Source organism: Streptomyces humidus, from assembly GCF_014649655.1.
GTDB classification, from domain to species: Bacteria; Actinomycetota; Actinomycetes; order Streptomycetales; family Streptomycetaceae; genus Streptomyces; species Streptomyces humidus.
On the sequence record NZ_BMTL01000002.1, the window covers coordinates 345171 to 392535 of the forward strand.

A 47365-nucleotide genomic window follows, 5' to 3' on the forward strand; every position below is an offset into this window, starting at 1 on the left:
TTGCTCAACCGGGGGCGCACGGTCCTGCGCCGGGTCGCCCGCATCGAGGAGGTCTACCGCCTGCTCGAGGTCCTGAGCTCCATCGGTGTGCGGACGCGGTGGATCAACGACGGCGTCGATCTGGAGATCGTGCCGCCGGCCGAGCTGGACATGGCGGCGATCGACGCCGAGGCAGCCGTGCGCACCCGTTCCATCATCATGTTCCTCGGCCCGCTGCTGCACCGTGTGGACCACTTCAAGCTGCCGTACGCCGGCGGCTGCGACCTCGGTACACGGACCATCGAGCCGCACATGATCGCGCTGCGTCGGTTCGGGCTGGAGGTCGCGGCGACGGAGGGGCAGTATCACGCCGTCGTCGACCGTGCCGTCCGCCCGGACCGGCCGATCGTGCTGACCGAGCGCGGGGACACGGTCACGGAGAACGCGCTGCTGGCGGCCGCCCGGTATGACGGCGTAACCGTCATCCGCAACGCCTCTTCGAACTACATGGTCCAGGATCTCTGTTTCTTCCTGGAGGCGCTCGGCGTGACGGTGGAGGGCATCGGCTCGACGACGCTCACCGTGCACGGTGTGGCGAACATCGACGTCGACGTGGACTACTCCCCCTCCGAGGACCCGGTAGAGGCGATGAGCCTGCTGGCCGCCGCGGTCGTCACGGAGTCGGAGCTGACGGTGCGCCGGGTGCCGATCGAGTTCCTGGAGATCGAGCTCGCGGTCCTGGAGGAGATGGGCCTCGACCACGACAGGACGCCGGAGTACCCGGCCGACAACGGCCGCACCCGGCTGGTGGACCTCACGGTCCGGCCCTCCAAGCTGGAGGCTCCGATCGACAAGATCCACCCGATGCCGTTCCCCGGCCTGAACATCGACAACGTCCCCTTCTTCGCCGCCATCGCGGCCGTCGCCCAGGGCAAGACCCTCATCCACGACTGGGTCTACGACAACCGCGCCATCTATCTCACGGATCTGAACAGGCTCGGCGGGCGGCTCCAACTCCTGGACCCGCACCGGGTGTTGGTCGAGGGGCCGACGCGCTGGCGGGCCGCCGAGATGATGTGCCCGCCGGCCCTGCGCCCTGCGGTGGTCGTACTCCTGGCGATGATGGCAGCGGAGGGCACGTCGGTGTTGCGCAACGTCTACGTGATCAACCGCGGTTACGAGGATCTGGCGGAGCGACTGAACTCGATCGGGGCACAGATCGAGATCTTCCGGGACATCTGAAAGCTCCAGGAATAACGTGAAACCCCTCTTGAACCGCATGTATGCGAGCCAGGAGGGGATTCAGCTTCGTCTGTGGGACTTCTCAGGGACTCTTGGCCGCCGGGAGACTGCCGGTTTCGAGGGCTGAGGAGCGGACTGCCCGGCACGGCGCGTGATGGGGCATGGCCTGAGCGACTCATGGGCGAGGACAGGTCGGGCCGCGTTCTCGACTCATTGCTTTGCTGTCACGCTCAGACACCCTCCACGGGCCCGTCCCGCTCACTCCGGACGCAAGCTCGCGCATCGTACGACCTGGGCAAGCCGCGCCAGCGTATAGGCCTGTACCGCACAGTCCTGCACGAGGGCCTGCGCGACGACCTGCCCCGCTACCTCGACCGGGACCTGCTCCTCCAGCTGTGGCCGGTGCTGCGCACCCTCGTCGGCCGCAGCGTGCGCACCGTATGGGAAGAGACCTTCCCCCAGCTCGCCTCCATGGGACGAGGACGGGCTCAAGGCGTCCCGGCTCGCGACGGCTCAGGCCCTGACCGGCCTGTCGGCGGAACTGTCCCGCGCCCTGTCCACCGAGGCCCTCGGCCGGGCGACCGGACTCATGAACCAGCGGCTCCAGGCACTGCGCCGCCGCTCCGGCTACCAGCGGAGCCAGAAGAACCTGATGACGCACATCAAGGGATGGGCCGTCAGCACCCACTCGGTGCGGCAGCTGGAGCTCACCCCGAAGCTCTTCGACCTCGTCGTCATCGACGAGGCCAGCCAGTGCTCCATCGCCTCGGTGCTGCCGCTGCTCTTCCGGGCCCGCCGGGCACTGATCATCGGCGACCCCATGCAGCTCAGGCACATCTCCGGCGTGTCACCGCAGCAGGAACGGCAGGCACGGACGCGGGCCGGACTGAGCGCCGCCCAACTGGAGCACCACCGCCTCACCTACCACGTGCACTCCTCGTACCACGCGGCCGAGCAGCACGGCGAGGGCGCGCTGCTCCTCGACGAGCACTACCGCTGCCACCCGCGGATCGCGGACGTCGTCAACGGCCGCTGCTACGGCGGCCGGCTGCGGGTGCTGACCGACGTGCGACGGCAGACGCCCGGACACGACCCGGTGGGAGCGGCCGACCCTGCACCGGTGCTCGGCTGGGTCGACATACCCTCCGGGGGATCGGCGCGCGGCGGCGACGGGCGGTCCTGGCGCAACGCGGCGGAGGCGGAGGCCGTGCGGTGCGTGGTCGACGGACTGCTGGCGGGACTCGAACCGGACGCGACGGTGGGAGTGGTCACGCCGTTCCGCGCGCAGAAGGAGGCACTGGCCCGGATGTGGCGAGACGACGACCGGGTCCGGGTCGGCACCGTCCACACCTTCCAGGGCGGACAGCGCGACGTGATGGTGCTCAGCCCGGTGGCGGCGCCCAACACCCCGCCCCGGACGACGCACTGGGTCGCGAGCCAGGTCAACCTGTGGAACGTGGCGGTCACTCGGGCCAAGTCGCAGCTGATCACCGTCGGCAACCTCGCCTTCTGGCAGGGGCAGAGCGGCCTGCCGGCCCTCCTCGCCGCGCGCTCGGCACCCCTGAGAGCGGGCGACGACGGTCCTCCGGCCGAAGCGGACACGCCCGGCCCGGTGGCCGAGGCCCGCGAGGACCTCGTCGACCGCCTGCAGAGGTACCTGACCGGCCGGGGGATCACCGATCTGGAGCGGGCCGTGCTGGTGGGCGGACACCCGGTGGACCTGCTGTTCACCGACGCCGGCGAGAACACGGCGGTGCTCATCGACCCCGGACCGGAGCCCGGCACGGACCCCGCGCGGCACCTCCGGCTTCTCCACGCGCGAGGCGACCTGCTCACCGGCCTGCCTTCGGGGGGCCACGGCGCCAAACCCTGCCCGGTGAGCCGGACGGTGCGGGTGCCCGCCTGGCGCATCCTGCCGGGCGAGCCCGCGCTGACAACGCTGTTCGGCTGAGCCGCGCGCAGGACGGCCGGATTCCTCGGAGCCTGGCCGCGGCCCGCTCAACCGTCGGACAGGCTCCGTACGACGTACGTCATGGGCTGGTGGGCGGCCATGGGCAAGGGGATTGCTCTGGGACTTTCCTGGGACTTCCGGCCGCATCAGCCAGTACGAGCCTGAAACAACCGGACGGTCATTCCTACAGGACAACGACTTGCGATATTTCTGGGACTTTGGGCCTGCGGCGGGCCGCAAGCCACGCTCCACGGACCCAGGCCGACCCGCCACGGCTACGCGAAGATCGCGTCGATGGCGGCGTCGCCTCGTGCGCCGGCGCGGGGCAGCGAGTCGGCAGCTCGCGGTCGTACGGTCCTGCGAGAGGCAAGAGGCCCTGTTCTCGAAGTGTCTGTTGTCGAAGTGTCGTGCGGGCGTGGTTGCCGGTCCAGTCCGTCCGCTCCTGGTGCGACTGTCTCGCCCAGCGACTCCGACAATTCGGGAACGCGGCCGACCGGTCCGAGCGCCGGCCCCGGTACGGCTCGGACATGAGCCCTACGGCGGCATCGGCGGCATCCGCCACCCACGAAATCCCGGCCGGCAACGAGCCAGGACTCCCGCGACGGCGGCCATCTCATGTCTGACGGGCGAGAACCACACTGGAGTTTCGGAGTGAGAACGACCTCTCGGTCGGCTGCCCTGCCGGATGCCCACCGGGAGGATGCCCGGTGGGCCCGGGAATGCGCGTCACGCCGTGATCAGTACGTCACCTCGCCGTGGCCGCCGTCGAAGACGATGTCGGAGCAGGAGTAGAAGTTCTCCTGGCTGTCCGAGCGGATCCAGTGGATGAACAGCTCATGTTGGCCGGTCCTGCCGCTCGGCAGCGCGAGGTCCCAGTAGTAGTGGCCTCCGTTCGCGCCGGCCCGGCCGGACTGCGGCGGGTTGGTGACCGACTTGATGAGCGTGAGGTCGTCCCAGGCCAGGGGCTTGGTCGGGGACCAGCCGTCCTTGGTGATGTAGACGTTGAACGCGCCAGGGTGGGCTGCCCAGTTGCTGTACTGCACCTGGATGGTCGAGCCCGCGGTCAGGTGCGTTTTGGGCCAGTCGGTGCGGGCCGCGTTGTACGAGGAGAAGTTGAACGGGCCGGTGTGACCGCCGCTGCAGATCTCCCCGTCCGGGATGAAGCCCTTGGTCCGCCCGCCTCCGTTGGACTCCAGGACGGCGAACCAGTTGTACAGCGGCGTGGTGCCGGTCGCCCTGACCGCGTCGGCGCAGGCCGGGTTGGCCGGCATCTGGGTGCTGCTGTGGGCGACCAGGTCCTGGTAGCACAGGTAGGTGCGTGAGCCCGGCACCATGGCGACGCCGTGGGCCGACGCGGGCGAGGGCAGCGAGCTCAGGACGAGAGCGAGCAGCACCGCTCCCAGCAGGCTGGACAAGCGCGGGCCAGGCATCGGTGACCTGCGCCGCCTGGTGCGTGCGATCTTCATGTGGGGGGTCTCCTTGTGGTCGTCCGACCGCCGCGGGGACGACAGGCGCCGGACGAGCGCCCGCCGGGCACCCGTCAGCCGTCGGACCGATGACGTCCGGCAGGGCCGAAGCGGCCCTCAGCGGGTGGCGCGACCGTGCGTGGGCAGGCTCCCGCCGTCGGCGCGCCACGGTCCGTGGGGCTGACCGTGGAACCCGCTGGGAGCGCTCCCACCTATCGTGTATAGCGCTTACTGCCGACACCGTAAATGCCTTGCGCCGACATTCCCGTACGGGCGTGACCAGGCGCGGTTCCGGTCGCATCATTGGCATGAACCCGACCGGTGGTGCGCGGGGACCGCGCGGTCGGGCCAGTCGACGTGCCGGTCATCGGGCCCGGCACCAGGGAGGTCATCGTGCTCACCGTCCCTCTCGCACGACGCACCGGCCGGCGATTACTCGTCACGGCGGTGTTCGGCGTACTGCTGCTCGCCTCGTCGTTCCTGTACGGCCTTTCGTCCCCGGCCGCCGCATCGGCCGGCCGAGCCGCCTCCGCGGACTCGTCGGGCTCCATCGGCAACGCCACGCACTTCGACAGCCTCGGATCGCCGTACGGCGGGTGCGGAGTCCCGCAGGCGGCTCTGGAGTCACAGCATTTCGTGGCACTCAACGTGTGGAACACGCCGGGCAACTACGCCGGGCAGCCCACCCCTCGTCCCATCCCCTCCGGCGACGCCGGCAGCATGGGGCTCTTCGACAACGGCCACAACTGCGGCCGCTGGGTCCGGGTGTCGATCGGCGACTACTGCACCGGCACCAACGACGGCGCGGCGGGCCAGGCGTTCTGCCGCAACGGGAACTGGACGTCGGACAAGTACAACGGCGCGACCCTCGACATGCTGGTCGCCGACAGCTGCGGCGACACCAACGCCTGGTGCCGGGACGATCCGTACCACCTGGACCTGGCCACGCACTCGCTGAACGCCTTCCAGCTCGGCGGGCAGCCGGTGGCGGACATGTACCCCAACCGCTGGAACAACCGGCACATCTCCTGGTCGTTCATCCCGGCGCCCGGCTACTCCGGCGACATCGCGATCGGCTTCGTCCAGAACGCGGCGACCTGGTGGCCCACCATCGACGTCACACACCTGCCCAACGGCATCCACGGTGTGGAGTACTACGACGGCAGCGCGTGGACGCCGGCCGCCATGGTCACCGACCTGGGACAGCAGTACACGATCGGCCCCGACGCCTCGGGCGGATCGAGCTACACCATCCGGGTCCGCGACGTGGACGGCAAGCTCGTCCAGGGCGGCCGGACGTACACCTTCGCCCTGCCGCGCTCCTGCTCCTCCGGATGCCCCCAGCCGTACACCGGCGCCAGCTACACCACCGGCGACAACGGAAGCGGATCACTGGACGCGCCGACGAACCTCACGGTGACCGCCACCACGGCAAGCAGCGTGTCACTGTCCTGGACCGCCTCGTCCGGCGCCAGCGGTTACGACGTCTACCGCGACGGGCAACCGGTGGGCGCCACCACCGGCACGTCCTTCACCGACAGCGGCCTGTCCGCCTCTACCTCGTACACCTACGCGGTCAAGGCCCACGACAGCTCGGGAGGCACATCGGCGGCCTCGGTCGGCGTCACGGCCACCACGGGTCCGGGGGGCGGAACGGGAGCCGGCTGCACCGCCACCACCAAGCTGGTCAACTCCTGGGCCGGCGGCTTCACCGCCGAGGTGACGCTCACCAACACCACCGCCTCCGCCAGCACAGGATGGCGGGTCGGCTGGAGCTGGCCCGGCGGCCAGAAGGTGACGACCGCCTGGAGCGCCAGGCTGACGCAGTCGGGTTCCTCGGTCACCGGCTCGAACGTCGAATACAACGGCGCCATCCCGCCCTCCGGCCGGACGACGTTCGGCTTCAACGCGACCGGAAACGCCTCCGGCCTGCCCGGCAACCCGGTCTGCACGCTCGGCTGACCCGCGGGGTCCCGGGAAGGCGGCGGGCGGGCCGCCACAGGCGCGCCCGCCCGTAGCCTGCCGAGGCGCCCCGCGTGATCGTCGTGCTGCGGGCGTGGGCCCTCCCTCGGGCACTGGTGGGCCCTTGCGGACGGAGCGCTCCCCCGGTGCAGCCGCCTCCCGCTCTCCGGGACTTCGCCTGGTGACTGTTCGACACCGAGCCGAAAGCGACGGTGTCGACTGGACGAGTGGGGCAAGTTCCGGCAGCTTGGGACCTGGCCTGTGGGCAGGGAGAGGGGAACCATCGTGCGGGACCTGGCGTCGACGCTGGACCACGTCCGGACGGCGGACGGGAGGCGGCTGCGCGTCGAGTGCTCGGGGGACCCGCGTGGGCGTCCGGTTTTCCTGCTCCACGGCATGCCGGGCAGCCGGGTCGGTCCCCGGCCGCGCCCCATGTACCTGTATCAGCGCGGTGTGCTGCTGATCAGTTACGACCGCCCCGGCTACGGGGGATCCGACCGCCGGCCCGGTCGCCGCGTCGTGGACGTCGTGCAGGACGTGGCGGCTGTGGCCGACGCTCTGGGCATGGAGCGCTTCGCGGTGGTCGGCCGCTCCGGCGGCGCCCCGCACGCCCTGGCGTGTGCGGCCGGGCTGCCGGACCGGGTGACCCGCGCCGCCGCGCTCGTCGCCCTCGCGCCGCGGGACGCGGAGGGCCTCGACTGGTTCGCCGGGATGGCGCCCTCCAACATCGACGAGTTCAGCACGGCGGCCGCCGCTCCCGAACAGTTCGAGGCCCGGCTCATCCCCCGCTCCGACTCCATCCGCGCCGACCCCGCCCGGCTGCTGGAGGAACTGCGCAAGGAGATGACCGAGGACGACTGGAAGATCGTCTCGGACAGCGGCGTCCGCTCCATGCTGCTGCGCAACTACTGGGAGGCGCTGCGCACTTCGCCGTACGGCTGGATCGACGACGCGTTCGCCCTGACCGAGCCCTGGGGCTTCGATCCGGCCTGTATCCAGGCGCCGGTGCTGCTGTGGCACGGTGCCCGTGACGCCTTCTCGCCGCCCTCCCACTCCTCCTGGCTCGCCGAGCGCATCCCCCGGGCCACCTCCGTGATCGAGCCGTCCGCGGCCCACTTCGCAGCCCTGCGCGTGCTGCCCGAGGTGCTGCGATGGGCGCTGGACACCTCTGCCGACGAGGAGCCCCCGTTCCGGCGGGAGTGGTCCGGCGGTGTGCCTCAGACCGCCAGCGGTTCCAGGTCGCGGTAGATCCGTCGTTCGTTCCGCGCGGACCGCGTGATCGTGTTGTCGTCGCCGAGCAGCCGCACCAGCTCGCCCAGTGTCTCCTCGCGCAGGCGGTCGGCGTCCTGGCTGCCCAGTGAGCGCAGGGTCAGCGCCGAGTTGGCGGTCGCGGTCAAGGTGTCCGGGTGGTGTGGTCCCAGCACCGTGCTCAGGCCGGTGGCGGCCCTGCTCTCCAGGTCGTACGCCTCGTCGAAGCGGCCTTGGCCGGCCAGCACGTTGGCGAGGTTGAGGCCTGAGATCAGCGTGTGCGGGTGGTCCGTGCCGAGCATGTCCCGCATGCGCGGCAGGACTTTGCGGAACACTCCCTCGGCCTCCTCGGCGTCTCCGCAGCCCCAGTGGAAGATGCCGAGGTTGTTGAGTGCGCCCTGCGTGTACGGGTGGGCTTCGCCGGGCACCTTCATGTACCCGGCGAGGGCCTGGCGGGCGACCTCGCGGGCCTGTTCCTTCTCGCCGGCGGCGTACAGGTCCGACGCGAGGTTCAGGTCGCAGGCCAGCCAGTCCGGGTTCGGCGCGTTGTACTGCTCGCGGTACCTGGCCAGGGTCGCGGTCGTCAGCCGTAGCGCGTCCTCCACCTGCCCCACTCTCCGCAGTGACACGGCGAGGGACTTGGCGCAGCTGAGGGTGGGCGGGAAGTGCTCGCCCATGATGCGTTTGTGGTCCTCGTACACGCGGGAGAGGATCGTCACGGAATCCTTGTATCGGCCGATCTCGCGCAGGTCGCGGCCGAGGCTGGAGGCCGAGCCGAGGGTGTAGGGGTGTTCGGGTCCGAGGACGACCATGCGGCGGTCGTAGACGCTCTGGTCCATGGCCCGGGCCTCGTCGTAGCGGCCGACCATGCGCAGCGCGAGTGCGAGGTTGTTGGCCGCGCTGAGGGTCCGCTCGTGCGACTCGTGGAAGATGTCGCGGAACCCCTTGTGCGCGGCGGCGGCCAGTTTCACCGCCGACCGGTACTCGCCGAGCGCGGCCAGGTCGCTCGAGAGGCTGGACGCGGTGATGTAGGTGTGCGGGTGGCTGGAGCCCAGGACCTGGCGCTGACGTTCCAGCAGCTCTTGGTCGATCTCCTTGGCTTCCTGGTAACGCCCTTGCGAGCGGAGGACGTTGGCGAGCTGGCAGCGCATGTACAGGTACTGCATGTCGTTCTCGCCGAGGCTTGTGCTCCAGCGCTCCAGCACCTCCTCGGCGAGTTGCCGGGCGCTGGAGAGGTCCCCCCGTTTCCACAGGTACCGCACCCGGTCGATGAGCAGGCGGCGGGGTTTGGGCTCCGAGCAGTCCTGGATGCGCGAAGCGAGCAGGTGGGACCAGATGGAGTCGAAGAGCGGCCAGTTCGCCGGGTTGTCGGTGGGCTCGTCCCCGTCGGGCCGTGCGCTCGCGAGGACGGTGTGCACGACGTGACGGGCCTCTTCCTGTTGCGTCTCCGAGAGCTGTGAGCGGATCACCGCCTGGACGAGCCGGTGGATCTGGATGCTGCCGCTGATCTGGTCGACCTTGGCGAGGGCGAAGCGGCCGATCTCGCGGATCACGCGTCCCAGGAGCAGGCTCTCCTGGAGCGTCGGGTCCCACTCCCGCAGGGCGTCCAGCATCTCCTTGTTGTAGAGCACGCGGACCGAGATCGGTTCCGGCGCCATGAAGGCACAGAGTTGGAGGAGCCGTACCGAGGCCGGCGACCGTTCGTTGAGGCGGGCGATGGAGATGTTCCAGGTGGCGGCCACCGGCTGCGGGTAGTCCTTGGGGTGGTTGAGCCCCAGCACTGCGGTGGTCTGCTCGGTCAGTTCCCGCAGGTACGCGTCGGTGGGGGTGGCCGTCTGGGCGAGCCAGGCCGCGGCCTGTTCGACGGCCAGCGGCAGGTCGCCCACGGCGTCCGCCACGCGGTCCGCCTCGTCGGCGCTCAGGCCGGGGGCCTGCCGGGTGAGGTGCTCGACGCTCTCCTGCCGGGGGAACACGTCGACGGAGAGGGAGGCGCCCTGCTGGGCCCAGGCCTGGTTGCGGGACGTGATCAGGATGTGCCCGCCGCCGGCGGGGAAGTACCGCTTGAGCATGTCGGGGTCGTCCGCGTTGTCGAAGACGAGCAGCCAGCGCGTGGTCGGCACGCCCGACGCCAGCATCTGGACGACCTCGGCGCTGGCCAGTGCCATGTCGTCGCCTCCGGACGCGCCGATCTTGGAACCGAGTTCGGCGAGGGAGGCGATGATGGCGTCCTTGTGCTCCGCGGAGATCCACCACACCAGGTCGTAGTCGGCGATGAAGCGGTGCACGTACTCCAGGACGATCTGTGTCTTGCCCACGCCACCGAGTCCGTAGAGCGTCTGGGGCTGGGGCAGCACGATGGAGATGCCTTCGCCGAGCTGCGAGCGCAGCTGTTCCAGGACGGCGGCGCGGCCCGTGAAGACGGTGTTGCGACTGGGCGCGTTGAAGATCTTCGGCCTGCTTCCGGGGAAGCGTGCGCCGGCCGTGGCGGCGGGAACCGTCCCGGCCGTCAGCTTCAGCGCCTCGAAGACCCTTTCGACGCACTCGGTCTCGTCCACGCGGTTGAGGTCCACCGAGACGTGCCGCTGATCGGTGCCGGGCATGGCCACACGGTCCACTCTCAGCCGTGTCACCTCGACGCGTGGCAAGCCCGGGCCGGAGTCGGTGAGGGCCCGCCACGCGGCCTGCCCGTGCCGTGCCTGGAGGAGGGCCTCCGATGTCACGAGCAGGGTGCGCGTGGCCGGGTCCGGGCGTTCCGGGACGCTGATGGAGACGTCGTGCAGGGCCACCCGCGAGCAGTAGGGCGTGAGGAGCCCTTCCAGCCACTCCGCCCACATGCGGTCCTCGCCCGCGTACACGACGAGGACGTCCGCTGTCAGGGTCGTCGGTCTGCGCCGGGTGTAGGCGGACACGCACCGTTCCCGCACCGGTTCGGGGATGGGCGGCAGCCGGGTCACCTCTCCGTCGGAGATGACCTCCGTGAGGCGCTCGAAGGCGGACAGCAGGGAGTTGGGGACGCCGCTCTGGTCGCCGATGGCCGCGAGCATCTCCTCGTACGCGTAGTACGGGCGGTACGGGATCTCCACCGCGCCCCAGTACTCGTTCAGCCGCGCCGGGCCGAGCGGTTCCCCGTCCTTCCCCTTGGGCAGCCCGTCGAACCTCAGCCGGGCCAGCGCCCGTCCCGCGTCGGCCTTCTCCTTCTCGCCCTCGTCGACCCGCATCGGCACGGGAAGGACCCGGATGCGCCGGTCGCGGTAGTCCGCCTCGACGGTCCGGGCGACGGCGGCGGCGCCCTCGAGCGCCTGGTCGCTGAGCGTGAAGCAGTCGACCAGGACGTCGGGCATCTGGATGGTGCAGATGTCCGCGCTGTCCGACAGACCGGTGCGGCTGTCGATGAGGGCGTAGTCGTACGACGCCTTCATGTCCTCGCGCAGCGCGTCGAGGAAGATGCCGCCGCCGAGGCGGTCGTAGAAGTTGTCCCATTCGAAGGAGGAGACGGTGGCCGAGTAGGCGCGGTTCTGCTGCCCGGCGGACAGGAAGTCGAGCGAGCCTCCGTCGGGGAACGACAGTCCGAGGGGCTCCGGAGCGAGTGAGACCGCGTGCAGACCGACGTGCGCGTACTGCCGGTGCCAGGCTCCGGAGCGATGACCTCCGTTGGCCGCGGCCCAGGAGTACTCGGTGATCATGTCGATCACCCCGGGCGTGGCCGCGAGTGTGCTGGGGTCCAGGAAGGGGTGGAAGAAGCGGTGGAGCCCGGGGGCTTCGAGGTCCCAGTCGACGGCCAGCACCCGTGCGCCGTTGGCGGCGAGGATCCACGCCGTGTTCGCCAGGGCCATCGTGCGGCCCGTGCCGCCCTTGTAAGAGTAGAACGTGATGATACGTCCACTCCGGCGCGCCGTCATGCTGTTCCTCCGTTGTCGACCCCTGACACGTAGGGCAGGGAGTGGGCGGACTCGATGGGACAAGGTCGGGGCGGGGACGCCGTCCGCGTTCTCGAGGAGGTGCCGGAGGGTGCGCGGGCCGGTCGGGGGGAGACGCTGCTCCGAGTATTCCCCATGGCGGCACGGGGTCGGGGTGTGCGACCGCGGTTGTGGAACTGCGAGTTGACGCGGTTCGGGCGGGGGCGGGGTCTCTGGGCACCGCCTCGGTGTTGCGTCTCCACGCGCCCTCCTGCCGGTCGACGTCGCGGGGGATCACCCGACGGCGTCTTGTGGCCGGAACCAACACTGTGCCCTGCCCGGCTCTCGGCCGGGTGGCCCGTTCTGCGCCGTCCTCCACCGGTATCCGGACATCTGACGCTGAGCGGCGTCCACAGTGTCCCTCATCTCCACGAGAGTGGCCGCCTTTCCGGCGAATTCCCCCTCGGTCAGCAGAGCGGGCGGGAGCAGCGCCCCGATCGCGGCGAAGTCGCTGTCGTCGAGCACGATGTCCTCGTAGGAGATCCATTCGCCGGACCCCGCCACGCAGCGGTAGGTCCGCGTCGGCGGCAGCGGGGTCATGCGGTACTCGGCGAGGTGGAAGGCGCTGCAGGCCTCGAACCCGACCCGGAAGAGCAGGATCTGCGCGTTCACCGCGTACAGCCTCGCCAGCGGGGACCGTTCCCCCAGATGGCAGTGCGGGTCGTGGCCTGCGAGGAGTTCGCGGGCGCGGGGGCCGATCGCCGCGAACGAGGTCTGCGGATGCCCGCTGCGCACCGCTCGGGGGGTCGCGCGTACACAGTCGGCCAGGGCGCCGACGGCCGGGCACGGGGTGACGTTCGGGTCGAAGGCGGGCATGGCGGCCCGGTAGAGGGCTTTCTGTCGTTCCGTCAGGTGCGCGGTGAGTGCGCGGTCGCGTTCGGAGGTGTCGGAGTTCTCGGGGGTGAAGGCCGGCGTGACGAGCGTGCCCTGCGGGCCGAGGGCCCGCAACAGGGCGTCACGGACCACGGCGGGGGCAAGGCCGGCGCCGCTCAGGGAGGCGTGCGCCAGCAGGACGCCGCCTCGCCGGACGCCCAGGTCGCGCAGGAAGCGGACGAGTCGGGCGCCGTCAGTCATGGAGAGTCGCCCGTTCCGACCGCAGCTGGTCGACCAAGTAGGTTCCGTTCTCCGTGAGTTCGCGCGGCGGGAGGGCGGACAGCTCCGTCAGGACGCGGTCGGCCAGGGCGCGCGCCGAGCGGGCTCGCGGTGACGGGCCGGCGGCTCTGCCGACGTACTCGCTCGCCAGGTCGAGGAGTCGCCCCGCCGGGCTGCCCGGCAGGTGCAGGTCGAGGACCTCGCGCAGGGCGGCGAGCCTCGCCCGGCGGCCGAGCCGGGGCAGTTCGCGGACGAACTCCTCCGGCTCGAAGTCGGTCGCCACCCCCAGTGCTCCGCTGCCGCAGCTGCCGAGGCGCAGTCCGGCGCCGGGGGCGAGCGGGGTGATCGTCGTCGTCACGGGAGCGTTGACGCCCTCCCGCCATCCGGGCTCACGGGCGTCGAGGAGACCGTACGCCGTCGTCAGCCGGCCCTTGAAGGCGTCCAGCGCGCCGGGGTCGAGCAGGGGGGTGACCGCAGCGGAGAAGCAGTCACGGTACGGGTCGGCGTCGTCGATCAGCAGCGGCGGACCCTGCCCGAGCGGCAGCGCCGCCAGCGGACGCCATCCGCTCAGGACGACGGCGGAGCCGCCCGGCCCGCCCGGTGCTGGGCCCCGGCCACGCACCCGGAAGTCACCGGCCGCGACCCCGAACTGCACCCGGCCGGGCCGGGACAGACGTGCGGTGCCCAGGGTCGGGAGGTGGACCAGCGGGGTCGGCTGCTCCCAGCGCAGGGTCGCCGTCACGCCCGCGCGCAGCGCCGCGGCCGTGGCGGCCGCCATGAATCGGGGAAGATCCGCCGTGCCGTCCGGGGAGCGGGTCAGGAGGGGCCGGAGATAGGGATGGGAGAGGACCGCGTCGAGGTGGGGGGCCGTGGTCTCGTCGGAGTCCAGGCGGACCAGGAGTCTCCAGACGTCGTCCCAGTCGGCGCTGTCGGCGAGCTCGGTGTTCACCCGGGCGAGCAGCGCGCGGTCGAGGCGCAGCCGCGCCTGTGCGAGTTCGCCCGGGCCCGTCACCGCCGGAGCCAGGGTGCGCTCCGTGATCCGCTCGGCGACGCCCTCGATCAGGGCGCGCAGGTCCGTGCAGTACACCGATGGGTTGTCGAAGCCGCGTGCGGTGCTGTAGCGGTGGGCGTGCAGTCCTCCGCCGCAGTCGGCGACGACGGGGCATCGCCGGCAGGTCTCGCTGACCCCGCTGCGGCGGGCGGGGGGCCCGGCGTGCTCGGCCTGCTCGGCGAACTCGGCGAACTCCTGGAAGCCGTGCCGGAAGACGTCGTACCCGGTGGCGGCCGCGCCCTCGTAGGCGATCTTGAGTGCGTCGGACCGCGTGATCGTGCCGTCGGTCTCGACGACCGCGATGCCGCCGGGGGCGAGTCCCAGCGCCTCCGTGAGTGCGGGGCCGCCGCGCAGTGTGCTGAGGATCGAGTCGAAGGTCCGCACGGGCACCGGGCGTCCCTGCTCGTCCCACCGGTCGAAGATCCGAAGAAGCCAGTCGGCGTAGGGCGTGGGCGTTCCCGGCCGCCCCGGAGGGGGTGGCGTCTCCCAGGTCGCGTGGGGCAGGAGGTAGTCGATCCGCGGTGGTTCGAGCGCGGTCAGCGCGTCATGCACGAGGACGGGGTCGTTGGCGACGTCGACCGTGCACAACAGCCCCTGGAAGAGGTGCCGGTACTCGGGCAGGCGGAGCAGTTCGAGGCCTCGCCGCACCCGTCCGTGACTGCTGCGGCCCCGGTGGTCGAGCCGGTGCCGGTCGTTCGCGGCCCGGTCGCCGTCCAGGGAGAGGCCCACCTTGACGCCGAACTCCCTGAACACGTCCAGGTGGGCGCGGTTCAGCCGTACGCCGTTCGTGTGGATGTGCAGATCGAGCTCGGTCTGCGGAGTCAGGGCGCGGGTGAGTTCCGCGCAGATCGACCGCAGCCTGGCCGGGCCCGCGAGCAGCGGCTCGCCGCCGTGCAGAACGACCGCGACCGAAGCGAGGCGCTGCTCACCCGCGTACTCGGCGAGTCTGCGGGCGACCTGACGGAGCGTCTTCTCGGAGATCAGCGGTGGCATCCTCCGCCAGCTCTGGTCGGCGTGCCGATAGACATAGCAGTGGTCGCACGCCAGGTCGCATCTGCTGTGGACCTTCAGGACCAGTTCCCTGACAGTCACGTCCGCCCCCTCGCCGACAGCGCCGCACGACCGACTGCCGGCCGGGCTAGAGGGCGGAGTTGAAGGTGACCGGGGTCTCGCCCCGTGCCGGGGTCACGCGTCTCATGGCCGTGGCGACCTCGCTCTCCCGGGTGCGGATCTTCGCGAGCGGCACTCTCGTGGAAGTCGGCGCTTCCGTAAGCGACTCGACTGCGGGTTTCGTGACCGGAATCTTCATCTGCGTCGGCTTCACCTTGGTTCGGGGCCGCCCTCCCACACACCGGGGACGGCGAGAGTCCGGGGCTGGAGTGGACACGGTGTGCGTAGACGTTCCGCCAAGCATGCCTCTGCCATCTTCGCAGCCCCTGCGCGAGGTGGGCAATGCGTACCGCACGGCCCCGTGCGGCAGCGGTGATTTCTCGTCACCGCCGCCACGGGCGGACCCCGGGACCTCGCATGCGGGGCCGAACCGTCACACTTCAGGCGGGCAGCAGGAATTCCAGATCCCGGTCGACGCGCTGCCAGCCCCGGCCCGCCGCCGTCCAGGGATGTCCGGAGCCGAGCCGCCTGTCCAGGGCGCTCACCGTCCGGCCCCACAACCGGTCGGCCTCCGCCGTGCGGCCCATCGAGCGCAGGGTCACCGCCAGGCACAGGTCGGCGATCAAGGTGTCCGGATGGCCGTCCCCGAGAGCGGCGCGCAGGGCTTCCGCGCAGGCCCGCGCCATGTTCTCGGCCGCGGTGAACTGCTGCAGGTCGCCGAGGACGTTGGCCATCGTCAACCGCCCGCACAGGGTGTAGGGGTGCGCGTCGCCGAGGTGTTCGTCGAAGGACCGGACGGTCCGGGTGGCCGCCGCGAGCGCTTCGTCGGTCTCTCCCGCGGTACGCAGCCATGCCGCGAGGTTGTGGTCGCAGACGGCGTTGTCCGGGTGCTCGGGGCCGCGCAGCCGGGCGACGCCGTGCTGGAGGCGGCTGATCACGGTGCGCGCGGCGGCCAGGTCGCCCGCGTCGGCGGTCAGGGCCGCCATGTTGACGTCGCACACCAGCAGGTCGGGGTCGTCGCGGCCCCGTCCGTCCGTGTAGCCCTGCTCGGCGTCCGCGGCGAGCGCGTCGGCCTCGTGGTGCTGTCCGACGCGCCGCAGGGACACCGACAGGCTGACGGTCGCGCGCAGCGCGCCGTGGGGGTTCTGGGCGCGCAGCGCGTCCAGGGCGGGGCGCAGTACGCGCACGGAGCCGGCGTAGTCGCCCAGCTCGCGCAGGTCACGGGCGAGGCCCAGGGCCGACGCCAGCGCCGAGGGATGCCCTTCTCCGAGCACCCGGCACTGCCGTTGCCAGGTGGCCAGGCTCCGTTCCCGGGCCGCCCGGTAGTCCCCCGCCAGACGCAGCGAGCGGGCGAGGGCCTCGGCGGCGGTCATCGTCTGCGGATGCTCCTCGCCGAACAGGTTGTGGAACCCGGTGTACACCTCACGCGCCAGCTCCAGCGCCTCGCCGAACCGGCCCAGCGCTCTCAGGTCCTCCGCCAGGCCTGTGGCGGTGATCAGCGTGTGGGCGTGTCCGGACGGCAGCAGCCCGCGCTGCCGGGTGAGGGTACGGGAGTCCAGGGCGTGGGCCTCGCCGAAGGCTCCCAGGCTCCGCAGGGCGGCCGCCTGGTGGTTGCGCAGTTGCAGCAGCTGCCGGCCGTCGTCTCCCCCGTCGGCGGCGGTCCACCTCCGGTCCAGGCGGCGGCCCAGTTCGAGGGCTCGGGCCGGCATGCCGTACTGGGCGGTGCGGCGCACCCGCTCCAGCAGCACGGCACGGGTGTCGCTGTCGGTGCACGCGTCCGCATCGGCGTGGTCCAGGTGGGGCCACAACCGCTCGAAGGCCAGGTCGTCGGTGTCGGCGACGGCGTCGTCGCGCCGGGGGGCGACCGCGGTGAGGAGACGGTGCGCCTCGTGGCGTACCTCGTCGGCCTCGTGCGGGGGCAGGAAGGCGAGCACCAGGCGCTGCACGGTCCGGTGCACCTTCAGCGTGTGGCCGGCCTGGTCGACCTCGGCCAGGCCCAGCCGACTGAGTTCCTGCACCTCGCGGTCGACCAGCATCGGCTCCCGCAGAGAGGCGTCGTGCGGACGCAGCAGGCGCAGCGCCGTGTCGGTGTGCACCAGGGCCAGCGGGAGCGGCAGCGGCGCGAGGCGGCTGCACAGGGCGAGCAGCCGCAGCGCCGCGGGGGCGCGCTTGGCGAGTGCGTCGAGGGCCACCCCGGTGCCGGCGGCGATCGGCCGGGAGGCCGGCTCGTCCTGCCGCGTCCCGGTCCGGTCGGCGCCCCGCGCGGTCAGCCGGTCCAGGTAGTCGTGCGCCGACGGGAACAGCGCGAGCCACGATCCGGCCTGCGCGACGGCGAGCGGGACGTCCCTGGCCGTGGCCGCGATCCGGTCCGCGTCCGCGGCGGAGAGCGCCGGCGCCCTGCGCCGCAGCAGCTCGATGCTCTGCTCCCGGGTGAACACGTCGACCCAGACGGGATGCAGGGTCTCGCTCCACGCGCGGTCCCGGGAGGTCACCAGCACATGCCCGTGGGGGCCGGTGGGCAGCAGCCCCGACAGGGCCGCCACGCCGCCGGCGTTGTCGTAGACCAGGAGCCACCGGCCGCTCGGCGACCCCGCGTCCAGCGCCTCGAGGGCCCGGCGTGCGGCCGTGGGCACGTCGTCGCCGTTGCGCGGGCTCATCCGCTCGGCCAGCTGTGCCAGGGACAGCAGAGCCGACTCACGGCTCTGTGCGCGGACCCACCACACCAGGTCGTACGCCGCCTGGAAGCGGTGGGCGTACTCGACTGCCAGCTGGGTGCGCCCGGTGGCGGTGAGACCGTCGTGCGGGAGGATCACGGCCCGTTGCCGGCTGACTTTCAGGGTGGCTTCGAGCTGGTCCAGCAGCCGGTCGCGGCCGACGAAGAGGGGGTTGCGCGCCGGCGCCTCCCACACGTGAGGCGTCCGGCGCGGGAAGGGCGGCCGGGCCGAGCCCAGGGGCCGCTCGGCGGCCTCGCCGGACAGTCCCATGCCCCGCAGCAGGGTCTCGGCCGCCCGCGGCTCGTCGAGTGAGGTCAGGTCGACTGCTTCGTGGTCGCTGAACGGGGGCGTGAGCGGGACGGGCTCGATGCGCAGGGGGATCAGCTTTCCCGTGGGACCGGTACCGGGCTCGTCCATGCTCTCCCGCAGTGTCCGGGACTGCGGTGAGCGCAGGAAGGAGGACGACAGCAGGGCCAGGGTGCGGGGGGCTCCGCCCCGGGCGCCCGGTTCGGTGTCGCTGCCGGGGGCGATCACCTCGAAGCCGGCGCCGGTGAGCAGCCAGTCGACCCAGTCGGCCCACATCCGGTCCTGCGGGGCGTACCACAGCCTCAGTGGCGTCGCGATGGGGGACAACGACCTGACGTAGGAGGCGAGATGGCGTCTGCGCAGTTCGTCGTCGAGGGGCGGGAACCGGCGTACGCGGCCCTCGGTGATCAGCTCGGCCAGCTTCTCGAAGGCGGCCAGCAGGCTCTTCGGGTCGTCCGGGGCGTCACCGAACGTGGCGAGCGTCTCCTCGTAGGCGTAGTCCGACCGGTGCGGGACCTCCACGCCCGTCCAGGAGTCGGCCGGCAGTTCCTGGAAACTGACGCGGACGAGTTCACGGGCCGCCGCCAGGCGGGTGTCGCGGCCGTCGGCGACCCGCATGGCGACGGGCAGTATGCGCAGGGGGCGGGGGTGGACGTCCCGGAGTATGGAGCGGGCCATGCGTGCCGCGCCCTCGATGCTCTGGGAGCTCAGGTTGAAGCAGTTGACCAGGACGTCGGGCAGGTCGATGGTGCACAGGCCGACCAGGTCGCTCACGCCGCAGCGGCTGTCGATGAGCGTGAAGTCGTAATGGCTCTTCATGTCGTGCCGCAGCGCCTCCAGGAACCGCGCGCCGCCGAACCGCTCGGTGAACTCCCGCCAGCTGAAGTCCATCAGGTGGGTCAGGTACTCGCCGTCCTGCCGGCCTGCCGGCATGTAGTCCAGGCTCCCGCCGTCGGGGAAGGTCCAGTCGACGGAGACGGCGTGCGGCAGGACACGGGCCAGACGCTGCCTCAGGTCGGCGGCCGACTCGGTGGCCGGCCTCGTACGCCATTCCGTGACGTAGCCCGAGAACAGGTTGAGCACGCCGGTGGTGGCGGCGGAGGTCGCGGCGTCGAGGAACGGGTGGAAGTAGCGTTGCAGACCCGGCGCTTCCACGTCCCAGTCGGCGGCCAGCACGTGGTAGCCGTGGGAGGCCAGGATCCAGGCGACGTTGGCCAGGGCCATGGTCCGCCCGGTGCCGCCCTTCTGGGAGTAGAAGGTGACGATCTGCCCGTCGGATCCGGGGGTCATCACGCTTCTCCTGGGCGGATCCCCGGCTCCGGGCCGGGACCGAGGAGCCTCGGCCGGGGAACATGGGGGCCGGCGGGCGGATACACGGGCGCCACGTAGCGGAGGAACTGGGCGGCCGCCCACTGGATCACCGTCGGGAGGATGTCGGCGAACGCGGCCAGCGAGGGCACTCCCCCCGTCGCGGTCCGGGAGACGCTGCGACCCCGCTGCAGTGTGCGCGGGAGGGTTTTCTCCAGGGCCGACTGCAACTCCGCCGCCGAGGATTCGTTGTCCGGGTCGGAGCGGTCCCACGGCACGATGACCACGACCCAGGGCTGGGCTGCCGCGTCCACCCGGGTGAGCAGCTCCCGCTGCTCCGGGTCGGTGACCGCCCACCGGTCGAGGAGCATGACCGTCGGCGCCGACGGGCGTTCCTCGGCCAGGAGGCTGCCGGCCGCCTCGTCCAGCGGTTCGACCGTGGTGAGGTAGTCGAGCCCGCGCACCTGCTCGGCGGCGAAGTCCGCGAGCGGCCTGGCGGCGTCCAGGTCGCTCTCCCGGTAAGGGTTCCAGTCGACCGGGGAGGGGCCGTAGCAGCGTTGTGAGCGTCCCGGCGGCAGTTCGCGGCTGCTGGGCGCGGCCACCACGATGCGCAGCCGGCGCAGCACGGGGGGCTCCCCGAAGGCGTTGGGCAGTTCCGTCAGATCCAGGGGTTCGCCCCTGGGCATCGGGTTCTCGTGGGCCGTGGTGACGATCGCCCGGGCCAGCAGGAGGACGGCACGCTCGTAGTCGCTGCGGTATCTGCGCAGTTTCATCAGGGAGTACAGGCCCCCGGACGCGTAGTGCGGGCCGAACAGCTCGTGATCGTGGGACAGGCTCCTCGCGGTCGAGGGCAGGCGCTCGGCGTGGACGGGCACCCACAGCGCCGGCACGATCGCCGGCGGGGGCGCGTCCTGTGACCTGCGGCCCCGCGCCTGGCGCAGGGCGAAGGCCCGCCACTCGCGGCCGCAGTGGTCGCTCACGAAGTAGCGCGGCGAGTACAGCGGAACGAACACCCGGCAGGCGGCCAGCGCGGCGGACCGGCGTGCGCCCCGGTCCTCGCCGGGCCGCATCGCGCGGTCCATGAACCCGGCCGGCTCGCCCGCCGGCAGGTCCGTCAGCATCAGGATGTGCTCGCAGAGGTCCTGGAAGAGCCGGCGTACCCACATGTCGGGGTCCGGCCCGTCCGTCGCGTGACGCGGTGTGTGCGCGTAGCTCAGGAAGAAGTACGGGGCACACTGGTCCGTCCGCTCCGGTTCCTGGTTCACACCGAGCCCTCCCCCCGCGCCTCCGGCGGTCACAGCGTCCGCAGGAACATGGCCAACTCGAGCATGTCGACCCGCACATAGTCCTCCGGAAGGAGCGTGATCGTCAGCTCTTTGCAGATGACCGACCGCCGTGACCGCGTGACGAAGGACAGCAGGATCAGCTTGAGGAGACTCGCGTGGTCCATGCTGTCGATGCGGGCCAGGCCCGAGCCGATCACCGGCATGGCCACCGGCTCGCGGTGTGCGTGCAGATGCACCGACTGCCAGAGGGCTTCCAGGCTGTGCCAGATCTGGTCAGGACCCGAACCGACCGTCAGGTCGTTGCGCATCGTGCCGTAGGCGCTGAGGAAGCGGAGTCTCCGCGGCGAGCCGAGGACGGCTACGGTGCCCAGCGGGTAGCGGGCGAGTTTCCCCGCCCGTTTCGCCGCCCGCTCCTCCACCCGGACCGGCGCCACTCCGGCGAGCGCGGCCTCGATGTCGGCGTCGAGCCGGGCGGTGTCGCCCGCGTACAGCCGATGCAGGAACTGGCCCTGCACGCTGTGCGGGACGATCAGCAGTCCGTCACGGGTGTCGGTGTCGAAGACGTCGTTGCCGCCGATGACGAGATGGCCCGGTTGTTCGAAGAGGTCGCCCACCTTGACGGTCACCCGGAATCCCGGGTGCAGGAACTCGTGGCTCACCTGGGTCCGCGGCCAGGATCCCAGGATGCCGCCGACCAGCGAGAGGCCGACGAGGGTGAGGAACGCCGTGGCGCGCGGCAGGGCGCTGTCCGGCCAGAACGCCAGATACAGCTGCCCGGCGCCCGACAGCAGACCGAACTGGACGGCGCAGGCCCGGCCCGCGGTGGACAGGCCGAGGCGGGTGCCCAGGAGCGTCCGCGCCTGGTGCCCGAGCATCCGGCTCATGCCGGTCCCTCGGAGCCCGTGTTCCCGGCCTGGGCGGGCATGGTGCGCGGCGGCTCTTCGTAGACGCCGGCGAATCTGGACCTGATCCTCGGCGGGCCGCTCTGTTCGTCCCGCAGTGCCTTCACGGTCTGTTCCAGATCGGTGATCCTGCTGATCTGCTCCCGCATGAGCGAGGTGAGATCCGCCAGGATCTCCTCCGTGGACCGGCGCGGCGGCGCCTGCTCGGGGGCGTCGGCCGTGAGGTCGATCGCGGCGAGGGCGTCGCGCAGTTCGGGCCACACCTTGCGGAAGAGGCTGTCGACCCGGGTGTGGTCGGGGTGGCGGTTGGCCGACTCGCGCAGGACGGAGTTGATGGTCCTGACCATGTTCAGCACGTCTTCCTCGTCGTGCGCCCGCGTCGACTGGAACTGGCGCAGCGGGCTGCTCGCCGCCTCGAGGTCGTCGTGACTGCCCTCCAGCAGGAACGGCACGAGCTGTCCCCTGCGCTCGTCGACCTCCTTGGACAGGGCTCCCGACTCGAAGGTGATCCACGGGGCGTCGAGGTTCGCCCGGGTGACGCAGGCGATCCCGAAGGAACTCTCGTCGAGTTGCTTCTTGATCTCGTCGAGCCCGCGGGCGCCCTTCCTGATGCTCTCCGAGGAGACGAACGGCTCGATCTCGTCGCTGAAGTAGCGAAGCCAGGAGGCAAGCCGTTCAGCGGAAATCCGGGACGGCAGCCCGGACCAGCTCAGAAAGATCTTCATATGACGCCCCCGCATCACACTCCGCCGTACGAATCGTCCCGACACAAGCCAACTTGCCCTTGCGGCGGGGGAAGTAGCCCTCCGACCGCCACGGATTTCCGTCGTCCGCGACATCCGGCCGACGGACGCGGGCTGTGGAGGCGGGGGCTCAAGCGGAGGTCTCGACCACGGGTCTCAACCGGGGTCGAGGACAAGGGTGTTCGCCTCGTCCGAGGTCGTGGGTCGCTGGGCGGCTGCTCGGCGGTCGCTCGTCCGTGGTCGTCTGTGCTCGTCGTCGGGGTCGGGGTCGGGGTCGGGGTCGGGGTCGGGGTCGTCCATGGTCGTCGCGGAGTGCGGCGCGCCTCGGGACAGTGCGTGCGAGGCAGTGGAGACTGTCGTGAAATCAGTGGTCGTCGGGGCAGGGCGCCGGCGGTGGGACGCGGGCGTCAGCAGTCGGTGGGACGCGGGTGTCAGCCGGCGGGGGCGCGGGCGTCAGCCGGCGGGGGGGGCCTGGCGTCCGGTGCCGAGTGCCGCGTGGACGACGGCCGGGTTCATGGCCGGGCTGCAGCGCAAGGGATCGAGGTCCCGGTTCGGGACGCCGTTCCCTCGCGGATCGCGTCGCCTGCCTGCCTGCCTGCCGACGGGCCCCCGCCCCGGCCGGCCCCTTGCTGACCCTTCGTCGGCGGAGCGGCCGGTCGCCGCCCCGCCGACGCGGCCGCCCAGGCCTCGTCGAACCTCGTCAGGCCTCGTAAGGCGTTCGTCAGGCGTGCGTCAGATCTGACCAGAACCCGATCAGACCACGGTCCTACCTCGTCAGACTCATTTCGGACTCTGGTGAGACCGGATCAGAAGAGGTCAGACCCTGGTCAGCGTCACGTCCTGCTGCTGTGCGGCGTGGATGTGGGGCATAGGGAGGCCCGCGTCGGGGCGGAGCTCGATCAGGGTGGCCTCGACGTGGGCGGTACCGGGTTCGAGGTCGTCGGGGACGGCCTTGCCGGTGTTCTGCCAGCTGTGTTCGGCGCCGTCGCACACCGCGCGGGTGCCGCCGATGCCGAACCGGACGCCGTCGGTGCTCTGGCCGACGGAGGAGCTGACGAAGACCGGGCCGGTGGCGCCGACGCAGCGGTAGGTACCGGAGAGGGTGACGGTGCCGTCGGCGGCGAGACGGCCGACCGGGCCGACGGTGACGGACTCCGACGGGGCCGCGTGAGCGGTGACCGCCGGAGCGGCCAGCAGAAGCAGGGCGGCGCCGGCGGCCGCGGACAGCAGGGGACGCATCGACATTTGAGAACCTCCTGTTGTGGGGGCTCCACTGGTACCCGGCAGACCGGCCCGGGACGGTGATCGTCACTCCTTCGGTGGCGAGTCCGCGTCCGACGTCGGAGAACGGTCCTGGACCCGCCCTGGTGCTGTCACGCTTTCCGGCGGTCTCCGGCGATGCCCCCGGACGGGCGCAGGGTCCACCCGTACGGGGCGACCGGACGGCCGATCCCGTCGACCCAGCGGTGCGAAATCCGTTTCCACCTGTTTCCCGGCGTTTCTGTGTCCGTCCGGCCCCGTCGCGCGCGGAGGACCGAAAGGAAGAGCTTTCCTCAGGGCGTGATCCGCCCGCACACCTCGGCAGTCAGCCCATCCGCGGCATCGAGCACGGTGGACAGAACGTCCGGGGCCATGCCCGGCATCGCGAACAGAGCGTGCGCTCGCGCCGCGAAGTCCGCAGGGGCGGGCGGGAGTTGTCCCGCGGCCTGGACAGCTCCCTTTTCGTTCAGCACCCAGCAGCCCGCGTGGGCATGCAGGCCCTGCACAAGAAGCCCCACCGCCCGGAAGAGGCAGCCGGCGACATAGAAAGCGTCTCCACGAGCCGCTCCCTTGCGGGCGTTGGCCAGGACGAAGGGAGCTTCCCACTGCGCGTCGGCGATCAGCGCCTCGCGCAACGGCTCCGGTTGACGTGCTCCCTGGCCTGAAGTCCAGGGATTCCGGCCTGGGTCGTCTGACCCTTCCGGGGGCTTCCTGCTTCACCGCGTTGTGCGGGCACGGGTGCCCGTCTTACCGGCGCTCCACAGGCGTTTGGCGTCTCCGCCCGTCCGGCGGCGACGATTCGGCGTCCTTCGAAGAGGACGTTGCGGGCTGCGTTGTGGTCGCGGTCGTGCACGGTGCCGCATTCGCCGCACGTCCACTCCCGGACGTGCAGGGGCTTGGGACCGTCCCGGAATCCGCAGGTCGAGCAGATTTGTGAAGACGGGAAAGCTCGGTCCACCTTGGCGAAGGTGCGGCCGTGCAGAGCCGCCTTGTACTCCAGCATGCCGACGAACGCGGACCATCCCGCGTCGTGCACGGACTTGGCGAGCCGGGTGCGGCCGAGGCCGGACACCGCGAGGTCTTCCACGTACACCGCTTGGTTGTCGCGAATGATCTGTGTGGATGCCTTGTGGTGCCAGTCCCGACGCCGGTCGGCCACCTTGGCGTGCTGGCGTGCGACCTTGATGCGGGCCTTGGCCCGGTTCTTCGATCCCTTGGCCTTGCGGGACAGCTCCCGCTGACGACGCTTGAGTTTCTTCTCCGCCCGGCGCAGGAAGCGCGGGCTGTCGATCTTCCTACCGTCGGACAGGACGGCGAAGGCGGACAGGCCGAGGTCGATACCGGCGTCGGTCTCCAGCTCGGGCAGGCTGTCCGGCTCGGTGTCCACGACGAAGCTGACGAAGTACCGGCCGCAACTGTCCTTGGTGACGGTCAGGGACGTGGGCGCGGCCGGAAGCCCGCGAGACCACTTGACCTTGAGGTTGCCGACCTTGGCCACGTACACCGTGCCGTTGTCCTTCAGGCAGAAGGCGTTGGTGTTGAGGCGGATCGACTGCCGGGTGTCCTTCTTCGACTTGTAGCGGGGAGGGCCGACCGTGCGGCCCTGCCGCTTGCCCTTGAGGCTGTCGAAGAAGTTCTTGTAGGCGGTGTCGAGGTCCCGCAGGGACTGTTGCAGGACGACCGCCGACACGTCGGCGAGCCAGGCGCGTTCCTCGGTGCGCTTGGCCTGGGTGATGCGAAGCCGGGACAGCTGGGCCGACTTCACATACGGCAGCCCCGCCGCGTGCGCTTGTTTCCGGTCGCGCAGGCAGTCGTTCCACGCCACGCGGGCGCACCCGAACGCACTGGCCAGCGCACGGCGCTGGGAGGCGTCCGGGTAGGCCCGGTAGTTGTAGCGGAGCTGCACACCCAAGACCCTACTACGATTGGTCTCATGGAGGAGCAGAACGACTACAGGCGTGGCAGGCACGTTGTTTCGGCGATGCATGTGCACTTGGTCTTCGTGACGAAGTACCGGCGCGGGGTGTTCAACGACGAGATGCTGACACGCTGCGAAGAGATCATGCGCAAGGTCTGCGAGGACTTCGAAGCGGAGCTGAAGGAGTTCGACGGCGAACACGATCACGTCCACCTCCTGGTGCACTACCCGCCCAAGGTCGCCGTCTCCAAGCTGGTCAACAGCCTCAAGGGCGTCTCCGCCCGCCGGATACGGCAGGAGTTCACCGGCCGGACCAACCACGCCATCACGCACGGACACCTGTGGTCGCCCTCATATTTCTGCGCATCATGCGACGGAGCACCCTTGGCGATCGTCCGCCAGTACATCGAGCAGCAACAACGTCCGCTCTGACGTGCACGTCAGAGCAGTCATGAGATGCATTCATCCCCGGCGTGAACGCCGGGGCTTTCTGCAAGAGTCCCGGTAACAGCGAGTCTTCTGTTGCAGGGCCCGCAGTTCACCACCGGGATCAGCGAGAACGCGCCCGACAGCCACCTCGCCGACATACGCAGGGGAGTACACCCCGAACGGATGCCCTGCCTGAACGCCCACCTCGAAGCGCCCCGCCCGGCACTCTTCCCAGATCCGGTGAACGCGGTCGACGTCGCGGTAGATCCAGTCGACACGGCAGCCGTCAACGGTCAGCCAGGCCCCGCCATCCACCCACGGCCCCCAGCCGCCCGGTTCCGTCACCTCAGTGGACTCACCGGTCAACTCGGACGCGAGGAGGCGCAAGGCAGCGGTGTCCAGCGGGGGCCGGTAGTACAAACCAAGATCGAAATCAGAATCCGGGCGATGTGTTCCCCTCGCTCGGCTGCCTCCCAGGCACACTCCGACCACTCCGCCGACGTCGGTCAACCGATCCGCGATCTCCATCAAGCGATCCACGCTTGAGAGTCTGCAGAACCAGATCACGCACTGCGACCGCTTTCCCCTCGCCCCCGGTCCTCAGCCTCACCCCTCGGCCTCACACCGCCATGCTCATCCCGTCAGGTGAAGTGCGGCAGTGCGAACTCAGACGGCCGCGGCTGCCAGCAGTCCAGGGAGGTTACGCATGTCGTCGAACACTACCGTGCCCGGTCCCTCCAGCCGCGAGGCCGGTGTGAGGCCGCCGCAGTAACCCAAGGCCCTCATGCCGGCGTGCTGGACGCGCTGCCGCGCACCGCGACCGGAAACTGCAGAGATTCGGTTGCGTGTAAGCGGTTGCACCGATGGTGACCAGCCGTGATGCCGAAGACTTAAGATGATCAACGTGTCCGACCAGCCCGCACCTCGGTCTCTCATCGTCACGCTCTACTGCGCCTACGGACGCTTCGCTCCGGGCCCGGTGCCCGTCGCCGAGCTGATCCGGCTGCTCGCCGCGGTAGGCGTCGACGCGCCCTCCGTGCGTTCCTCGGTGTCCCGGCTGAAACGGCGCGGTCTGCTGCTGCCGGCCCGTACGGCGCAGGGCGCGGCCGGCTACGAGCTCTCCGGCGAGGCGCGGCAGCTGCTCGACGACGGCGACTCGCGCATCTACGCCGCCGCCCCTCCCGCGGACGAGGGCTGGGTGCTGGCGGTGTTCTCCGTACCGGAGTCGGAGCGGCAGAAGCGGCATGTGCTGCGGTCACGGCTGGCGGGGCTGGGCTTCGGCACGGCCGCTCCCGGGGTGTGGATAGCCCCGGCGCGGCTGCACGAGGAGACGCGGCACACGCTCCGGCGACTGCGCCTGGACGCGTACGTCGACCTCTTCCGGGGCGAGCATCTCGGTTTCGCGCCGACCCAGGAGGCGGTCGCCCGCTGGTGGGACCTGGCGGACATCGCCAAGGAGCACGAGGGTTTCCTCGACCGTCACGCGCGGGTGCTGCGCGCCTGGCAGGAACGGCCGGACACGCCGTCTGAGGACGCCTACCGCGACTACCTCCTCGCCCTGGACTCCTGGCGCCACCTGCCGTACGTGGACCCCGGTCTGCCCGCTCGGCTGCTGCCGCCCGACTGGCCGGGGACCCGTTCGGCGGCCGTCTTCCAGGGGCTGCACGAACGACTGCGGGACGCGGGGGCGCAGTTCGCCGGGATGTGAGCCCGCCCCACGTCAGGCCTGTGCCGGGGCGCCTGTGACCGGCCGTGCGGCGTGTACGGCAGAGGGGAGACGGCGACGAGCGGTCGGCCGCCGTCGGGCGGAGGTTCGTCCAATGCGGGGACGCGTACAGATCCAAAGTTGTCACTCCCCCGTGACTGGCGTCATGAGTACGCGAGAGAGCGGCCGGGAAGAATCGCCGTGTCACCGCACGACATGTCCTCGTCACACACGTCACCGGTCGTCGATAACGCGGTAACAACGGGATCGGGTGCGCGAGGGCGGGCGTTGTCCCGGGTAAGCCGACCGGCAACGGGGCCGGAGGTCCCTTACGACGCCCGCCGAGCGTTTCCGTCGGAGGCCGCCGTACCATTCCCGAAGCCGAAGGCAGGTCCGTCCGATGTCGATCGCGGGAACCTGCGCCATGAACGGACTCTCCTTGCACGAACGCCCCTCCGACGCAGCCGGCTCCTGGCGGATCGCACTGCCGCACTCCGCCGCGGCCGTGCCGGTGGCCCGTGCCCTGGTCCGTACGGCGCTGGCCGAGCTGAAGCACGTCGCGGACAGCGACACCGCGGAGCTGCTGACCGCCGAGCTGGTGGCGAACGCCGTGGAGCACACGTCGGGGGACGCCCCGATAGAGCTGGTCGTGGAGCTGCGGCCGACCGGCTGCCGGATCGAGGTGCACGACCCCGACCCGACGCCGCCCGGCGACCTGACCCGTCCGTCCGGCGCGGAGCCCGACCCCTGGCAGGAGCACGGGCGGGGGCTGCTGCTGGTCCGCGCCCTCAGCTCGTCGTGCGGGCACCGGGTCACGGAGCAGGGCAAGGCGGTGTGGTTCAGACTGGCCGCGGTCCCGCCGCAACGCGGCCCTCGCCCGACGTGATCCCGGCCTCACGTGTTCCATGGCCGATGCGATCCCTGCCGATGTGCCGCCCGCCCGACGCGCTCCCTGCCGGGACCCGGAGCGGCGTGAGCGACCGGCGGGCTTGACACGGACAGGCGTGAGGCCGACAGGCGTGAGGCCTACTGCAGGCGTGGCTGATCCCGGCCGGTTCACCGTTCGCGGTGGGTTCCCCGGCCGACCGCGACCCCACCCCGCCCCGACGCGGCCGGGGCAGGCCACGGTCAGGCCGGGCACGGTCACAGCAGGTCAGGTCAGGTCAGGTCACGACAGGGGCCGTCAGGCGAGGGTGGCGACCAGTACGGCCTTGATCGTGTGCAGCCGGTTCTCCGCCTCGTCGAAGACGACGGAGTGGGCCGACTCGAACACCTCGTCCGTCACCTCGAGGGAGTCCAGGCCGTGGCTCTCGTGGATCTCGCGGCCGACCTTGGTGCCGAGGTCGTGGAAGGCGGGAAGGCAGTGCAGGAACTTGACGTCGGGGTTGCCGGTGGCGCGCAGCACGTCCATGGTCACCGCGTACGGGCCGAGGGCGGCGATCCGCTCGTCCCAGACCTCCTTGGGCTCACCCATGGACACCCATACGTCGGTGGCGACGAAGTCGGCGCCGAGGACGCCCTCGGCGAGCTCCTCGGTGAGGGTCACGCGGGCTCCGCTCACCTCGGCGAGCTCGCGGGCGCGGTCGACGACCTCCTGGGCGGGCCAGTAGCTCTTCGGGGCGACGATCCGCACGTCCATGCCGAGGAGGGCGCCGGTGACGAGGTACGAGTTGCCCATGTTGAAGCGGGCGTCGCCGAGGTAGGCGAAGGCGATCTCGTTCAGGGGCCTGGCGCTGTGCTCGGTCATCGTGAGCACGTCGGCGAGCATCTGGGTGGGGTGCCAGTCGTCGGTGAGGCCGTTGTAGACGGGGACGCCCGCGTGGGCGGCGAGTTCCTCGACCTTGTGCTGGCTGTCCCCGCGGTACTGGATGGCGTCGTACATCCGGCCCAGCACGCGCGCGGTGTCCTTCACCGACTCCTTGTGGCCGATCTGCGAGCCGGAGGGGTCGAGGTAGGTGGTCGACGCGCCCTGGTCGGCGGCGGCCACCTCGAACGCGCAGCGGGTGCGCGTCGAGGTCTTCTCGAAGATCAGCGCGATGTTCCTGCCGCGCAGGTGGCGCACCTCGGTTCCGGCCTTCTTGGCGGCCTTCAGCTCGGCCGCCAGGGCGATCAGACCGCGGAACTCCTCCCCGGTGAAGTCCAGCTCCTTGAGGAAGTGGCGGCCGGCGAGCGCGGGTGGGACTGTCGCCATGGGGGTCGCTCCAGAGATGCGGTGAGGATTGCCGAAAACGGTTGCTGCAATGACAGCAGCTTCCGGAAGTCTATACGAAACTCGGCATTTTTATACAGACACCTGTGCGTCTATACGGCGCTCCGTTCGACCGGGCAGCTCATGCAGCGCGGCCCGCCCCTGCCCCGGCCCAGCTCGCTGCCCGGGATCTCGATCACCTCGATGCCCTGCTTGCGCAGATGCGTGTTGGTGGTGACGTTGCGCTCGTACGCGACGACGACACCCGGCTCGACGGCCAGGACGTTGCAGCCGTCGTCCCACTGTTCGCGCTCGGCCGCGTGGACGTCCTGGGTGGCGGTGAGCACCCGGATCTCGCTGAGGCCCAGGGCGGCGGCGATCGCTCGGTGCATGTGCTCCGGCGGATGGTCGGTGACTTTCAACTCCTTCTCGCCCGCGCCGGGCTCGATGGTGTACGACCGGAGCATGCCGAGCCCGGCGTACTGGGTGAAGACGTCGGCGTCGACCATCGTCATCACGGTGTCGAGGTGCATGAAGGCCCGCCGCTTGGGCATGTCGAGGGCCACGATGGTCCGGGCCGAGCCCGCGGCGAACAGCTTGTGGGCGAGCATCTCGACGGCCTGCGGGGTGGTGCGCTCGCTCATGCCGATCAGCACGGCGCCGTTTCCGATGACGAGGACGTCGCCGCCCTCGATCGTGGACGGATAGTCGGCCTGCCCCTCGGACCAGACGCGGAACGGTTCACCGCGGAAGAGCGGGTGATGCCGGTAGATCGCCTCGAAGTGGACCGTCTCACGCTGCCTGGCCGGCCAGCGCATGGCGTTGATGGCGACGCCGTCGTAGATCCAGGCGGACGTGTCACGGGTGAAGAGGTGGTTGGGAAGCGGGCCGAGGAGGAAGTCGTCGAGCTCCATGACGTGGAAGCGCACAGAGGTGGGTTCGGGATGCGCTTGCAGAAACTCCCGCTTGGTCATACCGCCGACCAGGGCCTCGGCCAGTTCCGGGGCGGGGAGGGTCTCGAAGGCGGAGCGGAGGTGGTCGGTGGCGAGCACCCCGTACTCCTTCTCGTCGAAGACGCGGTCCAGGACGAGCGCTCGGGCCGCCGGGATCTCCAGGGCCTCGGTGAGCAGGTCGCCGAAGAGATGAACGCTGACCCCGCGGTCGCGCAGTACGTCGGCGAACCCGTCGTGCTCGGCGCGCGCCCGGCGCACCCAGAGCACGTCGTCGAAGAGAAGCGCGTCCTTGTTGCTGGGGGTGAGCCTTTTGAGCTCGAGATCGGGCCGGTGCAGGATGACGCGGCGCAGCCGCCCGGCCTCGGAGTCGACATGGAATCCCATGCCTCCATCCTGACCACACAGGACCGTCTTCACCCCCTGCTCGGCCTTCTTGGACCGTTTCCGCACGGGCTTGTCCCACCCTGCCCCGCCTCCCCTTTCTCGTCCCCTTGACGACAAAGGGGAGGCGTGACTATCGTCTTCTTATCGTCGCAATGACGAGAAAAGGGAACGAGGGGGGTCTCTCATGGCCGACATCACCCGGCGCCTGGGCTGGCGCCATCTGCGCGGCGCTCCGACGGCCCATGTGCGCCACCACCGCTCCGGCAAGCTGGCGCACGACGGGCCGGGGCTCAGCTTCTGGTTCCGCCCACTGAGCGCAGCCCTCTCCGAAGTGCCGGTGGACGACCGCGAGTTGGCAATGACCTTTCATGCCCGCACGGTCGACTTCCAGGACGTGACGGTGCAGGCGACGGTGACCTACCGGGTCAGCGACCCGGCCGTCGCCGCCGCCCGCCTCGACTTCTCCATCGACCCGGACACCGGGATCTGGCGCGGCGCACCCCTGGAGCAGCTCGCCACCCTGCTCACGGAGACGGCGCAGCAGCACGCACTGGACGTCCTGGCGCGCACCTCCCTGTCGTCGGCGCTGGTGGACGGCGTGACGGCGGTGCGGGAGCGGGTCGCGGCGGGGCTGGCGGCGGAACCGCGCCTGCCGGCCACCGGCATCGAGATCGTGGCCGTCCGGGTCGTCGCGCTGCGCCCGGAACCCGAGGTGGAGCGGGCGCTGCGCACCCCGGCGCGCGAGCAGATCCAGCAGGAGGCCGACCGGGCCACCTACGAGCGGCGGGCGGTGGCCGTGGAGCGAGAGCGGACGATCGCGGAGAACGAACTGGCCAGCCAGATCGAACTGGCCCGCCGCGAGGAGCAGTTGGTCGAGCAGCGGGGAACGAACAGCCGCCGCGAGGCGGAGGAGAACGCGGCCGCGGACAAGGTGCGGGCCGAGGCGGAGGCCACGCGGTCCGTGCGGCTGGCGGAGGCGGAGGCAACGCGGTCCGTGAAGCTGGCCGAGGCCGAGGCCGAGAGGCAGGTGCGGCTGGCGGACGCCGAGGCCAGGCGGACCGAGCGGCTCACCGGGGCGGAGGCGGCGCGCACGGTCCGGCTCGCCCGCGCCGAGGCGGAGGCGGCGCGCGAGGTGGGCGAGGCACGGGCCCAGGCGCAGGCGGCCTGGCTCCGGGTGCACGGGGACGTCGAGGTGGCGACCCTGCACGCGCTGACCGGGACGCGGCTCGCGGAGAACCTGCCGCACATCGACAGCGTGACGATCTCGCCGGACGTGCTGACCGGCCTGCTGTCGAAGCTCGGCGGCGGGGAACGCGAGTGAGTCTCGCCCCGCGGGCCGTGCTGGTCCACCGCACCACGGAGTACGAGGAGTTGGTGGCCCGGCACGGCACGCACGGCCAGGCCGCCTTCTTCCTCTCCTCGCGGGGACGGGACATCGAGGAGGTGGCCGAGCGCCACCGTCGCACAAGGCGCGCGCTGGCGGAGGTGACGGCGGCCATCCCACTGACCTGGCGTCAGAGCCGGGTGGAGCGGTCCGACTTGGACCGCTTCCTGTTCGCGCCGGAGGACGTGGTGGTGGTCGTCGGCCAGGACGGGCTGGTGGCGAACGTCGCCAAGTACCTGGCCGGGCAGCCGGTCGTGGGAATCGACGCGGACCCGGGCCGCAACGCGGGCGTCCTGGTCCGGCATCGGCCCGCCGACGCGCCGACGCTTCTGCCCGGCGCGCTCGCGGCCGGCACCGGCACGACCGAGCTGACCATGGTCGAGGCCGTCGCCGACGACACCCAGCGGCTGCTGGCCCTCAACGAGATCTACCTCGGCGCCGCCGGTCACCAGACCGCCCGCTACCGCCTGGGCCTCGACGACGACGGGGGTGCCGTCGAGGCCCAGGCGTCCTCAGGGGTGCTGGTGGGCACGGGCACCGGAGCGACCGGCTGGATCCGGTCGGTGTGGCAGGAGCGGGGCGGCGGGGGGACAGACGGCGACCTGCGCCTGCCGGGCCCGACCGAGGAGCGGCTGGTGTGGTTCGTCCGGGAGGCGTGGCCGTCCCCCAGCACCGGTACCTCGCTGGTGGCGGGACAGCTCGCGGCAGGTCACCGGCTGACCCTCACCGTCGAGTCGGAGCGCCTCATCGCCTTCGGTGACGGCATCGAGACCGACGCGTTGGAGCTGACATGGGGTCAGCGGGTGCGCGTCGGGGTGTGCGAGGAGCGGCTGCGGCTGGTGGGGTGAGGAGCGGCTGCGGCCGACGGGATCAGAAACAGTTGCCGCCGACGGAAACAGAAACGGTTGCCGCCGACGGGATGAGAAACGGCTGTCGCCGACGGGATCAGAAACAGTTGCCGCCGGCGGGTGGGGACGCGCGTCGCCCGGTCCGCGCCGACGGCACGGACCGGGCGTCCGGAGACAGCTGAAGCCCAAGGCTCACAGCCGCGGGTCCACCGGCTCCGACTCCAGGGCCAGCACGCCGAACACCGCCTCGTGGATGCGCCACAGCGGCTCACCCTCCGCCAGCCGGGCGAGGGCCTCCAAGCCGAGGGCGTACTCGCGGACCGCCAGCGACCGCTTGTGGTTGAGGAAGCGGCCGCGCAGCCGGGCCAGGTTGTCGGGGCGGGTGTACTCCGGGCCGTAGATGATCCGCAGGTACTCACGGCCCCGGCACTTGACGCCGGGCTGGACCAGCCGGCCGCCCTCGCCTCGGACCAGAGCGCCCAGCGGCTTGACGACCATGCCCTCGCCGCCCCGGCCCGTCATCTCCAGCCACCAGTCGACGCCGGCCCGGACCGACTCGGCGTCCCCCGTGTCGACGTACAGACGCCGGGTGGTCTGGAGCAGGCCCGTGTTGTCGTGTTCCACCAGCCGGTCGAGGAGCGCCAGCTGCTCGTCGTGCGGCAACGCCGCGAGGCTGCGGCCCTGGACGGCGAGGATCTGGAACGGGGCCAGCCGTACGCCCTCCAGGCCGTCGGTCGTCCAGCAGTAGCGGCGGTACGCCTCGGTGAACGCGGCCGCGTCGGAGGCGCGTTCCGCCTGGCGGGAGAGCAGGTCGGCGACGTCCACGCCCCTGGCCGCGGCGGACTCCAGGGCGGACAGCGCGCCCGGGAAGACGGCCCCCGACGCCGCCCCCACGGCCGCGTACTGGGAACGCAGCAGCCCCGACGCCTTGAGCGACCACGGCATCAGCTCGGCGTCCAGCAGCAGCCAGTCGGTGTCCAGTTCCGACCACAGACCGGCCTCCTCCACCGCCGCGCGCACCCGGCCGAGGATCTCCTCCGTCACGGCGCCGTCGTCGAAGAACGGACGGCCGGTGCGGGTGTACAGGGAACCGGTGGGGTCCCCGCTCCCGGCCGCGCTCCGTCGGGAAGCGCCCCCGGCGCCGAAACGCTTACGCGCTGTTTCCGCGTCACGGCAGACCAGGACCACCGCCCGCGAGCCCATGTGCTTCTCCTCGCACACGACCCGGGCGACGCCGTCGCGGGCGTACTGCGCGAACGCCTCCGCCGGGTGCTCGAGGTAGCCGTCCACCTGGCTGGTCGCCGTGGGGGCCATCGTCGGCGGGAGGTACGGCAGCAGGCGCGGGTCGACCGCGAAGCGACTCATCACCTCCAGGGCTGCCGCCGCGTTCTCCTCGCGGATGGAAACACGGTTCTGTCCTTCGTAACGGGTTTCCACGATGCGTCGGCCGTGGACGTCCGCCAGGTCCAGCGGACGGGCGTCGTGTCCGCCGGGCGCCTCCGACCGCAGCGGCTTCGTCGGCTCGTACCAGACCCGCTCCGCCGCCACGTCGACCAGCTCGCGTTCCGGCCAGCGCAGCGCGGTGAGCTTGCCGCCGAAGACGGCGCCGGTGTCCAGACAGATCGTGTTGTTCAGCCAGGTCGCCTCCGGGACGGGCGTGTGTCCGTAGACGACCGCCGCGCGTCCCCGGTAGTCCTCCGCCCACGGGTAGCGCACCGGCAGGCCGAACTCGTCGGTCTCGCCGGTGGTGTCGCCGTAGAGCGCGTGCGAGCGGACGCGGCCGGAGGTGCGGCCGTGGTACTTCTCCGGCAGGCCGGCGTGGCAGACCACCAGCCTGCCGCCGTCGAGGACGTAGTGGCTGACGAGTCCGTCGATGAACGTGCGCACCTCGGCGCGGAACTCGTCGCTCTCCTCCGCCATCTGCTCGATGGTCTCGGCGAGGCCGTGGGTGTGCTGCACGTTGCGGCCCTTGAGGTAACGGCCGTACTTGTTCTCGTGGTTGCCGGGGACGCACAGGGCTTCGCCGGAAGCGACCATCGACATCACGCGGCGCAGCACCCCCGGACTGTCCGGGCCCCGGTCGACCAGGTCGCCGACGAAGACGGCCTGGCGGCCTTCGGGATGGACGCCGTCCACGTAGCCCAACTTGCCCAGCAGCGCCTCCAGTTCGGAGGAGCAACCGTGGATGTCACCGATGACGTCGAAGGGGCCGGTGAGGTGGGTCAGGTCGTTGTAGCGCTTCTCGGTGACGACGGAGGCGTTCTCGACGTCCTCGACGCCGCGCAGCACGTGCACCTTGCGGAAGCCCTCGCGCTCCAGGTGACGCAGCGAGCGCCGCAGTTCGCGGATGTGGCGCTGGATGACCCGGCGGGGCATGTCGGCGCGGTCGGTGCGCGCCGCGTTGCGTTCGGCGCACACCTCCTCCGGCACGTCCAGCACGACGGCGATGGGCAGCACATCGTGCTGTTTGGCGAGGTCGATCAGCCGACGGCGGGCGTCCGGCTGCACGCTGGTCGCGTCGACCACCGTGCGGCGGCCGGCCGCGAGCCGTTTGCCGGCGATGTAGTACAGGACGTCGAAGGCGTCCCGGGTCGCGCTCTGGTCGTTCTCGTCGTCGGAGACGAGGCCTCGGCAGAAGTCGGAGGAGATGACCTCGGTGGGCTTGAAGTGGCGGTGGGCGAACGTGGACTTGCCGGAGCCTGACGCGCCGACGAGCACGACGAGGGACAGGTCGGTGACGGGCAGGACGCGGCCCGGTGTCGCGGATACCTGAGTGTCGGTCATGCCGCCTTCGCCTCCTTCTCGCTCTTCCCGTTGCCCTCACACGCTTTCTCGTCACCGGCGTTCACGTTCGCGGCGCTCACGTTCTTCTCGTTCTCGGTGTGCGCCTTCTCGGTGTGCGCCTTCTCGGTGTGCCTTGTCTCGGTGTGCGCGTTCCTGCCGTTCTCGGCGTTCCCGCCCCGGGCGTTCCGGCTGTTCTCGACGGTCGTCCTCCTCTCGAAGACGGCCATCTGGGTGGGCGGGCCGACCTCGGGGTCGTCCGGGCCGACGGGCACGAACTCGACCTCGTAGCCGTGTCGTTCGGCGACCGCGGCCGCCCAGGCGCCGAACTCCCGCCGGGTCCACTCGAACCGGTGGTCGCCGTGCCGGACGTGGCCGGCCGGGAGGCTCTCCCAGCGGATGTTGTACTCGACGTTCGGGGTCGTCACCAGGACCGTGCGCGGACGGGCCGAGCCGAAGACCGCGTACTCCAGCGCGGGCAGCCGGGGCAGGTCGAGGTGTTCGATGACCTCGCTCAGCACGGCCGCGTCATAGCCCCTGAGACGCGTGTCGGTGTAGGCCAGCGAGCCTTGCAGGAGCTGGACGCGGGAGGCCTGCCGCTCCCCCATGCGGTCCAGCTTCAGCCGGCGCGCGGCGATGGTGAGCGCGCGCATCGACACGTCGACGCCGACGATCTCGGTGAACCGCGGGTTCTTCAGCAGCGCCTGCACCAACTGGCCCTGGCCGCAGCCGAGGTCGAGGACCCGGGCGGCCCCGGCGCGGGTCAGCGCGGCGACGACGGCCTCACGGCGCTGCACGGCCAGCGGAGTCGGCTTCTCCTCCGTCTCGGCCTCCGCCCCGACCGCGTTGTCGATGTCCTCGACCTCGCTGTCGTCGGCCTCGGCGAGCCGGATCAGCTCCAGCCGCTCCATCGCCTGCCTGGTCAGCGACCAGCGGCGGGACAGGAAACGGCTTGTGATCAGTTTCTGCTCGGGGTGGTCGGGCAGCCAGCCCGCACCGGCGCGCAGCAGCTTGTCGACCTCGTCGGGCGAGACCCAGTAGTGCTTGGCGTCGTCGAGGACCGGCAACAGGACGTACAGGTGGCGCAGGGTCTCGGCGACGGTGAGCGTCTCCGACTCCAGGGTCAGGCTCACGTACCGCGAGTCGCCCCACTGGGGGAACCTCGTGTCGAGGGGCACCGGTTCGGCGCTCACCCGCCAGCCGAGCGGTTCGAAGAGGGCCTGCACCAGACCCGGGCCGCCGCGGGCCGGAAGTGCAGGTATCTCGACACGCAACGGCCTTGCCTGCGAGGGGAGTTCGGGCTTCGCGGCGCACACCCCGCGCATCGCGCTGGAGGCCACGCCGCTCAACGCGACGGCGAGCAGCGAGGAGGCCGCGTAGGGGCGGTCGTTGACGTACTGGGCGAGGGCCGCGTCGGGAGCGCCGCCGCGGCCCTTGCCCTTGCCGCGCCGGACCAGCGCCACGGCGTCCACCTCCAGCAGCAGCGCCGCCGTGCAGCGCTCGGCGTCGGCCTCGGGATAGAGGACGTGAGCCTTGCCGTAGGACACGGTGGCCGAGAAGGCCCGATCAGGGTGCTTGTGGAGCAAAAAGCCCAGGTCAGTGGCCGGGTGCTGTTCATTTCCGGTGGTGGAGATCGTCAGGAACACGATGGGTGCCTAGGAGAGGTGGGATGGGAACGGGAGCGCCGACAGGGCGCTCGCCCGCCCGCACAACGTACCGAGAACAGCTCGGCGGCACCCGGGAATTTCGGTTCCGGAGACGCTCGTTCCAGCTGGTCAGATGCCGGATACGGGTGACCGCGTCGGGCGGGGGAACCGCAGGGAGCGGACTGCGGCGAACCCTGCGGACCGGACGGCCGGCGCAAACCGGAGGCCGGACGGCGGGGCCGGTGCGGCAGGCCGGGCCGACGCGACAGGCCCCCTCGGCAGGGCAGGCCCCCTCGGCGGGCGGGCTGCGCCGTCAGGGGGAACCGGCGCCGGGCGTCCCCTGCCGCTCCGGCGCAGTGCGCCAGGCGCTGACCCCGAGTTTTCCGGTCGTCCCGAGATCGAGGTGCGGCGTGATCATCACCGGGGCGGCGCCCTGCCTGGCGCGCACCCTGACGTAGGGCACGTCGAGGGCCGTGCCGGAACCCGTGGTGTTGCGCCACATCAGGCCGGCGCCGGCCCGCTCCCCCGGCTCGAGGGTCACGGTCCGGGGCGGGTCGTCGAATCCGCTGACCGTGGCGATGTCCCCGCTGCCGCGGAAAATCCTCACGCCGTCGACCGGCTGCCGGTCCTCGTCCAGCAGGGTCACCTGCGGGTAGCCGTTGACGGTGTAGTCCCGTTCGCCGCAGTTCTCCAGGAGCAGTCCCACCACGCGCAGCCCCATCGCGGCGTCGCCGTCGTCGGCCGTGACCCGGATCCCCGAGGGCGGGCAGGCTCCCTGCCCGGCCGGCGCCTCGGCCGCGGGAACCTTGGTCACCTCCGCGACCTTCACCCTCGTCACCGACGGCGCTCCCGGCGGAAGGGACGCCATCCGCACGGTCCCGCGGACCGTACGGCCCGGCCCGACCGGACCGACGGTGACCTTCTGGTTGCTCACCGCCCCGCCCCCGCTCGTCGTGAAGCCGAAGAGGACGGTGTAAGTCAGCGCCTGTGTTGCGGAGTTGGTGACCTCGTAGGCCGCCGAGACGCCGGTGTCGACCGAGACGCCCGAGTCGGCCGGGAGTCCGGTGGCGAGGGATTCGGCCTCGACGACGCCGTCCGCGGCGCCGGGGCTCGCGGAGGGGGAGCCGGACGGGAGGGTCACCGAGGTGATCCGCACCCCGTCCACCGCGGGCTCGGCGACCGCGGTCCGCGACGTCGAACCGCTCGCGTCGGCGCCGCCGTCATGCGCACCGGAACCACCGTCGTGCGCGCCGCCGCGTTCCGATCCGCACGCCGAGAGCAGCAGCAGGGCGGCGAGGGCCGGGAGAAGGGGGGTGCGTCTGCGCATCCCGCCACCCCATCAGCCCCCCGCCCGCACAACTGTGACGCAAGCCACACTTCCGGTCACAGCCGTGTCACAGTCGGCCGTCGCGCGGGCGCCCCCACAAGGGCGCGCCCGCGTCCGCCGTCCTACGACAGCTGGGCCTGCACCTGGGCGGAGATGAGCTCCAGGTGGTCCAGGTCGTGCAGATCGAGGACCTGGAGGTAGATCCGTCCGGCGCCGGCCTCGGCGTAACGGCCGATCTTGTCGACGACCTCGGCCGGGGAGCCGGCCAGCCCGTTGGCCCTCAGTTCGTCGACCTCGCGGCCGATCGCGGCGGCGCGCCGGGCGAGCTCCTGGTCGTCGCTGCCGACGCAGACGACGAGGGCGGCGGAGAGGGTGATCTCGTCGGCCTCACGGCCGATCTCCGCCGCGGCGTCCCGCACCCGGGCGAACTGGCGTCCGCTGTCCTCGACCGAGCCGAACGGCATGTTGAACTCGTCGGCGAACCGGGCGGCCAGTCGCGGGGTGCGGGTCGCGCCGGTGCCGCCGATCAGCACCGGGATCTTCGCCTGGGCGGGCTTGGGCAGCGCGGGCGAGTCCGCGAGCTCGTAGTACGACCCGCGGAAGTCGAAGGTCTTGCCGCTCTCGGTGGCCCACAGCCCGGTGACGATCTCCAGCTGCTCCTCCAGGCGGCCGATCTTCTCCTTCGGGAAGGGAATGCCGTACGCCTTGTGCTCCTCCTCGTACCAGCCCGCGCCCAGGCCCAGTTCGACGCGCCCGCCGGACATCTGGTCCACCTGCGCGACCTGGATGGCGAGGACGCCGGGCAGCCGGAAGGTGCCGGCGGTCATCAGCGTGCCGAGGCGGATGCGCTTGGTCTCGCGGGCGAGGCCGGCGAGCGTGATCCAGGCGTCCGTGGGGCCGGGAAGGCCGCTCACGTCACCCATCTTCAGATAGTGGTCGGACCGGAAGAAGGCGTCGAACCCGAGGTCCTCGGTGGCTTTCGCCACGGTGAGGAGGGTGTCGTAGGTCGCCCCCTGCTGGGGCTCGGTGAAGATGCGAAGGTCCATGACTCCATCCTGCATGCCGCCCCCTCCGCCGGCCCCACCCGGTCCCCCGCCCCTCGTGTGACTCGCATGGCCCCGGGCGGGTGAAAAACGTCCGCGCTCCGCGTGGGCGACGGCCCGCTCCAGTGACCCGCCCGGGCGGTGATCGTTGGCCGGGCGGAGCCGGACCGTCCGGCGTCCGTTCCGTGTTCCCGGTTCCCGGCAGGCCGATGCCGGGACGTCACCCGCACCGGTCCTCTTCGTGGGGACCGGGGCCGAGGAGGCCGTCATGTCCGAAGAGACCGCGCCACAGCAGGGCGGGGCCGCCATGGCGGCTCCGTCGAGGGGGTTGTTGCAGCAGATGGAGGAGCTGCTGGCGGCTCTGAACGCGAATCTCTCGGCCCTGGACGTGGGTCTGCGGTCGACCGGCGCGTCGCGGCGGATGCCGGGCGACGAGGGCACGGCGGGCTGACCGCCCCGCTCACCTCTCCGGCAGCGCCCCCTCCCTCTCCTCGCGTTCCTCTCTCGCCGCCAGCTTGCGCAGCATCTCCAGGACCCGGTCCCTGGACTCGTCCGCCGCGTCGATGGCCTCCATGCACTGCCAGTACGTGCCCTGGTCGTCCAGCGAGCCGGCCAGGCCGACCAGGGCGATGCTCACCTCGCCGAGCAGGCCGCCCAGGTCGAGCAGAGCCCGGCGGGCGTCGTCCAGTTCGGTGAGCCGGGCGGCCAGCAGGTCCCCCGGACCGAGGTCCGGGGGGCCCAGGACACCGCATCCTCTGCCCGCCAGTTCCGTCAGCCCCAGCGCCTCGCCCCGCAGTTCGGGCGGACCCGAGACGGCCAGGCGGCTGCCGATCGCCTGCGCCAGGGCCTGCGCCTGCCAGACCTCCTTGAGGATCCCCGCGCGCCCGCCGCTGCCGGCGAGCGCGCGCCTGCTCGTCAGGATGAGCCGCACCGCGTCCATGCGCCGCCCCCGTCTGCCCCGCGTGCTCTCGGCACGCTGCCCGAACACGACTGTTCACTACCCAGAGTGAGGGCCTGCGGGGCGAAAAGCCAGAGGTAGACCGAAATCTGTGGACAACAAATCGATTTCGGTCCGCTCTGTGATTGCGGAGAGTGAAAATGGACCGGAAGGCTCCGTCGCGGTCACCCCGGCCGGGGGCTAGGGAGCCGGGAACCTGAGTTCGTTGCGGTCGATCTTCGCGGCCAGCGCGGCCAGCGGGTCGACGCCGAGCACTTCGCACAGTTGCAGCAGGTAGGCGAGCACGTCGGCGACCTCGTCCGTCACTCGGTGCGCGGTGTCCGGGTCGTCCATCACTCGCGCGGACTCCTCCGGCGTCAACCACTGGAAGATCTCCACCAGTTCGGACGCCTCCACGCTGAGCGCCGCGACGAGGTTCTTGGGGGTGTGGAAGGGCTGCCAGTTCCGCGCGGCCGCGAACTCGGCCAGTCTGCGCTGCAGCTTCGCCACATCGAGGTGTTGTTCTGTCACGGACCCAGGTGTACCACCGTCACTCCGTCCGTCCGGGCGGCCCGGGCTCCGTCGCTCACCGCGCCGACGCAGCGGATGTGTCCGCGCTCGGCCATCCGCACCGCCAGCCGCAGCAGTTCGGCGCTCTGGCGGGCGTCGAGTCCGCGGTCCAGGCCGTCGGCGAGCAGCGTGAGGGTCTGCATCGCGGCCGGCACCTCGCCGGCCGGGTCCACGTCGAGGACGCCCGGCCCGGTGAGCAGCACCAGCGCGAGGGCGACATAGCGCAGTTCGCCGTATCCCAGCCGGGCGAGTTCCGTCCGGGCGCCGTCGGCGCGGTCGAGCACCGCCCGGACCGTGCCGTCGGCGAGGGGCTCGGCGCGCAGGTCCACCACCGGTGCGGTGGACCCGGCGGACAGCGCGGCGACCAGGTGCGCATGCCGTCGGCCGCACTCCTCCCGGGTGCGCCACAGGACGTCGGCGAGGTTGTCGCACCCGGTGAGCAGCCGGCCGGTGCCGGTGGGCACGGGGACGCCCATCCAGTCGGGCTGGGGATCGCAGGCGAACACCGACCGCAGCGCGACCACCATCTGCTCGGCGGCCGCCAGCACCTGCCGCTGTCCGTCGGTCTTGCCGGCCACGCGCAGCGGCAGCAGCGCGGTGCCGAGCCGGTCGTCGGGCAGCGGGGCGCGTGTCATGGGCGCGGGGCCCCCGGTGTGCCAGGCGGCCTGTACCGTGCGGCGCCCGGGGTCGCGCAGGGCCGTCTCCAGCAGGACGACGCCTCCCGCGCTCAACCGCTCGCCCACGATGCGCAGTTCGGGTTCGGCCTGCACGGCGACGTCCAGCCGGACCGGGCCCTTGGGCCCGTCGGCCGTGCACCCGATGCGGAATCCCCGGCGGCGCTGGGCGTCGGGCCGCGCGCCCTGCGGCACGCAGGCGACCGGATCGGGGAACACCTCGCCCAGCAGGGCCCCGCCGCCGAGCCGCGCCAACGCCTCGTAGGCCCGCAGGACACTGCTCTTGCCACTGCCGCTGGCCCCGGCGAACAGCGTGACGGCGCCCAGCGAAAAGCGGGCCCGGCGGTGCCCCGCGAACGCCGACAGCCTCAACTCCGTCACGCACGGCCGCACATGACGTTCAGATACGGGAGCCGCGGGTGAGCCCTCCCGGGCGGAGGCCTGTTCCTTCGACGTGGGCGACTCCCGCGCGGGCCCGGTGGGCGTGACTCCCCCTGAGGCGGAGGGGGCCGACTGCTCGGTCGTCGGGTGAGGGGGGTCTGCCGGCGTGGCGCGTGGCGGTTCCGACTCCGGCCCGAGGCCGGACGTCGTCCGCGGGTCGGCTCCGCACGCGGCGCATCGCACCGGCGAGGACGGCGGGTGACCGGGCGTCGTCGAGGCGAGGGGGCCGCCGGGCGGGAGCCGTCGCCCCTCGGCGGGCGGAGCCTGCGCGGGCACCGTGGGAGAAGAGGCGTGCCCCGACGGCGGACCGTCGGACGCCGACGGGAGCAAGGGCCCGGCGGGGGCCGGCGGCGAGGACGCGGAGGAGGACGTCGGGACAGTCGCGGAAGAGGACGGTGAGACAGGTACGGAAGAGGGGGGTGGGGCAGGCGCGGAGGAAGACGGTGAGACAGGTACGGAAGAGGGGGGTGGGGCAGGCGCGGAGGAAGACGTTGGGACAGGTACGGAAGAGGGGGGTGGGGCAGGCGCGGAGGAAGACGTTGGGACAGGTACGGAAGAGGGGGGTGGGGAGGGCATATGCGGACGGTAGGACTCCGCCGCCGGGCGAACCGTTCCGCCCGGGCAAGCTTCCTACGATCGGGCGACCGTGAGGGTCGCGTCCGGGCCCTCGCGCCCTGTTTCTCCCGACCGCGGAGCCGCCTGCCGGTGCGGCACGTTGCGCACCGGCGGACGGCTGCTCGACGCGGTCGCCCGCCCCGGTCTCAGATGCCGGGCGCCCTCGCCCCTTCCATGAGTCCGCTCACCTCGGTGCCCGGCGGGGTGAGGAGGAAGACGTTGCGGTCGACCCGGTGCATCCCGCTGGCCAGGCCGAACACGACCCCGGTGGAGAAGTCCAGGACGCGCTTGGCGGTGTCGGTCTCCGCTCCCGTCAGATCGAGCAGCACCGGAATGCCCGACATCAGCGTCTCGGCGACCTCGCGGGCGTCCGCGAAGACATTGACCCGCAACACGACGAAGCGACGCCTGGTCTCCGTCTCGGTGTCCGGGAGCGAGCGGTGGCCCACCGCCGACGGCCACGCGTCCCGGCCGCGCAACGGAACGACCTGAGCGAGCCCTTCCCACTGTTCATCGGTGACGTCGTAACGGTTCACCGGCACCCCCCGAACTGACTCGCCTTCAATGCATGCACCAGTCAATTCTTACGCCAAGTCACCCGTTCGGCCCAACAGCGACACGGTCCGCCACCGGTCGGGAACCCGGGCGGCCGCTTCTCAGCGCCGGCACACCGGACCTCCCTCGTCCGAGCACACCGCGTTCACCAGCGCTGATTACGGACGGTGCGGAACTGCGCATGTCGCAGAGACGGCGCCGTGACGACGGACCGGAAGCCGGACCCGTCGGCAGCACGCGGCGGCCGGGGGCCGCCCGAGCAGTGGCGCCGCGTCCTGACGCTGCCGGCCGCCGTCGGTCTCTTCATCGGCACCCGCGCGATCTGGTCGCAGGCGGCCGGCCACCGGCTCCCCGTGGCCGTGGCCGGGTGCGGGAGCGTCAGTCGGCCGTGCGCGTGAAACGGAGTGTGGCGGTGGCGGTGGTCAGGCCGCGGATCATGCCCAGTTGGCCCCAGCCCAGGCCGAAGTCGTTGCGGTCCACGGTGAATTCGGCGTCCAGGGTGACCGCGTCGGCGTCCGCCTGGGTGAGTCGCGCGGTGAAGGACTTCGGCCGGCTGATGCCGCGCACGGTCAGCTGACCGGAGACGTTCACGGTGGCGTCGGCGCCGAGTTCGGCGGCGCGCACGACGAAGGTGATCTCGGGGTGGTTGTCGACGTCGAAGAAGTCGGCGCCGCGCAGGTGTTCGTCACGCTTGGCGTTCTTCGTGTCGAGGGAGGCCACGCCGAGAGTCAGGGTGCCGGTGACGGATCCGTCCGCCCCGACCTCGCCGCCGCCGGCGAGGTCGGTGAAGGCGCCCTTGACGGTGACCAGGTTCCACATCGTCTTCTGCTTCAGGGCGACGGTGGACGCGCTCGCGTCGAGTTGCCACAGTCCGGTCTGCACGGCGACGGTCATGACCGTCCTCCTCGGTGGTCCAAATTTGGATGATGCTGTCACGACCACGCTAGTCGTTTACCCAATCCCGAACAACCGAGTCGTGCAAATTTGGACTACAGATACAATCGAAGTCATGCCAGACCCCGTCGAAACCCCTGCCGACCTGCCCGACTGCCCGTCGGCGCAGGGCGCCGGCAGCGGCCTGCTGCCTCCCGAGCTGCGCGGATGGATGCTGCTGCTCGCCGCGACGGGGGCAGTGGAGCAGCGGCTGCGTTCCGTGGTCAAGGAGTGGCTGGACGTCTCGCACGACGAGTTCCTGGTGCTGTGCCTGCTCGCCGAGCAGCCCCCCGACGGCCTGCGCATGACGCGGGTCGCGGAACTGCTGGGCCGCCCCAAGACCCGGCTGACCTATCAGGTCGCCTGCCTCCAGCACGCCGGGCTCGTCACCCGCAGGACCGCCTGCGGCGACAAGCGCGGCGTCGAGATCGCCCTCACCGACAAGGCGCGCCGGCTGCTGCGGGAGGCCTCCGACGCGCTCTCCGAGACCGTCACGGAGGCGCTGGGCCAGGTCATGGGACCCGAACAGTGCGCCGCCCTGGGCGGACTCATGCCGAAAGCAGCCGCGGCACCGCAGCCGGATCCGGGACAAGGACCGGGATCGGGGCCCGAGTCCGAGTCCCAGGCGCGGCAGGCGGGCTAGTGTCCTGAGTCGGGAATACGGCTGAGTGTTCGCGTCCGGGCCGCGCAAGGATCAGCGGATGCGCGAGGCGATTGCCCGGCGGCCCCTGGGGGGTCAGGAGCCCAAGGGGACTGCGGTGCGGGCGGCACGCAGCGAGGGCTTGTCGATCTTGCCTACGGCGTTCTTGGGGAGGGCGTCGACGACGATGAACGATGTGGGCCGCTTGTAGCCGCTGAGGTGGCGCGCAGTCAGCGCTTCCAAGGCCGCGGGATCGACGGTCGCCCCCGGTCGCGGTTGGACGTAGGCGACGACCACCTCTCCCCATTTGTCGTCCGGTACACCGATGACGGCTGCATCGAGGACCGAGGGGTCAGTCACCAGGACGTCCTCGATCTCCTTGGGGTAGATGTTCTCCCCGCCACGGATGATCATGTCTTTCGACCGTCCGGCCAGGAACAGGTAGCCGTCCGCGTCGAGGTGGCCGATGTCGCCCGTGTGCAACCAGCCGTCCACGATCGTCTTCGCCGTCTCTTCCGGCCGGCCGAGATAGCCACGCATGACGTTGGGGCCGCGCACCACGACCTCACCGTCCATGCCGGGCGCCAGCTCCGTACCACGCTCGTCGACGATCCGGATGTCCTGGCCCGGGACGGCAATTCCCACGCTGCCGGCGCGTCGCGGGCCCGCGACCGGGTTGACGGTGGAGAAGCACGTTCCTTCGGACAGCCCGTAACCCTCGATGAGAGGGAAGCCGTACCGACTCTCGAACCGCGCCAGCAGCTCCGCGGAGGCGGGCGCCGCGCCGCAGCACCCGTATCGCAAGGACGACGTGTCGGGTAGAACGTCGGCCGGCAGCGCCGCAAGCATGCTGTAGATCGTGGGCACGGCGCTGAAGTAGGTGGGGCGCTCCTGCTCGACGAGGTCGAAGAAGGTCTTGGGATCGAACCGGTCGGTGATGGCGACGCTGCCACCCGCGAGCAGCGGCATGAGCACGCTGACCACGATGGCGTTGACGTGGAAGAGCGGCAGGATCAGCAGGCAGCGGTCGGCCGGTCCCAACTCGAGCCCCCTGCACCCCGTCCCTGCCATCGACTCGATGTTGGAGTGGCCGAGCATCACGCCCTTGGGCATCCCAGTCGTTCCGCTGGTGTAGATCAGGAGAGCGAGCGAGGACGAGTCCGGCTGCGGTGCCGGATCCGCCTCTGCCCCTTCTGCGTACAGGGCGTCGACGGCGAGCGTGGCGACGCCTGCGGCGGTCGTGCTCTTCTCCACCACCAGCAGGCGTGCGCCCGAGTCCTGGAGCTGCCGTGCGACTTCCCCGTCGGTCAGGCTCGGATTGACCGGGGTGACCGTGGTACCGAGCCGCCAGGCGGCGAAGAGAAGAACCACGAACTCGACGCGGTTCCTCAGCTTCAGGGCCACGACATCGGCGGGGCCGATGCCGAGGTCCTGAAGGTGACGAGCCGCCGCCCGGACCCGGGTCAGCAGCTGGGCATTGGTGAGCGACTGACGCCCGTCGGAGACCGCGGGACCGTCCGGGTCGGATTCGGCCCGGTGGTCGGGCAGCGACGCGAAGTTCATCGAGTTCCTCCGTGGATGCTCCGCCGTTCACGGCGGAGAGGAAACGGACTCCTGCGGAGCAGGGCAGGGAGCGGGGTTTCGCCGCCAGGGCGAAAGACCGTGCTCTGACCTACAGGTTTGGTCTTCACCTGCCATTCGCTAGTTTGTGAGAATGGCCACGACGCAGGTGAAGCGGGCGTTCAAGTACCGCTTCTGTCCCACGGACGAGCAGGCAGCAGAGCTGTCGCGCACGTTCGGCTGCATCCGCAAGGTCTA

The 47365-nt window shown here is 71.3% G+C and carries 37 protein-coding genes and 4 pseudogenes (1 of these 41 running past the window's edge); 14 read left to right on the top strand and 27 right to left on the bottom strand.

The genetic code is table 11. From position 1 onward, the window contains the following. The 3 genes and pseudogenes from IE239_RS03275 to IE239_RS03280 form a co-directional block, all read left to right on the top strand. Positions 1–1221, top strand: the 3' portion of a protein-coding gene (locus IE239_RS03275) for a helix-turn-helix domain-containing protein (protein WP_190147685.1). 309 nt of this gene lie to the left of the window's left edge; only the last 1221 of its 1530 coding nucleotides appear in the window; its start codon lies beyond the left edge, outside the window; it ends in the stop codon at positions 1219–1221. A gap of 282 nt (positions 1222–1503) precedes the next feature. Next, positions 1504–1710 (top strand): annotated as a pseudogene (locus tag IE239_RS43460) (hypothetical protein); the annotation flags it as partial. A 100-nt stretch (positions 1711–1810) separates the two neighbouring features. Continuing rightward, entirely contained in the window at positions 1811–3172 is a 1362-nt protein-coding gene (locus IE239_RS03280) for a DEAD/DEAH box helicase (RefSeq protein WP_229877738.1), read from the top strand. A 743-nt stretch (positions 3173–3915) separates the two neighbouring features. Here the strand turns inward: IE239_RS03280 and IE239_RS03285 are convergent. Beyond that, positions 3916–4602, bottom strand: a pseudogene (locus tag IE239_RS03285) (lytic polysaccharide monooxygenase auxiliary activity family 9 protein); the annotation flags it as partial. A gap of 429 nt (positions 4603–5031) precedes the next feature. Here IE239_RS03285 and IE239_RS03290 point away from each other — a divergent pair. Both IE239_RS03290 and IE239_RS03295 read left to right on the top strand, forming a co-directional pair. Beyond that, positions 5032–6600: a cellulose binding domain-containing protein gene (locus tag IE239_RS03290; protein ID WP_229877739.1), complete on the top strand. Its 1569-nt coding sequence runs from the start codon at positions 5032–5034 to the stop codon at positions 6598–6600. A 285-nt stretch (positions 6601–6885) separates the two neighbouring features. After that, on the top strand, positions 6886–7848 hold the full coding sequence (locus tag IE239_RS03295) for an alpha/beta fold hydrolase (protein WP_190147686.1): 963 nt from the start codon (positions 6886–6888) through the stop codon (positions 7846–7848). Here the strand turns inward: IE239_RS03295 and fxsT (IE239_RS03300) are convergent. From fxsT (IE239_RS03300) to IE239_RS03355, 12 genes are all read right to left on the bottom strand, one after another. Further along, positions 7818–11747 (bottom strand): FxSxx-COOH system tetratricopeptide repeat protein, encoded by a 3930-nt coding sequence (gene fxsT / locus IE239_RS03300; protein WP_190147687.1) that lies wholly within the window; start codon positions 11745–11747, stop codon positions 7818–7820. The genes IE239_RS03295 and fxsT (IE239_RS03300) overlap by 31 nt on opposite strands. Positions 11748–12038: 291 nt before the next feature. Further along, positions 12039–12878: an AAC(3) family N-acetyltransferase gene (locus IE239_RS03305; RefSeq protein WP_190147688.1), complete on the bottom strand. Its 840-nt coding sequence runs from the start codon at positions 12876–12878 to the stop codon at positions 12039–12041. Next, entirely contained in the window at positions 12871–15039 is a 2169-nt protein-coding gene (gene fxsBH / locus IE239_RS03310; protein WP_190147689.1) for a radical SAM/SPASM protein FxsBH, inactivated beta-hydroxylase extension form, read from the bottom strand. The genes IE239_RS03305 and fxsBH overlap by 8 nt, the downstream gene beginning before the upstream one ends. 46 nt (positions 15040–15085) lie before the next feature. Next, positions 15086–15256, bottom strand: a complete 171-nt coding sequence (gene fxsA, locus IE239_RS03315; RefSeq protein WP_190147690.1) for an FxSxx-COOH cyclophane-containing RiPP peptide — start codon at positions 15254–15256, stop codon at positions 15086–15088. A gap of 241 nt (positions 15257–15497) precedes the next feature. Further along, the gene (fxsT, locus tag IE239_RS03320) at positions 15498–19367 is read right to left on the bottom strand and encodes an FxSxx-COOH system tetratricopeptide repeat protein (RefSeq protein ID WP_190147691.1); all 3870 of its coding nucleotides are present in this window, start codon (positions 19365–19367) and stop codon (positions 15498–15500) included. Then, positions 19367–20650, bottom strand: a complete 1284-nt coding sequence (locus IE239_RS03325) for a TIR-like protein FxsC (protein ID WP_190147692.1) — start codon at positions 20648–20650, stop codon at positions 19367–19369. The genes fxsT (IE239_RS03320) and IE239_RS03325 overlap by 1 nt, the downstream gene beginning before the upstream one ends. 29 nt (positions 20651–20679) lie before the next feature. Then, entirely contained in the window at positions 20680–21555 is an 876-nt protein-coding gene (locus IE239_RS03330) for a macro domain-containing protein (protein ID WP_190147693.1), read from the bottom strand. After that, the gene (locus tag IE239_RS03335; protein WP_190147694.1) at positions 21552–22298 is read right to left on the bottom strand and encodes a TIR domain-containing protein; all 747 of its coding nucleotides are present in this window, start codon (positions 22296–22298) and stop codon (positions 21552–21554) included. The genes IE239_RS03330 and IE239_RS03335 overlap by 4 nt, the downstream gene beginning before the upstream one ends. Before the next feature lie 174 nt (positions 22299–22472). Beyond that, entirely contained in the window at positions 22473–22616 is a 144-nt protein-coding gene (locus tag IE239_RS03340; protein WP_190147695.1) for a hypothetical protein, read from the bottom strand. A gap of 516 nt (positions 22617–23132) precedes the next feature. Beyond that, positions 23133–23561 carry a DUF6299 family protein gene (locus tag IE239_RS03345; RefSeq protein ID WP_190147696.1) on the bottom strand — a complete coding sequence of 143 codons (429 nt, stop codon included), beginning with the start codon at positions 23559–23561 and terminating at the stop codon, positions 23133–23135. A gap of 308 nt (positions 23562–23869) precedes the next feature. Beyond that, positions 23870–24211 carry a hypothetical protein gene (locus IE239_RS03350; RefSeq protein WP_190147697.1) on the bottom strand — a complete coding sequence of 114 codons (342 nt, stop codon included), beginning with the start codon at positions 24209–24211 and terminating at the stop codon, positions 23870–23872. Further along, the gene (locus IE239_RS03355) at positions 24196–25482 is read right to left on the bottom strand and encodes an RNA-guided endonuclease InsQ/TnpB family protein (RefSeq protein ID WP_190147698.1); all 1287 of its coding nucleotides are present in this window, start codon (positions 25480–25482) and stop codon (positions 24196–24198) included. Before IE239_RS03355 ends, IE239_RS03350 begins: the two co-directional genes overlap by 16 nt. A gap of 27 nt (positions 25483–25509) precedes the next feature. Between IE239_RS03355 and tnpA the strand changes: the two genes are divergently transcribed. Then, complete coding sequence (gene tnpA / locus IE239_RS03360; RefSeq protein ID WP_190147699.1) at positions 25510–25926, top strand: IS200/IS605 family transposase; 417 nt, start codon at positions 25510–25512, stop codon at positions 25924–25926. Positions 25927–25983: 57 nt separating this feature from the next. Here tnpA and IE239_RS03365 read toward each other — a convergent pair. Together IE239_RS03365 and IE239_RS41785 are read right to left on the bottom strand one after the other, a co-directional pair. After that, positions 25984–26451: pseudogene (locus IE239_RS03365) on the bottom strand (nucleotidyltransferase domain-containing protein); the annotation flags it as partial. Positions 26452–26589: 138 nt separating this feature from the next. Continuing rightward, a pseudogene (locus IE239_RS41785) lies at positions 26590–26730 on the bottom strand (HAD family hydrolase); the annotation flags it as partial. A gap of 88 nt (positions 26731–26818) precedes the next feature. Here IE239_RS41785 and IE239_RS03370 point away from each other — a divergent pair. Together IE239_RS03370 and IE239_RS03375 are read left to right on the top strand one after the other, a co-directional pair. Further along, the gene (locus tag IE239_RS03370; protein ID WP_190147700.1) at positions 26819–27631 is read left to right on the top strand and encodes a PaaX family transcriptional regulator; all 813 of its coding nucleotides are present in this window, start codon (positions 26819–26821) and stop codon (positions 27629–27631) included. A gap of 421 nt (positions 27632–28052) precedes the next feature. Beyond that, on the top strand, positions 28053–28514 hold the full coding sequence (locus IE239_RS03375; RefSeq protein WP_190147701.1) for an ATP-binding protein: 462 nt from the start codon (positions 28053–28055) through the stop codon (positions 28512–28514). Positions 28515–28811: 297 nt separating this feature from the next. Here the strand turns inward: IE239_RS03375 and argF are convergent, their stop codons facing one another. Beyond that, entirely contained in the window at positions 28812–29819 is a 1008-nt protein-coding gene (gene argF / locus IE239_RS03380) for an ornithine carbamoyltransferase (protein ID WP_190147702.1), read from the bottom strand. A gap of 110 nt (positions 29820–29929) precedes the next feature. Beyond that, positions 29930–31153, bottom strand: coding sequence for an arginine deiminase (locus tag IE239_RS03385; protein ID WP_190147703.1), 1224 nt, complete (start codon positions 31151–31153; stop codon positions 29930–29932). A 184-nt stretch (positions 31154–31337) separates the two neighbouring features. Here IE239_RS03385 and IE239_RS03390 point away from each other — a divergent pair, with 184 nt between their 5' ends. Continuing rightward, entirely contained in the window at positions 31338–32474 is a 1137-nt protein-coding gene (locus IE239_RS03390) for an SPFH domain-containing protein (protein ID WP_190147704.1), read from the top strand. Then, complete coding sequence (locus IE239_RS03395; protein ID WP_190147705.1) at positions 32471–33385, top strand: NAD(+)/NADH kinase; 915 nt, start codon at positions 32471–32473, stop codon at positions 33383–33385. Before IE239_RS03390 ends, IE239_RS03395 begins: the two co-directional genes overlap by 4 nt. A 192-nt stretch (positions 33386–33577) precedes the next feature. Here IE239_RS03395 and IE239_RS03400 read toward each other — a convergent pair whose 3' ends face one another. The 4 genes from IE239_RS03400 to IE239_RS03415 all read right to left on the bottom strand — a co-directional run bounded on the left by IE239_RS03400 (position 33578) and on the right by IE239_RS03415 (position 40185). Further along, the gene (locus IE239_RS03400; protein WP_190147706.1) at positions 33578–36169 is read right to left on the bottom strand and encodes a polynucleotide kinase-phosphatase; all 2592 of its coding nucleotides are present in this window, start codon (positions 36167–36169) and stop codon (positions 33578–33580) included. Continuing rightward, complete coding sequence (locus tag IE239_RS03405; protein WP_190147707.1) at positions 36166–37812, bottom strand: 3' terminal RNA ribose 2'-O-methyltransferase Hen1; 1647 nt, start codon at positions 37810–37812, stop codon at positions 36166–36168. Before IE239_RS03405 ends, IE239_RS03400 begins: the two co-directional genes overlap by 4 nt. Positions 37813–38125: 313 nt before the next feature. Next, complete coding sequence (locus tag IE239_RS03410; RefSeq protein ID WP_190147708.1) at positions 38126–39139, bottom strand: DUF4232 domain-containing protein; 1014 nt, start codon at positions 39137–39139, stop codon at positions 38126–38128. Positions 39140–39261: 122 nt separating this feature from the next. Next, complete coding sequence (locus IE239_RS03415) at positions 39262–40185, bottom strand: LLM class F420-dependent oxidoreductase (RefSeq protein ID WP_190147709.1); 924 nt, start codon at positions 40183–40185, stop codon at positions 39262–39264. 265 nt (positions 40186–40450) lie between these two features. Between IE239_RS03415 and IE239_RS03420 the strand changes: the two genes are divergently transcribed. Further along, positions 40451–40633 carry a hypothetical protein gene (locus IE239_RS03420; protein WP_190147710.1) on the top strand — a complete coding sequence of 61 codons (183 nt, stop codon included), beginning with the start codon at positions 40451–40453 and terminating at the stop codon, positions 40631–40633. Positions 40634–40642: 9 nt separating this feature from the next. Here IE239_RS03420 and IE239_RS03425 read toward each other — a convergent pair whose 3' ends face one another. From IE239_RS03425 to IE239_RS03440, 4 genes are all read right to left on the bottom strand, one after another. Beyond that, positions 40643–41122 carry a DUF6099 family protein gene (locus IE239_RS03425; RefSeq protein ID WP_190147711.1) on the bottom strand — a complete coding sequence of 160 codons (480 nt, stop codon included), beginning with the start codon at positions 41120–41122 and terminating at the stop codon, positions 40643–40645. A gap of 198 nt (positions 41123–41320) precedes the next feature. Beyond that, positions 41321–41650: a nucleotide pyrophosphohydrolase gene (locus IE239_RS03430; RefSeq protein WP_190147712.1), complete on the bottom strand. Its 330-nt coding sequence runs from the start codon at positions 41648–41650 to the stop codon at positions 41321–41323. Further along, positions 41647–42756 carry an AAA family ATPase gene (locus IE239_RS03435; RefSeq protein WP_190147713.1) on the bottom strand — a complete coding sequence of 370 codons (1110 nt, stop codon included), beginning with the start codon at positions 42754–42756 and terminating at the stop codon, positions 41647–41649. Before IE239_RS03435 ends, IE239_RS03430 begins: the two co-directional genes overlap by 4 nt. A gap of 809 nt (positions 42757–43565) precedes the next feature. Next, the gene (locus IE239_RS03440) at positions 43566–43961 is read right to left on the bottom strand and encodes a cell division protein SepF (protein ID WP_190147714.1); all 396 of its coding nucleotides are present in this window, start codon (positions 43959–43961) and stop codon (positions 43566–43568) included. Between the two features lie 213 nt (positions 43962–44174). Here IE239_RS03440 and IE239_RS03445 point away from each other — a divergent pair, with 213 nt between their 5' ends. Beyond that, positions 44175–44372 (top strand): hypothetical protein, encoded by a 198-nt coding sequence (locus IE239_RS03445; protein WP_190147715.1) that lies wholly within the window; start codon positions 44175–44177, stop codon positions 44370–44372. Here IE239_RS03445 and IE239_RS03450 read toward each other — a convergent pair. Next, positions 44353–44868, bottom strand: a complete 516-nt coding sequence (locus IE239_RS03450) for a YceI family protein (RefSeq protein ID WP_190147716.1) — start codon at positions 44866–44868, stop codon at positions 44353–44355. The genes IE239_RS03445 and IE239_RS03450 overlap by 20 nt on opposite strands. 115 nt (positions 44869–44983) lie before the next feature. Between IE239_RS03450 and IE239_RS03455 the strand changes: the two genes are divergently transcribed. Then, positions 44984–45550 (top strand): MarR family winged helix-turn-helix transcriptional regulator, encoded by a 567-nt coding sequence (locus IE239_RS03455; protein WP_190147717.1) that lies wholly within the window; start codon positions 44984–44986, stop codon positions 45548–45550. 93 nt (positions 45551–45643) lie between these two features. On the opposite strand, the gene IE239_RS03460 is transcribed toward IE239_RS03455, so the two are convergent. Further along, positions 45644–47110, bottom strand: coding sequence for a class I adenylate-forming enzyme family protein (locus tag IE239_RS03460; protein WP_190147718.1), 1467 nt, complete (start codon positions 47108–47110; stop codon positions 45644–45646). Between the two features lie 151 nt (positions 47111–47261). Between IE239_RS03460 and IE239_RS03465 the strand changes: the two genes are divergently transcribed. Continuing rightward, the coding region (locus tag IE239_RS03465) for a helix-turn-helix domain-containing protein (RefSeq protein ID WP_190147719.1) at positions 47262–47365 on the top strand (104 nt) is incomplete at its 3' end.

What these genes read in the sequence shown, in the direction of transcription:
- IE239_RS03280 (WP_229877738.1), top strand. Translation starts at nt 1,811, where the DNA reads ATGAACCAGCGGCTCCAGGCACTGCGCCGCCGCTCCGGCTACCAGCGG.
- fxsT (WP_190147687.1), bottom strand. Translation starts at nt 11,747, where the DNA reads ATGACGGCGCGCCGGAGTGGACGTATCATCACGTTCTACTCTTACAAG.
- IE239_RS03305 (WP_190147688.1), bottom strand. Translation starts at nt 12,878, where the DNA reads ATGACTGACGGCGCCCGACTCGTCCGCTTCCTGCGCGACCTGGGCGTC.
- fxsA (WP_190147690.1), bottom strand. Translation starts at nt 15,256, where the DNA reads ATGAAGATTCCGGTCACGAAACCCGCAGTCGAGTCGCTTACGGAAGCG.
- fxsT (WP_190147691.1), bottom strand. Translation starts at nt 19,367, where the DNA reads ATGACCCCCGGATCCGACGGGCAGATCGTCACCTTCTACTCCCAGAAG.
- IE239_RS03330 (WP_190147693.1), bottom strand. Translation starts at nt 21,555, where the DNA reads ATGAGCCGGATGCTCGGGCACCAGGCGCGGACGCTCCTGGGCACCCGC.
- IE239_RS03335 (WP_190147694.1), bottom strand. Translation starts at nt 22,298, where the DNA reads ATGAAGATCTTTCTGAGCTGGTCCGGGCTGCCGTCCCGGATTTCCGCT.
- IE239_RS03340 (WP_190147695.1), bottom strand. Translation starts at nt 22,616, where the DNA reads ATGGACGACCCCGACCCCGACCCCGACCCCGACCCCGACCCCGACGAC.
- IE239_RS03345 (WP_190147696.1), bottom strand. Translation starts at nt 23,561, where the DNA reads ATGTCGATGCGTCCCCTGCTGTCCGCGGCCGCCGGCGCCGCCCTGCTT.
- tnpA (WP_190147699.1), top strand. Translation starts at nt 25,510, where the DNA reads ATGGAGGAGCAGAACGACTACAGGCGTGGCAGGCACGTTGTTTCGGCG.
- IE239_RS03370 (WP_190147700.1), top strand. Translation starts at nt 26,819, where the DNA reads ATGATCAACGTGTCCGACCAGCCCGCACCTCGGTCTCTCATCGTCACG.
- IE239_RS03375 (WP_190147701.1), top strand. Translation starts at nt 28,053, where the DNA reads ATGAACGGACTCTCCTTGCACGAACGCCCCTCCGACGCAGCCGGCTCC.
- argF (WP_190147702.1), bottom strand. Translation starts at nt 29,819, where the DNA reads ATGGCGACAGTCCCACCCGCGCTCGCCGGCCGCCACTTCCTCAAGGAG.
- IE239_RS03385 (WP_190147703.1), bottom strand. Translation starts at nt 31,153, where the DNA reads ATGGGATTCCATGTCGACTCCGAGGCCGGGCGGCTGCGCCGCGTCATC.
- IE239_RS03390 (WP_190147704.1), top strand. Translation starts at nt 31,338, where the DNA reads ATGGCCGACATCACCCGGCGCCTGGGCTGGCGCCATCTGCGCGGCGCT.
- IE239_RS03400 (WP_190147706.1), bottom strand. Translation starts at nt 36,169, where the DNA reads ATGACCGACACTCAGGTATCCGCGACACCGGGCCGCGTCCTGCCCGTC.
- IE239_RS03410 (WP_190147708.1), bottom strand. Translation starts at nt 39,139, where the DNA reads ATGCGCAGACGCACCCCCCTTCTCCCGGCCCTCGCCGCCCTGCTGCTG.
- IE239_RS03415 (WP_190147709.1), bottom strand. Translation starts at nt 40,185, where the DNA reads ATGGACCTTCGCATCTTCACCGAGCCCCAGCAGGGGGCGACCTACGAC.
- IE239_RS03420 (WP_190147710.1), top strand. Translation starts at nt 40,451, where the DNA reads ATGTCCGAAGAGACCGCGCCACAGCAGGGCGGGGCCGCCATGGCGGCT.
- IE239_RS03425 (WP_190147711.1), bottom strand. Translation starts at nt 41,122, where the DNA reads ATGGACGCGGTGCGGCTCATCCTGACGAGCAGGCGCGCGCTCGCCGGC.
- IE239_RS03450 (WP_190147716.1), bottom strand. Translation starts at nt 44,868, where the DNA reads ATGACCGTCGCCGTGCAGACCGGACTGTGGCAACTCGACGCGAGCGCG.
- IE239_RS03455 (WP_190147717.1), top strand. Translation starts at nt 44,984, where the DNA reads ATGCCAGACCCCGTCGAAACCCCTGCCGACCTGCCCGACTGCCCGTCG.
- IE239_RS03460 (WP_190147718.1), bottom strand. Translation starts at nt 47,110, where the DNA reads ATGAACTTCGCGTCGCTGCCCGACCACCGGGCCGAATCCGACCCGGAC.